Genomic DNA, 57,671 nt, shown 5'->3' with positions numbered 1-57,671 from the left:
AAAGCGCTAACCAGCTACAAATGGCTAATCAGAGGCAGCGGGCAAGTGAGGTAATTACCTTTCGGCTGCGTTTAGGCTTTCAATAGTCCCAAGGTCCGAATACACGCCTGCTTGCTCTACGCCTAAAATCTCTGCGCCTGCCTTCACGAGCGGCACGTAGAAATCTTCTATTATGCCAAAGCTCTTCATATTCGGCAGCCGGCGCAGAGCCTGCGGCGAAATTAGATGCGTCCCGCAAAACATACGCTTTAACAACGCTTCCCCATAATAGGGGATAAAGTTCACCATCGTTTTCACGTAACCATGCTCGTTGGTTCCAATGGCGCCAAACCATTCTGGGTCATCTACAGTCTTTAACAATAAGCTGACATCTGGATCTGCCTTTTGATGTGCATCTAAAAAACCTTTTACATCCAAATCAACCAAAATATCACTGTTCATTAAAAACACCGTTTCATCGAAACCCAAGACTTGGTCGCAAGCATTCTTGAGACCGCCTCCCGTGCCTAAGATTTCGGGTTCATATAAATAATGTAATGGAACGCCCTGATAGTTATTTCCTAGAGCTTCAGGAATCTGCTCAGCCAAATAATGGGTATTAATGGCTATTTTCGAAACACCGGCCTGCACCATATAATCCAGTGCGTATTGAATCAAAGGCTTGCCCTTTAATTTTATCAATGGCTTAGGCGTGGTCAGGGTCAAAGGCCGAAGGCGCGTGCCTAGGCCTGCTGCTAGAATCATTCCGTTCACGCGAAAAGACTGCTATGAAAGCCCATGCTTTGTCAAAGGCTTGATGCCAATAACCCAGATCACGTGCGAAAAGCCGCTGACCTCATCCTTCAAGGTGAGTTGGTCGCATTCCCGACGGAAACGGTTTATGGTTTGGGCGCCTTAGGCTTAAACGAAGCGGCGATTCAAAAAGTTTACGATGCAAAAGGAAGGCCGGGGTATAACCCTCTGATTCAGCATGTGGCTAGTGCAGATGAGGCGCTTAAGCTGTTTAAAATCCCCCCCGGCCCCCCTTTTTCAAAGGGGGGAGGATATTGGCCTGGGCCTTTGACATTGGTTGGTTTCAAGGCCGACCACGTGCCGTTGTTAGCGACCGCTGGGTTAGATAAAGTCGCGGTGCGTGTGCCGGCGCACCCGGTTGCGCGCGAGCTTTTGCGTCTGGTTGGCGCACCGGTGGTTGCACCTAGTGCTAATGCTTCCACGAGGCCAAGCAGCACCACTGCGGATCATGTATTTTTAACTTTAGGCGATAAAATCAGTGCTGTTTTAGATGGCGGGCCTTGCGAATTCGGGCTTGAATCTACTGTAGTGGATTTTACCATGGAACCGCCGGTCATCTTAAGACAAGGCGCACTCATATTGCCCGAGCTAACATTCAAATTATCCAGTAGCAGTGAAGGCTCACCCGGAAGACTGGATAAGCACTATGCACCGATCATCCCCGAAATCCGGTGGGCGAGCGCGGTTCAAATCGCCAGCGCACCAAAAGACTGTGCAATCTTAAGCCATCAAGGTCATACACCTGCCAGTTACGCCAAAGACCTATTCGCAGCCTTTTATAGATTTGAACAAGCAGGCTATCAGCGCTTGTGGATAGAATATCTGCCCGAAGATAGAAGCTGGGACGGCATCAGAGACCGCATCCAGCGGGCGTTGACAGCTTCTTAAAACCCTGGGATAAGCAGGCGAATCAACATGAAAGACCCGCCGGGTGGCCGTTTTGGCTGCTAGCAGGGTGTCTTCACAAAGGTGAAAAACATGACATTACGTCCAAAACAAGACATCGTTTCTCAATTTGCTCAGCATCCTTCCGATACAGGTTCTCCTGAAGTTCAGGTCGCTTTGCTGACAGACAGAATTAACCACTTAACCGAACACTTTAAAACACACGAAAAAGATCATCACTCACGTCGTGGTCTTTTGAAAATGGTTTCACAAAGACGCCGTCTAATCAAATACTTGAGCAGCCTGAGCTTTGCTCGTTACAAAAAATTGATTGGCGAGCTTGGATTGCGCAAATAATTTATGGATCACAACAGCAAGAAACACCACACCCTCAGCGTCAATATTGGCGATGTCCCCATGACTTTCGAAGTGGGCAAAATTGCCAAGCAGGCCGCTGGTTCTGTTTGGGTTCGTTGGGGCGATTCGGCCGTTTTAGTAACGGTATGCTCGTCCTCTAAACCCCGTGCTGGCATCGACTTTTTCCCGCTCACTTGTGAGTACATTGAAAAAGCTTATGCCGCAGGCAGAATCCCGGGTGGTTTCTTCAAACGTGAGACCAAACCAAGGGACGCAGAAATCCTCAACGCTCGTATCGTTGACCGCTCTGTTCGGCCCTTGTTCCCTGAAGGATTTTTCAACGAAGTTCAGATCATCGCGACGGTCATGTCCCATGATGGTGAGCATGATACAGATGTGATGGCCTTGTGCGGTGCCTCTATGGCACTTCACGTGAGTCCCCTGCCCTTTGCTTTGCAGTCGGGTCCGATTGCAGGTGTTCGAGTGGCTAGGGTGGGCGGCAAGTTTATTGCAAACCCAACGGTTTCAGTGAGAGCTAAAAGCGACATCGACATGTTTGTTTCGATGTCTGCGGACGCCATTGTGATGGTGGAAGGCGGGGCTGACCAAGTTTCAGAAAAAGATTTAATTGACGCTTTGTTTTTTGCACACAAAGAAGGACAAAAAGTTATCAAAGCTTGCGTCGCCATGCGTAAGCAAATGGGCCAGCCTAAGCAAGCCTTTGCGGTGCCTACAAAAAACGACGATTTATTTGGGCGCGTCAAAAAAGCTGTGACTACAGCGAAGCTCGATAAGGCTTTGAAAATTGTGGAAAAGCCTGAACGTTATGAAAAGACGGCTGCCATTAAAGAAAAAGTATTAAGCAAAATCAAAGAAGAAGAAGCTGGCCTTGCTTCTGAATACTTTGAAGATATTAAAGCAAGTTTGGTCCGTTTGAGCGTATTAGATTCAGGCAAACGCATTGACGGCAGAACTGGCGATCAAATCAGACCGATTTGCTCAGAAGTCGGTATCTTGCCTAGAGCACACGGCTCCGCCATGTTTACCCGCGGCGAAACTCAAGCCATTGTGAGTGTCACGCTTGGCACACAAGACGATGAACAGCGATTGGATACGCTACTGGGCGAATCAACTCGTAAGTTCATGCTGCATTACAACTTTCCGCCATTTTCTGTGGGCGAAGCAAGGCCTTTGAGAGGCACTTCACGCCGAGAAATTGGTCATGGCGCTTTGGCAGAGCGAGCTGTAGAGAAAATGGCTTCGCAAGGCGATGACTTCCCTTACACCATCCGTATTGTGTCAGAAATCACTGAATCAAACGGCTCGTCTTCGATGGCTTCCGTTTGCGGTGCGACCTTGGCGATGTGGGATGCCGGTATCAAGCTTCAAGCACCTGTGGCTGGCATTGCCATGGGCCTTATTAAAGAAGACGACCGCGTTGCCATCTTGAGCGATATCTTGGGCGATGAAGACCACCTCGGCGATATGGACTTTAAGATCTGCGGCACCGAAAAGGGTGTCACGGCGATTCAAATGGACATCAAGATTGATGGCCTATCTCGCGAAATCTTAACAGATGCTCTAGAGCAAGCTCGCACCGGCCGTTTACATATTTTAGCTGAAATGAAGAAGGCGCTGACAGAAGCTCGTCCTGATCTTTCTGAGCACGCCCCTCGCATTACCACCATGCGCATTCATCCTGACAAAATCAGAGATATCATTGGCCCAGGCGGTCGCGTAATTCGCGATATCGTAGCCAAAAGCGGCGCTAAAGTTGATATTACCGATGATGGCATTGTCCGCATTGCAGCGGTTGGCTCTGAGAGCCTTAAAAAAGCTATGCGCATTATTGAAGATATTACCAAGGAAGCCGAAGTCGGCACGGTATATCGCGGCCTCGTCAAGCGCCTGATGGACTTTGGTGCTTTCGTTGAACTGTTCCCGGGAACAGAAGGCCTGGTCCACATCTCAGAACTTTCGGATAATCGCGTCACTCAGATTTCAGATATTTTGCAAGAAGGCGACGAAGTAAATGTTGCTGTCTTGAGTATCGATCGAGAAGGCAAGATTCGATTAAGCCGTAAGAGAGCAGTGGGTAAAGAACCAGGTGAAAAAATCAATTTATCGTAGTCTTTTTTTGGTTAATCTCGCAGTAGCAGCCAATGCTAGTCTACTGCCAAATCCGCCTCCGGACTTTCGTTTAGTCGTAACCGGCGGTTTGAATGGATATCACACAGGGCAAGAGCAGTTCTATGACTCACCACTGTTTAGATTAGGCTCTAACTGCCCCTTCACGATTACTGACGCGGCATATGAAACCTATGCATCCGGAGACACGCTCTATTTCTCTTCGGATCCTATCGATCTCAAAAAATTAATTGAACCAGCATCGCATGTATCATCGCCTTTCTTCTTGGGCCTCGATGCTTCACAGTTTTTCGGAATTAAACGCGCAGCGGGACACTTTATTGACTTCGATACCGGCACATTAAACCGGGAATTGGGCGGGGTGGTCAAGAAGACCCATTACCAAGTTCGAAAAGTCGGCGCTGCCTTAGTCTATGCGATCGATTTCTCGCTAAATCAAAAAGGTGTGTATTGGCCCAGGGATTTAGGCGAAATTAGAAAGATTTGGGGCGCGCTAGGAAAAAATAGCTCCGGCGAAGAATACTACTTCTTTCCGAGGGATTTTAGATCCACCCAAAAAACTTTCGAATTGGTAGACAATCTTTTGGAACGCGACGGTCCTAATGCTCGCTATGTTGACCTGGGCAATGCCCTCACGCGCAGCGATTTCGAAAATATTGATATGGCGAACGAGATGCACGAATTGCTTCAAGCCAGAGACCCAGCTGTCTTAGCAATGGGAAGATATGACCTCAGTGCTTTATCTGAAATCCCAACCAATAACGCTTACATTGCAGCTTTAAGGGGTAAGGGCGCTCCTCCGGTTTCTCGTAGAGTTGCGATTGGTAAAACCGAAGTTCGCTTTTTAGCCCTAGGCGATATTTCTGATTTCGCCAGCGGCTTTTTAGACCCCGAGTTGAAACCTTTAACCACTCGATCATCCATCGAAGGAATTAAGTTTAACCAAGAGGATTTAGTAATTGCCTTGAGCGAGAATCGCCTGTCTACGTTCAAAGCCATTGAATATCCAATCCTAGACATGGTTTTATCACTATCATGGTTACGTGGTGGTTCGTTGCCAGCCAGGGACGATATCGTCCTGGAAGGAAACGAACGTGAAGGCGTGCGTTCTGTTGCCCCGTTGGTCCGGATCTCATCGTCCGATGTGACAGAAATTTCAGTATGGAAAAGCGCACCTGGGCATATTAAGCGTGTACTCATCGAAAGGCACGCCATCGTGGGCGGGCTATCACACACTGAACCCACAACCAACACCTTAGTCCTGCCACGGAAGAAATGGACGGACCAAGATTATGATTCGATGTTGTCCAATATCTTGCTCAACGTCTACCCTAACTCCGAAATCGTAATTATGGAGAAACGTATCTCCAAAACGCCAATAGATGCGGCATTGACTGCCCGCCTCGCAGAAAGCCTAATCGCGCCAACCGGTCGCGCCATCGAAATCAAACTCGGCGGCACTTATGTAAACCAAGTGCTTAAAGCGATTAAGAAAAACCGATTTGATTTGGACGTGGTTGTAACGAACACACTTCAAAGAGGGGTCAACGAATCGGAGACTTACAAGCTTGTGGTTACAGAAAAGGTTTTAGCGGCACTAAGCGATTTCATCGCTCGAGAAAGCATTTTTGCGGGGTCGAGCAATCCGGCACTCTCAGTTCAAACTGCGCTATCTGAGAGTAATAAAGACGCCATGAAGTTCTTGACCGAGCTACGAAAGAGAGAGGACAGAAGCTCCGCAAGTTTAGATGATCGTTACAATCTTCTTCAAAGCTCGCCAACCATGGTCCAATTAGTTCGAGCAGCTATTTATGAAAATAAGACTCTTGAAGCTAGGCCACATCGCAATGTTTTGGTCTTTGATGTTAGCGACCTGGATTTCGGATTTAAGTTCAACGCGACCAATAGTAACTTAGCTGCTTGGCAGAAAGACGCGAAAACGAACACCAAGCTAGCTTTCGACGAAAGCCGGTTTTGGGATAAAAATTATCGCAACTTCTTGCTCTATACTAAAATAGGTCTTTATTACGTAATGCCTAAACTGGAGCTAGGTTTAATTGGCAGTGTTAAATACTATCATCCTGATCAGCAGAAAGACAATGCGATTGCTCAAACCGCGGACGAGATCGGTGCGATTCGACCTCAAAAAGATTCAGTAAAAATGGAGTTGGAAGCTCTTTTACCTACAAAAGTTTTTATATCACCTCTTGGGCGATTAACATACGAAACCCAAATCTGGCCGAACGCATTACTAACTGACCTTGAACCAAAATACTGGCCTAAACGTGTGCACGACGTGCGCCTTTTCTTAGGTGTTACCCCTAAACCTCGGTTAGGCTATGAGTTGTTTAGAGTTGGTGCTTTAATTGGATATGATTTCAGTCAAGATTCGACAAAACAATCTCTTGGGTTTGGATTCGAATTAGGCGGAGCTTACAAGTATGACTGGAGATATTTTAGTTTCCGAGTGGACTCCAATTTAAGAAAACTATTTCCTATTGTAAACAATCCCGCCCCTCTTCGTATGGGCGTCGTTTGGCTAACAGATGCAAAGATTGAGATACCCATTGTGGCGGGATTTAGTGCTTCCGCGTTGACGGGAATTACTATTGGAGAACGAATGGATACTCCCTGGTCCTACGGCGTAGGCGCCATGTTCGGCATGGCTCTATCTTATGGTAATCGTATGAAATGGTTACTTTAGAAGATCGGGACCTTTTTCTAAAAGCGGTAAACGATCCATCTTCGGTCGTTTACAAACCCGAACCTCAAAAACCAAAAACCGCCAAGCCCCGCAAGGGGCCTTCAGATTTCGATGTTAAGCTCGATCTGCACGGCTTAACCACACAGCAAGCAGAAGCGCGCGTTAAAGCTTGCTTGGTACGTTGCTTGGCTACAAATAAAAAACGTTTGCTAGTAATCCACGGCAAAGGCGAAGGCATATTACGTTACGAAATTAGAAGCTTGTTGGCTCACAGCAAATTAGTCGCACAAGTACAGGAAGTCCCAACCCGCTTAGGCGGAGATGGTGCAGTGCTAGTGCTGCTCAAAGGCAAATAACAACCCAGCCTATCTTAGTTCTGCGAAGCAGATAAAGAATATAGCCCAGGGTAGAGCGAGCAAAGCGAGCGCCACCCTGGGTCAGTGCCCTCCTCGTTTGGGAGCGCTGTAAGTGCGGCGCAATACAAACCGCGCCTATAACAATCGTCTAAAAAAACTGAAATCGTGTTGCCCCTTCAGGGCAAATGATGACGGGGGGGGGATATATTCTACCCAGGCATAAGGCTCGCTGCGCTCGCCTTGAGCCTGGGCTATCATCTGATGCTTCTTCGAAGCGCAAAACGAGAAAAAATCGCTCGTTCCTAACGTGTCTTTAGGCACATAAGGGTAGACAGCCCGAGCTTAGCAGAGCGCCCCGCCGGCATGCCTCTTGCCCAAGAAGCGCAGCGCTCGCTTTGGCCAAAGACAAATAGTTTAACTTAGTGAAGTTTAATCCATTTAGACAGTTTAATAACCAAAAAACTCGAACACAATGATATGATAAAAATTCAACAGGAGAGAAATATGCCCATAGAGAATAATCCCGTTTCCAGACCTGATACTCGTCCATCTGATGTTAGGCAACCACAGGTCGAGAGAGAACCTGACTCGGAATCAGATGGCTTTTATTCCGCACAAGGTTCTAGACAAAATTCCACACATGATTTGACTGCAGTGCATGCACCAGCAACCAATCAATCGGTCGCTGGAGAAACGGTAAGCTCAGTTCAAGCTGCCTTAACTCGAAATGGAATAACACCAGAAGTTATGAACCGACGTATTGCAGCTGTTTACGTTGATCCGGGCTTGGAAACTAGCTGGAGATCGCCTGCCCAGGCTACTTTCCAAGGCGATCCCACAACTCCAGAATTTAACGAAGTATTTCGCCAATCCGCGCAAGTATCAGTCCAAGAACTGCCAGCCGGTGGAATTCCTACTGACCATACAGTGAACAACCACATATATGTGGTTCAAACTAATGCTCCAGTAAACTCACTAACAGACGCAGAAGTAGATAAAGTGGTGACGCAATCGAATGTCAAGCTAAGCCAAGAGCGTCTTAATACCAAAGAAGGTAAACTGGTAGTTTTAAGAACTCAAGATGACAAAAGTATCATCTTTGCACACCGAAATGGCAATCAAGCTACTCAAGCCGCCTATATCAGAGAGGTAGTAGGCCTTGTTGTACCACCAGCAGATGTTGTTTTAGGCAGAAGGCTTGAGGTAAGCCAACGAAGGATAGTCGCCGAAACAGGAAGTCAGCCTGCTGTGAAGATCGACGGCTTAAACGAGAGTGGTTTAATACTTAGCGATAATAGTGCTGCAGTGAGCAGAACAGCGAATCGCCCCACGGGTAAAATTGAGAGCATCATGAGCATTTCGCTAGTTGGGGAACCCGGAGAGCAACATTATGAAGCCGCCATTTCTCTTCCAAATAAATGGGCTCAAAATACAATGACCCCATCGCAGTGGCATACAGCTTTGGTCGATGGAGGAAGCGTTGACTCCGCAGAGGCAGATCTCACTGGCGAGCTGAATTGGGACAACACCCTTAAATTGGAACAGAGGAACCGCTCGCATACGCCTCTCCTTACTTTGACGCCGCGGTTCAAACTACCAGATGGGACAACCTTCACTGCGAACATTGAGACCCAGTTAGAAGAGGTGCATATCGGGGATGCAGGCGCTCCAGTTGCCTATCGAATGGAACAAGACGGAGTAGACACCAAACTCATTTTGGAATTTAATACAGGACTGACCGGTGCACGTACAGGCACATTTAAATTCCCTTTCCTGCACAGCCCAAGCTAAATCACACCACAGCTGCCGGGCATGTCCAAAAGCTGGATACCCCCAGCGGCTTTAAATTCGAAGCGCTTCATATCGCTTTTTTGATTGAAGCGCTTTTTTTCAAACAAAAATTGGTTTTTATTTCCATCCGGATCAATCAAGGTCGTTTGCACCACGCGGAAAGTGGTTGGCTCATAAACCAGGACCAGCTCATTAAATATACCGTTAGGTTTTTTGGGAGTTAACACCAGTTCATTAGCCTTCGTACCCGGGCGGGCAATAAACTGCTGCTTCAGTTTGCCTTTACCCCCTAAGAACACCAACGAAGCCGTTAAACCATCACTTTCGAAGCATTTATTAATGTAAGCAATTTTCTCAGCGGGCTCTACCAGCCAGAGATTTTTGCCGTTTAAGATGAAAGATTTTTTATTGGGTTTTAGATAATCCCAGCGCATCTTGCCTGGCTTTTGGTACGCTAGCGTTCCTTCGCTTTTATCCGTTCTATCGAAAAGCTTGTTCCAATAAGTTTGTTTGAAATCAGCCTCGAAAGACGAGGTTTTATCATAAACCGCTTGAAGCTTATCCAAAACAGAAGGCCCAGCCAATAACGGCCAGGCCATTAAGAGAGAAATCGTAAGTGCACGCATTTCTCTATTAAAAACTACAAATCGCCTTCTGTCGAGGCTTGTGGTGCATCATGCAATTCGTCAGCTGGCTTATCGAGCTTTACTTCTACTTCGGGAGCGCCGTCTTGTTGTAGTTCAGCAACGTTGATATCATCGCTAGCGTAATTGGTTGGGTTTGCTTCCAAAGCTTCTTTGACCATTTTCACCAAGGCGGGATTGGTTGCCAAAAATGCTTCCGCTTCGCTTTTTACCTGCATCGCCTTGTTTTGGGCTTTTTCAAGAGCCGCCTCAGCTTTTGCTAAAGCTTCTTCAGCTTCCTGAACAGGTTGTTCATTCTTAGCTTGAGTTAGTTTTTTTTTAGCTTTCGCCAATGCTTCTTCGGCTTTAGCAACAGCGATCTGAGATTTTTTGATCTGATCGCTAACACTTTCAGCAGCGCGGAATAGTTGGCCCTTTCCACCGATTTTTGGTTCAACTTCTGCAAATGAAACCGCTGAGATTAGGAACGAAAATAGAACGAGTGATTTTTTCATCGTCGTGACTCCTTATATTCCGGTCATATATCTGATGCGTTTTTTGAGTCTAGAGGGTCAGCTGTTTGAATTCATCACGACGACGGTTGATCTGGGAATCATCTAGCGTTTTGATGCGATTAAAAGAAAAATCTTCGATCGCGAAACTTGCCATCACACTGCCCATGACCATGGCTTCTCTAAGCGTGTCCAAATTCGCATTACCAACTTTATCTAAATGCGCCATGAAACCCGCCGCAAAGGTGTCTCCAGCGCCTGTGGGATCGAAAAGGTCTTCTAATGGGAAAGCCGGGGCAAAAAAGCAGCTGGCTTCATGAAAAAGCAGCGCGCCGTATTCTCCGCGTTTCACAACAATGGTCTTTGGGCCTAAGGCCTGCATTTTATGAGCCGCTTTGACCGTATTACGTTCCTGCGCCAACTGCCTGAGCTCGGATTCGTTGATGAACAAAATGCTGATCTGAGAAATTACCTCTTTTAAAGCGCCGTTTTTGCTTTCGATCCAATAGTTCATGGTATCCAGACCGATGACTTTAGGCTTTTTGACCTGCTTTAACACTTGCAGCTGAAGCTCTGGATCGATGTTAGCCAAAAATACTGTCTGAGCATCACAAAAGCTTTCCGGTAATTTGGGGTTAAAGCTTTCAAAAACGTTTAGCTCTGTTTTCAGAGTCTGTGCTTCGTTTAAGTCATAGCCATAGTGGCCTTGCCAGTGAAACGTCTTGCCCTTCACCACCTGCACACCGGCGGTGTCAACGCCTCGCGTGGTTAAGTAATCTAAATGGTCAGTTGGAAAGTCTTCTCCCACCACCCCCACCAGCTGAACCTGGGTAAATAAACTTGCGGTCATAGAAAAGAAGTTTGCGGCGCCTCCTAAAGCCCGTTCGCACGTACCAAAAGGGGTTTCGACTGTATCAAAGGCGATTGAACCAACAACGAGTATACTCATAGGGAGGCATCAAAGCATGAACGGCGCTGGTAACAAAGTGCGGTCGAAATGAGGCTTGCAAAGTGGCATCAGATCTCAATTTATGAAAAAATATTCCGGCCCAATGCGCTTTTTAGCGCACCCAAAGGTTGAATTCCATCTGGAAGCTGTTCTAGGCTTTTTGGTACCAGGAAAGGAAAAACAAAATGAAACTAAGTTACCTATCTAAGACCCTAACCTTCGCTTTACTAATTTCTTCATTCGCTATGGCCGCAGTTACAGACGCAGATCGCGGCGAATGGAACCAGGCACGAGTCGAAAACGACCGTATGGGCCGTAGCATTGAACAAGATCGCGCTTTCTATCGTGGCCATCGTCATGCAATCTCCATCGACCCAATCTCATGGGTTGGCGGTAACTTCAGACTGCAATACGAAATGAGCTTGAACGACCGCGTTGCTTTCAACATGCCACTCAACTTCGGTTTTAAAGAAGTAATTGCAAACAACGGCTTCTTCAGAGGCGCCTATTTCGCACCAAAATTTGGTGTTAAATATTATGTAACCGGACGATCAACCTATCAAGGTTTCTATTTGAATCCTTTGCTGGGTTTCTTCGTAGGTAAATTGGATGTACCTGCAGGCGCTCCTGCTGGCCTAAAAATTGATGCTACTGCTGGCCTAAGCTATGGCTTCCGTATGGGTTATGCTTGGAACATCTGGCGTGGATTCTGGCTCGACAGCTACCTCGGTTATGAAAACTTGGCAGTTAGCTTCAATAGCAAAGACAACACAAACTATAATAACAGCCTAGCCCTTCAAAACATTCCTTCCGAAGGCGCATTTGGCTTCACTGCAGCTATCTTGCTTGGTTATAACTTCTAAGCAGCTACGCTGGATATAAAGAAGCCGGGCGAGAAATTGCCCGGCTTTTTTGTGCCTAGACAGTTTAGGATGACGATGACAAATACTGGCGTATGCCGATTGTCCATTCTATCGTCGTTGCTTGCCTTGTTGGTGTTTCGTTATTTTTCACATTATCAGCGCTGGGCAGAATTATGGTGATGATTCGCTCGGGTGCGCCTGAAGCTTTAACCAATACTTGGCAAGAGCGAGCGGCTTCGGTGATGATTTATGTGTTTGGCCAAAAGAAAGTTTTGGAGGACAAAAAGTATGGCTTCATGCACTTTTGGTACCTGTACGGCTTTTTGATTCTGGGCATCGGCCATATGGAGCTGGTGCTGTTTGGTTTGACACGCTTTCTGGAATCTTTTGGCGTACAGCCGTTTTTGTACAGGCACTTTCTACCAAACTGGATGATTCATCTGTACGAGTTTAGCCAAGATTTCATGGCCATGGGCGTGGTAATTATTGTTGGCATCGCGCTTTATCGGCGCATGACCGGTAAGACACGTCGACTAATGCCACGCTCTGCGGATGCCGAGACCATTTTGTGGTTAATCGGTGCGCTGTATGTCAGCTTCTTCATGTTTGTTGGGAGTGAAACCTACTTGCGTATGCAGGCGGGCGAGCTTTCTTACGGCTGGCATTGGTATCTGCCGTTTAGCTCTATCTTCGCGCAAATCTTGGGCGGGCCGATTAACCCCATCGCTTATTGGATACATCTGGGCATCTTTTTGGGCTTTGCGATGTATATCCCGCGTTCAAAGCATATGCATTTGCTGGCTGCGGGGCCGAATATTTACTTTAGACATTTCGGAGCTGTGGCTAAACCGCCGGTCACAGATTTTGAGAACTCAGAGGAATTCGGGGTTAAAAAAGTTAGCGATCTTTCTTGGAAGTCGATTTTAGATACATTTGCATGCACCGAATGCGGCCGTTGTGATGCCGTTTGTCCAGCGAATCTGACTGACAAGCCGTTGCAGCCGAAGAAAGTGCTCCACGATTTAAAGATGAATATCCGCGATGGCGAAAAAGTATCGCTGATTAATCGAACACCAAAAGAATATCACTCTGAAGGTCAAGTGCATTTGGATGAAATCTGGGCCTGCACCACCTGTGCGGCTTGCGTGGAAGTCTGCCCCGTGCTGATTGACTCGGTACCGACCGATTTGATGCAAATCAGGCGCAACTTGGTCATGATGGAAGCTGCGGATTACCCTAAAGAGCTAAACGCTGCTTTTAAAGGCATGGAAGTACAAGGCAATCCTTGGGGTGTATCCCAAGACAAACGCGAAGATTGGGCCAAAGAGCTCAATGTCCCGTTGATGTCTGAGCAAGGTGATCGCGAAGTCGAATATCTGTTCTGGGTCGGCTGCGCTGGCGCCACAGATGACCGCTCGAAAAAGATTCAACAAGCTTTGGTGCGTATTTTAAAAGCAGCCAATGTGGATTTTGCCATTTTAGGTTGTGAAGAAAAATGCACAGGTGACCCAGCGCGCCGTATGGGAAATGAGTATGTGTACGATACGCTTGCTAAAGAAAACATCGCGTTGCTTAAAAAGAAGAAGTTCAGAAAAATCTTCGCGACCTGTCCGCACTGCTTTAACCAGTTGAAAAACGAGTATCAGGATTTCGACGGTCACTTTTCGGTGCAGCATCATACGGAGTTGATTGCGGAGCTATTGGCAGATAAACGCATTCCGCTGGATTCAAAGAAGCAGATTAAAGAGACCATTACTTTCCATGACCCCTGCTATTTAGGGCGTTACAACAAGCAGTATGATGCTCCAAGGCAAAGCTTGATTGCCATCGGCGCTAAGACGGTCGAGATGTCGTTTAGCAAGGAGAAGAGCTTCTGCTGCGGCGCGGGCGGTGGGCGTATGTTTATGGAAGAGAATATCGGTAAGCGGGTGAATCTGGAAAGAACAGATCAGGCGCTGGCGACAGGGGCTAAAACCATCGCGACCGGGTGCCCATTCTGCATGACCATGATGAGCGATGGGGTGAAAGATCGCGCGGCGGATGAGCAGGTGAAGGTTAAGGATATTGCGGAGATAGTGGCAGAGCAGTTGCTTTAACCCTCTCCGCTTGTGCGGAGAGGGAGATTTTGGCTCGCCAAAATCGGGAGAGGAATCTCCGATCGGGATCCGACCTCTCCCGTTTTTAGCTAGCTAAAAACTCCCTCTCCTACAAAGTAGGAGAGGGTAAAACTATCTTGTCTTGAATATTTTGTCCCACAACGGGCTAGATACGCCGAATTTAGTTCCGGCATGACTATCGCTGTGATGATGCAGCAAGTGATGCCGCTTCAAACGCATAAACACCGGATGTTTTGATTTGACATGATGCACCGCGTAATGCGTGCACTCATACTCCACATAACCCAATAGAAAGCCTGCAAAGAACGGGCAGAACAACTCTGGCCCCCAAAACCAATGGTAGAAAAGCGCAAAGGGCACAGCAATGAGAAGCGCCACCAACAATGGCATCACCAACCTAAAACGGTCATTCGGCCATTCATGATGGACGCCATGCATCAGAAAGTGAAAGCGCTTGCCCAGCTTGCCTTCAAACTCCATATGAAAAATAAAGCGATGCAGCAAATACTCCGTCAGGCCCCAGATGAAAAAGCCGAGCGGAATTAAAAAAAGGCTCCAGTCTTTGGGTCCTTGATAGATCAAGTAACCGCAGACAGGGAGCCAAAACAAGGGAACCGTCCACCAGGGTGACCTGGAGAAGAAATCCAAAAAGTTATTTTCAAACAACCTTGGGGACTCGGGACTTGCTTTCATCGACGACCAGATAGCTTTTCAGCTAACTAGTCGCAAGAGAAAAACGTTCTATTTCTCGCCGGACAGAGCGACGAAGCGCTTGCCCAAGAAATGGACTGCCACGAGCCAGATGCCGATGATAAATACCATGATTCCTGCGGAATATGGTGCAATCACTGCAATCGGACCAATGAAAGCGAACATGATTTGTTGCAAGAGCGAACCACCGGATTTACCGAGGCGTGCGCCAACAACATCAACGGCAGCTTTACCCTTGGACTTCGATTCGTCATCCAAAGGAATGTAAGCCATTTCCTTGGTGGGGTCGAAGAGAGCGTACTTGGTGCTCTTGCTCAAAATATTTTGCGCAAAACCAAACCAAACGGCCAGCATCAGAGGTGTCACATCCATGAACATGGCCACAGGTGCAAAAAACTCAGGGAAGATCATGCAAGCAAAGAACAAGATGCCGGTGATGCCCAAAATCCAAGGTGTCGCCATAGCGCCTCGTTTCCAACCAAACTTACGAATGATGGAGCTACCAAACAAAATCACAAGCACGGTTGCGATACCGGTGGTCATGGTCATCAGACCCATGAACGCGTTGTAATCGTTCTTATCTGGGAACTGAAGCTTCATCTGGTTCTTCCATGCAACTTCAACCAAGTTGATAGAGATACCGTAAGCGATAACCAAAATCGCAATCAAACCAAGATATTTGGATTGAAGCAAGAACTTGAGGCTGTCACCAACGCTCATTTTTGGCTTCGACTTCTTCTTAACAGGCTCATCTGCACCTTTAACTTGAGCAGGGTCTGCAAACACAAAGCGGTTCAAGTAAGCATAAGTGAAAAGAACGATCAAACCAGCAACAACCACTGTACCCAGTAGGTAGTTGAGGGACACTTGCCAAGGATCAACGCCTGGAGCCGCTGTTTTACCCAAATTTGAGAAATAGCGAGTCAAGTAACCAGCCAAAGTGTTAGCCACGTTTCCTAGCAAGTAAAAGTGAGCATAAAAGCGCTTAGCTTCAGAAACTTTGGTCACATCGTTGGCAAAGTTCCAGAACAAGAAGGACAAAACAGCGCTGCCCCATAGTTCAGCCAAAGTGTAAAACAGTGAATAGGTCCAAAATTTATAGATAGACACCAAGCCCTGAAGACCTTCAGGAAGCATGCTGGAAAGCCATTCAGCGCTTTCAACAGGATGAAGCAAATGTCTGCTTGGGTAGAGTACGCCTGCAAACAGCACAAAGAAGATCAAGAAGAAGCCCACAATTCCGTAGAACATGGTTTGCTTCGAAAAAATCGAGCTGAGCTTTGCGTAAACAAAGAAAAATATGAAGGCGGAAGGCACAACTACCCAAAACTTAAGGAAAGTAATGGTTTCGGAACCGGCTTCGGTCACGATCAACGCATCTTTCATATTCCTTAGAATGGTATAGTTGAAGATGATAAACGCTATCATCAACATCATCGGCATGAACTTTTTATGTTCACCGCGATGAATAGGCCACAAGAACTGCTTTACTTTACCCAGCATTTTTACTCCTAAAATTTGTATTAATACAAGCCGCCCTAGGATACAGGTTTATCCGTTGTTTTCAAGGGGTAGGCCTAAGATGGCTTGACGGGTCTTTAAGATAAGCTCAGGCAAATCTTCTGACGTCAACCCTCTCGTCTCTATCGGCTTGCCAAAAGTCACACAAATGGTCTTATCTGTACAAATTCGATAAGAATGAGCAGGTATCACAGCGCCTGCACCTTCAATCCAAACTGGGACAATTGGCACACCTAAAGACAGAGCCACATGAAACCCGCCTTTTTTAAAAGGCAAAAGCTCAGAAGTCTTGCTTCGGGTGCCTTCTGGCGAAATCCAAACGCTAACACCGTTCTGTAGAGAGCCTTTGGCATGCTCTAACTGCTGCTTGGCCTTTTCTAAGCTGCGCCTATTAATAGGCATAAAGCCTGCTGCCAACATGGCTCGACCAAAAAACGGGACTTTAAACAGTCCTTCTTTAGCAACCATTCGAACAGAACCTGGTGCTGCCGCCAAAATCGCAGGGATGTCCATCACCGATTGGTGATTCGACATAAAGACATAGGATTGCCCAGCGCTGACATGCCCAAGACCCCGCGTTTCAAGTTTGGTGCGGCTCATGGCCAACATGCGGTGCGAAAAGCTTTTCACATGCTTATCGCCCAGCGCTTTACTCGCACCATGCCAAGCCGCATCAACAATCATCGATATGGATTCGCTAAAAGTAATCCACAACATGGCTGGACCGCGCAAAATATCAGGAAACTTAGAAACGGTCTGTGGCATCAAGCAACGCCTCCGTAATACCAGGCTCGCCCGCAGAATGACCTGCATCTTGAATGATCTGAAGCTGCGCCAAAGGCAGCACTTTCGACAAGTCATAAGCGCTACGCACCGGACAAGGCATGTCATAGCGCCCTTGCACAATCACTGTCGGGATATGAGCAATTTTAGACGCGTTCTTCAAAAGCCAGCCATCTTCCTCAAAAAAGCCCTCGTTTTTGAAGTAATGGCACTCAATGCGCGCAAAGGCATGCGCGAAATCCGGGCTTTCGTAATGCGAGATAAACTTTAAATCGGGGATAAGTTTCGAAGTCCTACCCTCCCATGTACTCCAAGCTTTTGCCGCTTCGAGCACCACTTTTTCGTCCGAATGTGTCAAACGCCGGTGATAGGCTTCCACTAAATTGCCTCGCTCTGCAGCTGGAATCGGGGCCAAAAAATCTTCCCAAGCATCCGGATAAAGCTCGCTCGCACCAAACTGATAGAACCAATTAATCTCTGAACGACGCACCAGGAAAATGCCACGCAGAATCAGGCCCAACACTTTTTCAGGATGAGTTTCAGCATAGGCCAGAGCCAGCGTACTGCCCCAGGAACCGCCCAATACGTGCCATTGTTTGATTTGCAGCTTTTCACGGATTTTTTCCATGTCAGCAACCAAATCCCAAGTGGTGTTCTGCTCTAAGCAAGAAAATGGCTTCGATTTGCCGCAACCACGCTGGTCAAAAAGAATAATGCGCCATTTTTTAGGGTCAAAATACCGGCGCTGCTTAGGCTCCGTACCGCCGCCTGGGCCGCCATGTACAAATACAATCGGCTTGCCATTGGGATTGCCGGACTGTTCAACATAAAGCGTATGAATGTCAGATACGGGCAGTTCAAAAGTATCAAACGGCTCAATCTCAGGATACATATCTCTCATTTCTTGCTCTTCCAATTTGCTTTGTTTTCTTGTCTTGAACGGCCAAGGCCTAAAGATCCGGCCGGCACATCTTGGTTAATCACACTGCCCGCACCAATGTAAGCGCCTTCATGCAGATGCAAAGGCGCAATCAGCGTGCTGTTTGAGCCGACAAAAACGCCATCGTCCATCTTAGTCTGATGCTTTTTAACGCCATCGTAATTGCAAGTAATGGTCCCTGCCCCGACATTGCAGCGCTCGCCAATTTCGGCATCGCCAATATAAGCCAAATGATTGGCTTTGGAGCCTTTGCCAAAAGTCGATTTCTTCACTTCGACAAAGTTACCGATTTTGCAGTTCTCGCCTAAAACCGTTTGGGGCCGAAGGCGTGCGAAAGGGCCAACTTGACAACCACTGCCCACAATGGCGTCTTGCAGGACACTGTACGCACCAATGCGAACGCCAGAAGCAATCTCGCACGCACCGCGCAAAACAACGCCTTCTTCCAAAATCACATCGGCTGACAGCTTAGTTTGGATATCAATATAGGTGGTCTTATAATCCAGCATCTGAACGCCTTGGCGCATCCAGTGCTCGTTAATTCTTCGGCGCAAAATACGTTCAGCTTTCGCGAGCTGCACCAAATCGTTGACGCCTAAAATCTCTTCTTCCGCTACTTCGATCGAAGCAATCGGCTTTTCAGAAAGAGCGATTAAGTCCGTGAGATAATATTCGTGCTTTTGATTGTTTGCGTTTAAGTCGGATAAATGCTTGCGCAGAAATTCAGCATCAAATACGTAAATTCCCGGGTTAATTTCCGTAATTTTTTGCTCATCTGGCGTTGCATCTCGCTCTTCAACAATTTGCTTAATGGCACTGCCCTGGCGAACAATGCGCCCATAACCATGTGGCAATTTTACATGCGAAGTTAGCATCGCTATTTGGGCATGAGTTTGCTTTTGCAAGTCGATTAATTTCTGCAACGTTTCGTGCTTCAATAAAGGCGTATCGCCATACAATACAAGTACTCGACCCTTGAAATTATGAATTGTCTGGAAAGCCACCTGAACAGCGTGACCGGTGCCTAATTGCTGCTCTTGGATAACGTGCGGCATATTTAACACAGCCGCGACGCTTTCTTTTTGATAACCGAGCACTGGTATAACCGGCCTTGCGCCTAAATCGTTGGCGAGGTCCAAGCTCCACAAACATAATGGCTTGCCAGCAATTTCGTGCAGCATTTTAGAGCGCATACTTTTCATGCGGGTACCTTGCCCTGCACAAAGCACAATACAGGCTAATTCTTGCATGCTTATATCATGTGCGTTTTCCATGCGTCACGCAAGGGAGCGCATTTTAAATCTATTTAGAAGTTCCAATCCAATCTGGCCTCATGCTACCAATTGCGAAACCCAAAAGGAGGGCATGTGAAACATTCGACAATTATCAAAATTAGCTCAGCTGTATTCGCCATCGCAGCGATCGCAGGTTGCAGAACCAACGCTGTATTCAAACAAAAAGCTGAAGATTCAACCACAGCAATTCAGGCAGCTCAAGGTGAAGGCGCTGGCTCAAACGCGACTTCAGATTTCTATCTACGCCAAGCCCAAGAGTCGATGGACAAAGCCAAGGAACTCTTTTCTAAAGGAAAGAAAAAGCAAGCGACTTCCTTGCTAAACAGAGCCGAAGCTGACGCTGCACTCGCAAAAGCTGTTGCTGCACAAGACAAGGAAAAAACCGATGCCGCAGATGCGATGGCACGTTTAAAGCAACTTAAAACAGACAACCCAATGGACGATAGCGACACCAGCAACGAAGGAGATATGGAATAATGAAAAAGGTATATGTAATCGCTGCGCTGGCTATTTCTCTAGCTGGCTGCAAAACTGTCCCAACCGAACTCGTTAAAGCCAGAGACGCTTACAAACAAGCTAAAGCTCGCGGCACAGCCGAAAAAGCGCCTCAGCAAATGCTGGATGCTCAAGACGCTCTTTTCAAAGCCGATAAAGCTTACGAAGACGGTAAAAAGAGCTACATCGTAGCAGATTTGGCATACGCTGCGGAACGCAAAGCTCAGTTGGCTGAAGTTTCTGCAGACACTGAAGAAGCCAAAAAAGCCACTGACAAATCGGCTAGAGACTATGTATCAGCCCAGAACCAAATGCAGCTTCAACAAAGCAAAGCTGAACTCAAAAAGACCAAAGGTGAACTTGCTCGTTCTCAGCAAGAAATCTCCCAAATGCAATCCGACATGGCTAAATTGGCCGCTGTGAGCTCGGTTAAACAAGAAGCTCGCGGTGTTGTTGTCACTTTGTCAGGCAGTGTCCTCTTCGCTTCAGGCAAATCAGACCTCTTACCGTCAGCAGAAAGAAAATTGGACGAAGTTTCTAAAGTGCTTAACCAAGACCAGAATAGCCGTTTGGTGGTTGAAGGCTATACAGATTCAACTGGATCTGACGCACTCAACATGAACCTCAGCCAAAAACGCGCCGAATCCGTGCGCAGTTATTTGGTTTCCAGAGGCTTTCCATCTAGCATGATTGACGCCAGAGGCATGGGCAAAATGAGCCCGGTCGCTAGCAATTCAACCGCTGAAGGCAGAGCTAACAACCGACGTGTTGAGATTGTGATTCAGAATCAAAACCAAAATCAAAACCAGAATCAGTAATCACCCTGTCACCCCGGCCCGTGCGCCGGGGATGACAAAACGGCGCCGTTATCTATCAAGCGAACTTTTGGCTGACCAACATATGCAGCCATCAATAGCCGAGCTGGGCCGTCTAACTTCTCTTGGCATTCTGCCAGCGTATTAACATCCACCAACGACAGATAATCAATCTCAAGTGATATCTTAGAACGTGCTAAATCTATCAACGTCTGCACACTTCTCTCGCCACACTGAGCCGCTTCTTGAACCGCCAAAATCGCCCTGAATAAACACGCCGCCTCTGCCTTTTGCGACTCGTTTAAATAAGCATTGCGCGATGACAACGCAAGCCCAGAGTCCTCTCGCACAATCGGTATGCCAACGATTTCAACCGGTATTTGAAAATCTTTCACCATCTGCTTCATCAAAAACAGCTGCTGAAAATCTTTCTCACCAAAAAAAGCTTTCTGCGGCTTAACGATATTAAACAGAATATTAACGACCGTCAGCGCACCATTAAAAAGTAGCGGGCGGGTCACGCCGCAATATTTTTGCGTCAACTCACCCCCAATCACGCGTGTCTGAAATCCCCCAGGGTAGATTTGAGATACTTCAGGGCAAAACACTCGATCTGCGCCAGCTTCCAGGCATAAAGCTGAGTCTCTCTCACGCATTCGGGGGTATGCGTTAAAATCCTCATGCGGCGCAAACTGCAGCGGGTTCACCAAAATCGACACCACCACTTCATCGCATTGCCTTTTAGCCTCTCGAATCAGTGACAGATGGCCTTCATGCAAAGCCCCCATGGTGGGGACGAAGCCAACAACTTTGCTCATTCTAAATACTCCACCGGATCTTGATGAACGCCATTTTTTTCCACTACATAATGTAAATGCGGCGCGGTACTGCGGCCAGTATTGCCCACCAACGCGATGCGCTCGTCTCGTTTCACCCACTCACCGGAGCGAACAAAATAATCCGATAGATGGCCATATCGGGTAATCAAATTAGGGGAATGCTGAATCGCCACCAAGTTTCCCAGTCCCCCAGAATGACCCACGAAAATCACGCGGCCTGGTGCAGAAGCATGTACAGGCGTACCGTATGGCGCTGCAATATCCACGCCAAAATGCATCGCCTGATAACCTGTAAATGGGTCCGAACGAAAGCCAAAGTGACTGGATATCGTACCCATCACTGGCCAACGATTGGGTCTGGTATTAAAATGCTCGCCTATATGGTCCAGCAAGTTTAAATGCTCAGAGGTCAGCTGCTGCCACTCAGCCTCAACCTGGCGTTGCTGATAGGTATGCGAGAGATTCAAGTGGTGATTCAAGAGGCGATTTTGGATAAATAACGCCGCAATAACCCCGAAAACAACGACCCATTTAAACATAGACCAACAAAACCGTAATATTATCGTTGCCGCCCCTGGAGTTGGCCAGGTCGATCAACTTTTGACCAGCAATTTGCTGATCATTATTGGCAATGGTTTGCAGAATTTCTTTATCTTCCACCAAGGTGGTAAGCCCATCGGTGCAAAGCACAAAAATATCATCTGGCTGCGGCGTCAGTACCATCATGTCGACATCGACATCATCTTCAAATCCCAAGCACCGGGTAATGATATTGCGGAATCGACTATGTCTCGCCTGCTCCAAACTAATCAGGCCTGAACGAAACTGTTCCTGAACCAACGAATGATCTTCTGTGATTTGCTCCAGCTCGCCTTCTCGAATCAAATAAGCTCTAGAATCTCCCACATGAGCCAAGATCGCTTGCTCAGACTCCAGCAGCAAAGCGGTGGCCGTGGTTCCCATGCCCTTGAGCTCAGGATGCACAAATGTCTCTTCAAAGATCCGTTTAGAGGCCGCTCGCACCGAATCGCCGAGCAACTTGGGTGCTTCAGCGTGATCGATATGATTTAGATTTTCCAACACCAGCTCTTTGATCGACTGCGTCGCTAACTGCGAAGCTTTTTCGCCGCCAACATGGCCACCCATGCCGTCGGCAACCGCGTATAAATCATACTCGGGCAACAGCAAATAAGCGTCCTCATTGCGTTCACGTTTTTGGCCTACGTCTGTCCAGACATAGGCTTTGGGCCTAATTCGGGTCATAAGCAACAATCTTACCGGCAAATGCAGAAGCTGCAACCGTCAAGGGTGAGCCTAAGTAAAGTTTTCCTGGGCCACTGCGTCCTTGGAAGTTTCTGTTAATCGCCGAAATGGTCACTTGCTCGGCATTATCGCTCACGCCCGGCCCGCAACCGATGCAGGCGCCGCAGCCTGGCTCTAATAAAATCACACCCGCCTCTTTAAATAAATCGGCCCAGCCCTTTTGCTTGACCCAGTTTTTAACTGAGACACTTCCGCATTGCAGGTAAAACTTCACATGCGCGGGGATACGCTTTCCTGCATTCAAGTTAGCTTCGATGACGCGCGCGTAATAGGCCATGTCATCATACTTGCCAGCTGTACATGAACCGCCATATGCAATATCAATGGGGATATCACCAATCTCTGAGATGACAGCGCCATAGGTCGGATCGCCCGGCTTAGCAATTCTCGGCACCACATCATCTAAATTAATGCTGAAGCGACCACCTGCATATACCGCGCCTGCATCCGGCGTTAAGCTTTTAAGCACAGGCACATTGTCCCGATGCCGAGCTAAAAATGCCAGCGTCACTTCATCAACATCGCAAATGCCTGACTTAGCAGAGCACTCGGTTGCCATATTGCACAATGTCGCTCGCTCATCCGCGCTGATTGACGCAAGACCGGGCCCACCGAACTCCATCACTCGGTTCAAAGTCAACTCTTGCTTCACATAGGTATCCAAGATCTGCAAAATCAAATCTTTTGCCGTACATGCTGGCTTCAGTGTCCCATGCAAATCAAATCGAATGCTTTCGGGCACGGTGACTAAGGCTTTGCCCGCATGCAGCAGCGCTGCGTACTCAGTCGTACCAATGCCATAACCATACGCGCCCACGCCGCCCGCCATGCAAGTGTGGCTATCGGTGGCCAAGATCAAATCGCCTGAATTAATAAAATCTTCGCGCGCCACTTCATGGCAAATACCCGGCGAAATACCATCTTTGGCTGAATAATCGCGCATGCCAGTGTGTTTTTGAAAGTGGTTTTGTAGGGCCACCAGCTTGTCGATCTTGGCCGAAAAAGGCGCCATCTTCGGCACATCATGGGCATAAATCAAATGGTCTTCAAAAATAGCAAAACGCTCAGGTTTTTTGATTTGGTAGTCTTCGCCAAATTCGCGTTTTAAAAACTCATCGACCTGCGCCGAAGTAAACTCATGGCTATAGCCACCGTCTACTTCTCGAAATACGGTGGTGCCACAAGGCGCGCCCAGAATCTTTTCCACCAATGTCGCGGCAGGCGGCAATTTCGGATCACGGGTCACGCCCGCAAGCGCTGTAGCGCTTTCCATCATGGAGGCGAGTTTAAGCAGGCCACCGGCTTTAATAATCTCGGTAGAAATTGGATCTAGCTTGGCACAAAACTCATCAACCGAAATCTCTTCACCGGCTTCCATCCGAAGAAGCATGGCGTGATCGCCCATCAGCTGACCCAAGTTAATATTATTGCGTTCATGGATAGGCGCAAAAGAAGCGGCAATAACAGTTTTGATGCCGCAAAATCGTTCGCACTGAGCCGCTGTTTCCCTGGATGAGCCCGTGCCTTTGCGATGCCCACTCACAATGACATCAAAACCGCCGTCCATGAGGGCTCGCGGTTTAAACACCCTGTCACCTTGATGCATTAAACCCGCATAAGCATTGGCAGCAATGTCTTCAGGCTTGTAGTCAAAACAGACCCACGCTGGGGTCATCATGTCGGTATTAATATCATCCATGAGGTCTTCCACTGACAGATTTTTCATCTGCAGGACAAGACCTTCATAAAGTTGTTTTTTGATCAGTTCTATATCTTTGGTAAGATAGAGAACTCTCACAATAGCATTCCCGCCACTGCCGCTGTTTGGAAGGATGTCAAAGAGCCTGCGATCATTGCCCTAAGTCCCAATTTAGCAAAGTCAGCTCGCCGGTGCGGTGCCATGGCAGACAAACCACCAACTTGAATGCCGATGGATGAAAAGTTCGCAAAGCCGCACAATGCATATGTGGCAATAATAACACTTTTTCCGTGCGCAAATGCACCCATTTGAATTTCTGGAGCCATTTGTAGGTAAGCGACCAATTCATTGACCACTGTTTTAGTGCCCAACAGACTGCCAACCAATGGCGCATCAACCCAAGGAACACCCAAAAGCCAAGCAAGCGGGGCAAAAAGCTTCGCAAACAACCACTGCAACGTTACTTCTGGGTATCCGGCATAGAAACTAGCCGCGCCAATGCCCCAGTTCAAAAAGGCAATCAACGCAATAAACGCGATTAACATCGCGCCGACATTAAGAGCCAACGACAAACCATCGGTGGTACCACGCGCTGCGGCATCTAAAAGATTTGCATCTTGCTTTTCGAGCATGACACCACTGGAATCCAAAGTTTCTGGCTTTCCTGTTTCAGGAATCATGATTTTGGCAAATACCAAAGAAGCAGGCGCAGACATAATGCTCGCGGCTAATAAATGCCCAGCGATATCTGGGAAGTAACCCATCAACACGGCCACATAAGCAGCCATAATGCCACCGGAAACGTTCGCAAAACCACCGGTCATAATGGCCATGATTTCCGAGCGGGTCATATTGCCCAAAAATGGCTTAATCAACAAAGGCGCTTCTGTCTGCCCAACGAAAATATTGGCTGCAGCCGAAAAACTTTCAGCACCTGATGCGCGCATGGTCCTGCGCATCACAAACGACATCCCGCGAACGAGCCACTCCAAAACGCGCACATGATAGAGCACAGCGGTTAAAGCTGAAAAGAACACGATGGTCGGCAAAACCGAAAAGGCAAACAAAGAGCCCGTGTGAACCATCGATTGAATATCAGAAGGCATGCCGGTTACAGGAATGTCGTTGTCTACTAAGTTTCCAAAAACGAAACGAGCGCCTTCATTTGAAAAAGATAGAACTTTAATAATCGCATCATTGGCAACCAGGAAAAAGCCTTTGCCTACCTGAAGTTTTAAAACCAAAAAAGCAAACAGAACTTGAAGGGAAATCCCAAAGCCCACCAGTCTCCAAGAAATCATCCGTCTATTAGATGACATCACGAAAGCCAAAAAAATCATGGCCACGCAACCCAATAAACCAGTTAGACGACTCGGCCAGCTTTGCTCTCCGATCCCATTTTGGAGCTGGGACAGTAACTGCTGGTTATCGGCCGCAAAAAGCTGAAGAGACGCGAACATACTTAAAATAATCGATACAATTTTCATATTCTTTAACTCACTTACAAATCAAAACAGAGGCAGAAGTTCCTAATCTCGTAGCACCTGCGTCCAACATCTTTTGCGCATCTTCGCGCGTGCGGATACCACCGGATGCTTTGACACCCATCGAATCGCCTACTACACGGCGCATGAGCGCAACATCCTGAACTGTGGCACCGCTAGCAGCAAAGCCAGTAGAGGTCTTCACAAATGCAGCACCAGCCCGCAAGGCTAGCTCACAAGCTTTCATTTTTTGAGATTCCGACAAAAGAGCCGTTTCCAAGATCACTTTAACGGCATGCGGCTTTGAAGCTTCAACCACTGCTTGAATGTCTTTCAAAACGGTTTCAAAATCGTCACCTTTTAAAGCGCCAATATTCAAAACCATATCAATTTCAAGCGCACCTAATCTGATCGCTTCTTTAGATTCAAATACTTTAGATTCAGTAAGATTGGCGCCCAAAGGAAAGCCAACAACCGTAACGGGTTTAACGTCACTGCCGGTCAGCAACTTCGACACATGAGGGATCCAGTAGGAATTTACACAAACGGTCGCAAAACCATATTGCCGGGCCTCGGCGCAAAGGCGCTCGATTTCTTCTTTCGTTGCATCAGCTTTAAGCACCGTGTGATCGATGCGGGAAGCCAAGGAAGGGGTATTGATTGGCACGGGCCAAATCCATTTCACATTAGGCCTCTAAGTCAACTGGGGTCTAAGGGTTGCGGCTAAGCCTTCTAAAGCCTATGGACCCGCTTATGAACGTAAAATTGCCCGCAAAATCAGCCGATATTCCGCTCAGTGATGAAGGCGTTGTGTATCATATAGCCGCTGCGGCAAGCAATATTGCAGATAAGATTATCCTGGTTGGTGACCCAAGCCGAGTTCCTTTAGCGGCCACTTACTTTGATCCAGGCTCACTGGAGTTCGACCAATCCCACCGCGAAATCCGCACCATGACCGGTAAATACCGCGGCCAAAGAGTCACCGTCCTTTCCTCAGGTATGGGCACCGACAATATGGAGATCATCATGAATGAACTCCATATATTAAAGGAATATGATGTCCAAACTAGCTCCTGGACAAACGACAAAAAAGAAATCTCCCTCATCCGCGTAGGCACCTGCGGCTCACCACAAGACGTACCCATCGGCACCCTGGCGATTTCCCGCCACGCCCTAGGCCTGGACAATACCTGCCAATATTACGCAGCCAATGAAGCGATTCTGGGAAAAGATGTGGCCCGGCTAAAAGCGATCGCCAATCAAACCGAACTTGGCCAAGTAGGCGTCTATGCCGCCAGCGCCCACCCTGACATCACCAGGGCCTTAAAAGATGCGGCGCAAAAGCATGCACCAAACAGGCCCAGCATTGTCGGCATCACCGCATCTGCCAGCGGCTTTTTTGCCTGCCAAGGACGAGTAGTCGGCCGCTTTGCCGAGCATATGCGCTTCCCCGATTTGGTGGATATTTTGAGCACCATCGAGCTGCCCATCGAAGGCGAGCCGCTGCCTGAAAAAGTGATTAACCTAGAAATGGAAAACAGCTCACTCTGCTACTTAGCAGGCCTACTAGGCTACAAAGCAGGCACCATCTGCGCCATCATCTCCACCCGCTCAGGCCCCCAAAGAGCCTTCGCAACCCCCGAACAAAGCAAAGCCGCCCTACACGACGCCCTAACCATAGGCTTCGAAGCGCTAACCGCCTAGCCCAAAGAACCCCACTGTCACCCCGGGCTCGACCCGGGGTCCAGGGTCGTGCAATGCGCTGGATCCCGGCTCAAGGCCGGGATGACTATCAAGGTCAAGGTGTCAGACCCTCATTTTTATTTAGGTGCCAGATGCTCATCTTTGTACATCCAATTTTGTTTGCGTATCGGTACGTCCGGCTCTTTGCTGAGCACTGTCGAATTGCGCGCTCGTTCTCTTTCCGCTTGAAGGCGGATCATCTTATCTAACGATGCGATCTGGGCCTTTTGGCTACTCACTGATTTGAGCAAGCTCAGGCATCGTTCGGCTAATTCTTTTGCAGGCATGCTGGCTAACTGGGCGCCAATTTCCTCTTCGCCTTTTGGATCGGAGGTGGGCTGCGCCTGAGAAGTTAGCAATACCTCGTAGGGTGACACGTTTGAATATTTGGTTGGCGCTGCTTTTTTAAGTAGGCCTGCTTCGATTAGAATGCGCAAGTATTTGGAAACCGTGCTGAGGGAGCAGCCCATTTTATCAGCCAGAGGTTTACTGTTGAGATAAACGGTTGGATTTTTTTCGTCGCACTCCCTGGCGATTAATAGCCATAGATATTTTGCTTTGATCGGAATGTTGGCACCAAAAACATGTTCATTCGGCATGACTTCTCCTAGACCTCCTGGTTGGAGATCAACGTTGACAAATGCCTGCCAAAATCTTTATGTTGATTTTGGCTCTTGGGCCGGCCGTCTCCATCAATTTTCGGTTTGGGGGAGACGGCTTTTTATGTCACCAACAGCCTAAATCAATCGCTTTTAGAAATGCCATCGGATGTTTTTCCGATCCTGTGATTCGCTATCGAAATCAGGTTTCGATCCACCCTCAATTACTCCAATTGAAATGAAAGCGCTGCGCCCTCGCATCTTGGGAAGTGACAAGCTGGCCGGCATACAGAGGTAGACTGGGTCGCAGCCAGTAAAGCGATGGGCGAATAAATTTGCCACTGTTTGGGTTTCTATCGCCATGAACGTGAAAGCATTAGTGCTTCTTTCTATTTCGATCGCCACCCAAGGTCTGCTCGCGAACTGGTTTATCCACACTGATCTTCACCGGATCTCAATTGATGAGTTTCCAATCACAAAAGGGATATCTTCGCTTAGCATACAAGAGATTTCACTAGATACCGCTCATTCAAAGTATACTGGTAGTGCAATACCGAACTCTGCGAGACTGCTTGATATATGCATAGGCTATGATTCAAATTGGACAAGTTCGCTCGTCACTCGGATTGAAGATCTGAATCGGACGCTTGATTTAATACAAGATCAAGACAAGAAGCTCCCGGCCGACATCATCAGGACAATTCAAGAATTTTTTAAGTCAAAGGCACTATTATAGAGCTGCTTAGGGCTCAAAGAACACTTGGAAAACTTCGGCAAGTCGGCTGTAAAAAAAATCCCCCCTGCCCCCCTTTTTTAAAGGGGAGATGAGAGGGGAGTAAATCCAGGGTGTTGAACTAGCCTGGATCCCGGGTCAGGGCCCGGGATGACAGTTAGTAATCCATGTCTGAGCCGTAGTCGCCTACGGAAGATACTTTTTCACCTTTGGTTTGTTCAGCGATCATGGCTTCTGTAGTTAGAAGCAATGATGCTACCGAGGCTGCGTTTTGAAGCGCGGTTCGGGTTACTTTGGTTGGATCGATCACGCCTGCGGCGATTAAGTCTTCGTAGACTTCGGAGGCAGCGTTGAAGCCGAAAGAGCCTGTGCCTTCTTTGACTTTATTTACCACGACCGAGCCTTCAAAGCCGGCATTGCCAGCGATTTGGCGTAGGGGCTCTTCGATTGCTTTGAGGAGCAACTTGATGCCTTCGTTTTGTTCAGCAACGCCAGTGTCTAGCTGAGCGAGCTTAGCGTTTTGGGCAGCACGGATCAAAGCGACACCACCACCAGCGACAACGCCTTCTTGGACGGCTGCGCGGGTTGCATGTAGGGCGTCTTCAACGCGGGCTTTCTTTTCCTTCATTTCGGCTTCGGTTGGAGCGCCTACTTTGATAACGGCAACACCGCCGGCTAGTTTCGCGAGTCTTTCTTCAAGTTTTTCGCGATCGTAGTCTGAAGTGGTGTTTTCAATCTGAGCTCTCATCTGTTTGATGCGGCTTTCGATGTCTGCTTTTTTGCCAGCGCCATCCACGATGGTGGTGTTATCTTTATCAATCGATACGACTTTGGCTGAACCTAGTTCGGTCATGCCGACTTGGTCAAGTTTCCAGCCTTGATCTTCAGAGATGAAAGTCGCGCCTGTTAGCACGGCGATATCTTCTAGCATCGCTTTGCGGCGATCGCCAAAGCCTGGGGCTTTAACGGCTGCGATTTTCAAAGTGCCGCGTAGCTTGTTAACCACCAAAGTGGCCAAGGCTTCGCCTTCGATGTCTTCTGCAATGATAAGCAATGGGCGACCGCTTTTTGCGACTGGCTCAAGAACTGGGATCAGATCTGCCATGTTGGAGATCTTCTTTTCGTAGACGAGCACATAAGCGTCGTTCATGGAGACTTCCATACGCTCTGGGTCTGTGACGAAATAGGGGGATAGATAGCCGCGGTCGAATTGCATGCCTTCTACCACTTCAAGCACGGTGTCTAAGCTTTTCGCCTCTTCAACCGTGATGACGCCTTCTTTGCCGACTTTGTCCATGGCGCGAGCTAAGATCTCGCCGATTTCCACTTCGCCGTTGGCAGAGATGGTGCCGACTTGAGCGATTTCGGAGTGATCTTTAATTGGGCGAGACAAGGCTTTCAAGCTTTCGATTAGCTTTTCAACGCCTTTATCAATGCCGCGTTTGAGATCCATCGGATTATGGCCGGCAGCGACCAATTTCAAGCCTTCGTTAAATAGGGATTGGGCCAAAACGGTGGCGGTGGTTGTGCCATCGCCTGCTTTATCTGAAGTTCTGGAAGCAACTTCTTTAACCATTTGGGCGCCCATGTTTTCGAACTTGTTGGAAAGCTCGATCTCTTTGGCAACCGTCACACCATCTTTGGTGATCAGGGGGGATCCAAAGGATTTGGCAATGATCACATTACGGCCTTTGGGGCCCAAAGTGACTTTAACTGCGTTGGCAAGGGCATTCACGCCACGTGCAATTTCAGCACGCGCGTCCGTCGAAAAGTGAATCTCTTTTGCAGACATCTAATATCTCCTAATTGTAAGTAAATTTATTGAAGGATGGCGAGTACTTCGTCTTCGCGCATGATCATATGCTCGATGCCATCGATCGTGACTTCATTGCCAGCATATTTGCGGAAAAAGATGGTGTCGCCTTCTTTAACTTCTAAAGGCATCACATGGCCGGATTCGAAGGTTTTGCCTGGACCACAAGCAACAACCAAGCCTTGCATCGGCTTTTCTTTCGCATTGTCAGGGATAAAAATACCGCCGGCTGTTTTTTCTTCAGCCTCGATACGTTTGACTAGAATGCGATCATTTAATGGCTTAAACTTCATGTCGATCTCCTTATATGGAGAGACAGTTTAAGCACAAATCTTGGAAAGACAAGCGGAAAGGGTTTTTCTATTCAAGGTACGAATAGCCCTTGTGGACAGCTTCACGCGGATCCATTGGCCTGATTCAACGTCGAAAATACGTTTGTTTTGCACGTTGGCTTTCAGTTTGCGTTTGGTTTTGATGTTGGAGTGAGAAACGCGGTTTCCATTCATCCAAGATTTGCCGGTAAGTGTGCAGACTGCCATAATAAACTCCTATCAGGGTGTGCACCATAGCATCCTTTTTAAAATGAGCAAGCCTTGGGTCCTTAATCCCTGGGAGGGATTTCAATAATTATGTTTTTAGATTCATCAAAATGAACCGACTTGTTAGATCTAGACCGTCTGACAGGTGTTTCAAGCATATCTACCGGTTCTCTAGCATCAGGATCTGGCGCTAGAGAATTATTGAGGGATTCCAAAAATTGATAGCTTCGCACAGCTGCCCACATGACACTTTTCCAAGTAACTAACATGTGGGTAACTATCCAAACCTAGTAGGCTTTGGCGAAAACAATGCGCCTGTTGCTTTCTTTACCTGTAAACAGGCACGTTCCAGATTCCTTAGGAGCATCCATCGGAATGCATCTTGGCGTCACTTTCAATTTGGTCAACAGCTCATGGCCGATGGCTGCTTCGTTCCAGTGGCATAGTGCAAAGCCGCTGCCCTGCTCGAAGAAAGCTTCGAATTCAGAAAGGGAGTTGATCTCTTTCGTGTTTTCTTGCTGGCGCGCTTTCGCGTTCGACAGCATTTGCGCTTGCATGCCTTCCAGCATGGGACCGATTTGCTCCATCAAAGCTTCGGGGGTCATAAATTGTTTATCTTGATGAGCCTTATGTCGGCAAGCTACAACCACTTGGTTTTTAGCCAGATCTTTAGGGCCGATTTCCACACGGATTGGGACGCCCTTCTTAATATGCTGCCAAGTCTTTTCGCCACCCCTGATATCGCGCTTATCGATCATGACGCGGATGGACTGGCTCTTTAAAGACTGCTCAAGCTTAGCGCACAGAGCGAGTACCTGAGCTTCTTCTTCAGGTGTTTTAAAGATAGGCAGAATAACCACTTGTTTAGGCGCCAGCCTTGGGGGGATCACTAAACCGTCGTCATCACTATGAGCCATAATTAAACCGCCCATCAACCTTGTTGACACACCCCAAGAGGTGGTCCAGGCGTGCTGGATTTGACCGTTTTCATCGGTAAATGAAATCTCGGAGGCTTTGGCAAAGTTTTGGCCTAAAAAGTGGGAAGTACCAGCTTGAAGTGCTTTGCCATCTTGCATCATCGCTTCAATGCAATAGGTGTCCACCGCGCCAGGGAAGCGCTCGTCTGAAGTCTTCATCCCTTTGATCACAGGCATCGCTAAGTAGTTTTCAGCAAAATCCGCGTACACCTCCAGCATCTTAAGCGTCTCTTCTTCAGCTTCTGCTTGAGTGGCATGAACTGTATGGCCTTCTTGCCAAAGAAACTCGGTGGTTCGCAGGAAAATCCGCGGGCGCATTTCCCAACGCATGACGTTGGCCCATTGGTTAATTAAAATCGGCAGGTCTCTATAAGACTGGACCCATTTGGCATACGAATGGCCAATGATGGTCTCGCTGGTAGGCCTAATCACGTAAGGCTCTTCCAAAAGACCTGCTGGTCTAAGGCCGCCTTCACCGTCAGATTCTAAGCGATGATGCGTCACAACAGCGCATTCTTTGGCAAAGCCTTCCACGTGTGCGGCTTCTTTTTCTAAAAAGCTTAATGGGATGAGCAAAGGAAAATAGGCATTTTCATGGCCTGTGTCTTTGATCATCCGGTCCAAATTGCTTTGAATCAGCTCCCAAATGGCGTAGCCCCAGGGTTTGATAACCATGCAGCCTCTCACGGGCGAGTTTTCCGCCAGATCAGCAGCTTTGATTACTTGCTGGTACCATTCGGGGTAATTTTCGCTGCGGGTAGGACTGATGGCATTTTGTTTGGACATAGCCCATAGCGCTTATCACACCTGAGCTACAAGCCAACACCTTCGCGCTTGCTTGCAAGCCAAATCTCTTTGAAGTGGCGCAAGGTTTTCATGATCTCGCCTCGGATCGAATGCTCCCCTTCGTTCCATGCCACGCCGGTTAGCAAGGTTAACGCATCTTGGAAGGTCCCCACGGTGAAGATTTCGAAGTGACCAGCTTCACAGGCTTCAATCACTTCTTCGCTTAAATTTAGGTCCAAGCGATTGCTCGCGGGGATAATCACGCCTTGAGATTTATTTAGGCCGCGGGCTTTGCAAATTTTGTAGAAGCCTTCGATCTTCTCGTTGATACCGCCTACTGCTTGGATTTGACCACGTTGATCCATGGATCCTGTAACGGCAAATCGTTGTTGAATTGGAATTCCGGCCAATATCGAAAACAGCGCACAGGCTTCGGCAAGTGTGGCTGAGTCGCCATCGATATCACCGTATGTTTGCTCCATGCATAAAATGGCTTTGAAACCGAGTGGGATTTCTTTGCCGAAGCAATCTGCGAGAAATCCTTGCGTAATTAGCCGCCCTTTGGTGTGGATCGGACCTGCTTGCTCGGTTTCGCGTTCGATATCAATAATGTCGCCTTTCCCGCAGGTTACTCTGCAGGTTACTCTGAGCGGCACGCCGAATGAATAGCTGCCGAGCTCAATCACGGTCATAGCGTTTGACTGACCCAAAACAGCGCCTTCGGTTTCAATGGTAACGCGGTTTTCCAAGATATCTTCGATCATCTGCGTCTGCAGAAAACCTTCACGTTCGGCGTGAGCGAGCAGCGCTTTTTGCACATGCACTCTCTCGATCAAGCGCGACTTGTCTTTGCCTGCCCAATAATTGGCTTCTCGGACCAAATCGGCCATGTCGCCGATTCGGGAAGTTAGCTTGGACTGATGTCCCGCAACCCTGACAGCATGCTCAATCACGCGCGCGGCGCCTTCCGGGCTTAAGGAACGCATCTTTTCATCGGCGCATAGAAAACTTAGAAATTTGGCATAGCGTTCAATGTGCTCATCTGAAAGCTCCATTTCATTGTCGAAATCGGCTTTGACTTTGAACAGCTTGCTAAACTCTGGATCTGTCTTAGAAAGCAGGTAGTAGATTTCTGGGATGCCGATGAGGATAACTTTGATTTCCAAAGGCACAGGCTCTGGCCTTAATGATGCGACTGAGACCATACGGCCGGGCTCCCCGGGATCATCCAGCTCAACCGCTCTGTTTTTTAAAGCACGTTTGAGGCCTTCCCAGGCTGAGGGATCTCGCAGAATATCCTGAGCTTCGATTAAAAGATAACCACCGTTGGCAAGATATAAAGCCCCTGCCCGGATGCGTGTGTGGTCCGTCATGGTTTCACCACCGCGCAAGCGTTGCTCGATGCGACCAATCAAGTTGGATGAAGTCGGATGCGTTTCTTGCACCACTGGCGCGCCGGATGCTTTGGCGTGTGTCACCAAAACATTGACGCGATAACGAATTAAAATTGGCTCATCGTCATCGAAGTCTTCTTCATCTTCATGAATGCGCTTTTTGAGACTGCCGCTGTCTGCAGACTCGTTGGCCTGCATGCGATCTTCGGGTAAAAATCGTCGAAGGCGGTTTAAGACATCTTCTTGGCATGCTTCCAAATGGGCCAAAATGCGTGGAACGCTTTTCCAAGCGGCTTTGGCATTATCAAATAAAGGCGCCAGAATAATCATTGCGGTCCGGCGTTCTAAAGCCTCAATGGTGTCTTCTGTGTCTCGCTCGATGGTCCGGATGCGGCGGATACAGTCTTCTAAATGTGTTTCTAGGCGTTCGGCATTCTGCTCTAAATTTTGCTTTACCTTGTCGCTTAGATGCTCAAACTCTTCTTCGGAGATGGGTTGGCCTTTTTTGTTGGCTGGCGTGATGGTTAGCGCACCTGCACCTCTTTGGAGCACAAAGCCTTTGCTGCCGGCTTCATCTTCAATGGTTTTCAGCAAGGCTTCGGTTTTGGCCTGGCACTCATCTTGCAGCTCTTGACGCTCAGCCAAGTAGCGTTCGGATTCGAAGGTCTTTTCTAAATCGATGAGCATGCGCTCTATCAAAGCATCGTAAGTTTTTTTGAGCTTGGGGCCGTGACTAGGAGAAAGACGGACGGCGAGTGGCCGATCTCGATTTTCGAAGTTATAAAGCAGGACAATATCATCCGGAGTGGGTTCTTTCACCGCTCGTTCAGACAAGAGTTGGTTCACTGTTGAAGTCCGGCCAGTACCAGACTCACCGACCACAAAAATATTAAAGCCGCGTTGCCTGATCCCAAGGCCCAATTCCAAGGCGGATAACGCACGCTGCTGCACCATGGCACCAAAATGATTGCGCTTGCCACTTCGGCGTCTGCGCACCATGAGACCTGTTTTGACAATAGACAAATCAGGCAGCTGCCATCTCAGCGCGTCTGGCTTTATTTTTTGGATCATGCGTTCACTTCTCCAGCGAGAAGCTTAACTGAAATAAGAGTAGCCGGGAAGCTTGCCCGGCGGAATAGTTTCGTAATGGTAAACACTCAATCCACTGGAGTGCTTATGAAAAAAATTTTTTTGGTCGTTAGTTTCTGTTCCGTGAGTATTTTTGCAAACAACTCCACGCATCCAGCCATGCTTTACACCAGAGCAGTATCTCCGCCAGAAGGTCATTTTATCGCCGCATCGCTCTATCTTGTTGCGGCTGGTATTTGCGCTGGCATCGGCATTCGAATCATATTCAAATTCAAACAAATTGTGCTGCAAAATAGTGCAGCTCAAGTGCCAAATATGGGGGGCAGCAATCAGCCACTGGGAACTGCGCCTTCGTCTGTTGGGGTCGGTCAATCACTGGCAACACGAGAAATGGCCCTACAGCACCCGACTATGGCATTTTTTGGCACAGTGGCATTTCCGGTTACGGCTACCTGTATCTCTCAAATGTTTATTCAAATCATTGAAGGAATCCGAAACGCCTATATTTTGCCTAACGATTTAGAAATCATCCACGCCAAAGACAGCGAGGTTCAAGTAGAGAACAATCCATGAGCAAAATATTTTTAGCAGCGTGTTTCATTGGACAAGTTGCGATGGGGCAATCGAGTCCCACGCCTTTGGTTCCGCCCCCCGACACAACCAGAGCAGCAGCTCGCACCACTGCCGCGCCTGTGCCAGCTGAGCACAATGCGATACTTTATGTACGCATGGTTCCCAACATACCTGTATCCTTGGAGCTAGGCGCTGAGTGGATCGGTATCGGCGCCTTCTTTTTGTTGCCGGCGTTTGCGCTGGCAATTAAACATTCTTGCTCAAGCAAAATGGACGGACCAAAATCTACGATTTCGGACCATCCATTTATCTCTTTCACCGCGGCGTTCGCTACGCCTTTAGCCATCTTCGCTTTTAGTCAGAGTCTGGTGAGTTTTATGGCAGCCCACCAAGGTGACCTACTTAATCCGAAAGATACCAAAACGATGACTATTCCGTAGCGGACACTTGGCAAAGATTATCTACGTCCCCAACGGCCGCCATTACCCCAGCGACCACCGTTACCACCATTCCAGTTATTGTTGTTATTATTGCCACCGTTCCAGTGCCAGCCTGCTCTCCAGTTCCAACGGCCATTTTCCCAAACCCAACCAAATTGCCAGCTCCAGCCAACATTGACGCTGGATGGACGACGGTTTTGTGGGTATCCGCAAGTTCCAAAACCGGATTGGTTCACATAGCAGACGGTTCCTTGAACACATCTTGGACCATAGTAAAATTGGCTACAAGCCTGACCAAGACCAGACCATCTTTGTGCTTCAGCATGGCGTGGCATTGCTATAAAAAATAGACCAGCCAAAAGTAAAGAAAAACTAAATGCTTTCATTTTTTTGTCACTCCTATGCTGAGCCTAGTTCGGCATAGGAACCAAAAACCATCGGTCGTCCGACCTAGGTTTATCTGCGCCAGCCGTGTCTTCCACCGAAACCACCTCGGAATCCGCCGCCGAATCCATAACCGTAGCCTCTGTTATAGCCAGGACCGTAGCCGCCACCTGCTGGAATAGCATAGCTGCCGTTGTAAGGGTGACACACACCAAAAGTGGTATAGGGTTGGACCACGCAGGTCAGGCCTTGAGCGCATGTCGCTCCCATATTCGGATAGATACTGCAAGCTTGGCCAATGCCGGCGCCGTAAGTGACACTAATTTGACCACACGCCTTTGCTTCAGCCGAACCGATGCATAGTACGAGTAAGAATAACGAGAAGACTTTGAGAATACGCGTCATGTTTTGTCCCTTCCTTCAAAGGTAACCATAGCGACGCAAAAAAGACCCCGCGTCAGGCGTTTGACTTAAACCAAAAGGCTTAAAATAACGGCGCCAATAAGGCCAGCCACCATGTCGTCCATCATCACACCCAAGGCGCTTTTCACTTTTCGATCCACCCACGAAATCGGCCAGGGTTTCACAATGTCTAAGAATCGAAACAGCAGAAAGGCCGCAACAATGCTTGAAATATCAGCGGGACAAAACGCGAGCGTTAGCCCCATACCCGCAACTTCATCAATCACAACTTCTTTGGGATCAAGGCTTTTAAACTGATGCCTTGAGTGATGAGTTGCCCACCACCCAATCAGAAAGACAAATAATATGAAGGCTAGCCGAATCGGCGGTGAAGCATTTAACAAAACAAGAGGGGCCCAAATGGCGAGAGATGCCAAAGAGCCCCAGGTACCTGGCATGCGGCCGATACAGCCGACATAGCAGAAAGTACTAATCACATACGACATTGATCAACTGTCAGCATTTCTACGAAGAAAAGCTGGAATATCGTATTCATCTTCCTTGGCTTTCACACCATGAGAAGTCAACGAAGCATCTTCTTCCATAGGCGCAAGCAGCGGAATCTTCATTTCTGAAACCGGTCTCATGCCCATGTGCATCTTCGCTGCCACCGGCTCAACTTGGTCCCAACCATTACGAATGTACGTTGGAATGTCGCGAGAAGGCTCAACTTCAGATGTAGCCATTGGATGCATCGAAGGCGCAGGTGGAACAATGGAGACCTGCACAGGAACGTGAACCGGTGCAACAACCGCTGGAGGTTGAGAAAACAACGGGCCGGGTGCTTCAATGGGCACTTCCACTGGCGCCACTTGAACGACAGGCTCAGGGACGTAAAGTCGCGGGGCAGCCACAGGAGCAGGCGTCAGGGCAGGCGTCGGTTCAACAACCTTAATATCCTTCGCGCCTTCAAAGCCAGTGGCAATCACTGTGATGGTCACTTCATCTTCGAGTTTTTCATCGACCACATAACCAAAAATGATGTTCGCATCTTCATGGGCTGCTTTGGTAATAAGCTCAATCGCAGCATTCACTTCATGCAAAGTCAAAGACTTGCCACCAGTGACGTTGACCAAAATACCCATCGCGCCGTCGACCGAAACGTCTTCGAGCAACGGGCTGGAAATAGCTTTTTCAGCAGCTTGGATGGCACGGTTTTCACCTTTACCAGAACCAATGCCCATAAGCGCCATGCCTTGATCGCTCATCACGGAGATAGCATCTGCAAAGTCGACGTTAACGATACCTTGTTGGGTGATAATATCGCTGATGCCTTTAACGGCGTTGAGCAAGACTTGGTCAGCCATTTTAAAAGCGTCCAACATCGAAGTGTTGGCATCTGCTAATTGAAGCAAACGGTTATTTGGCACAACAATTAAAGTATCAACAGCTTGCTTCAGCGCTTCCACGCCAGCTTCAGCCGATTTGCGGCGCCTGTTGCCTTCAAACAAAAAGGGCTTGGTGACCACACCAACGACCAAAGCGCCTAAGCGCTGAGCGACGTCTGCAATAATTGGAGCCGCACCGGTACCCGTACCGCCGCCCATACCGGCAGCGATAAACACCATGTCGGCGCCTAAAAGAAGTTCTTCAATTCGATCGATGCTTTCTTTGGCTGCATTTGCGCCAATTTCAGGTTTTGCGCCTGCGCCCAGACCTTTGGTACATCCCTGTCCAAGTTGAAGCTTTACATCAGAATAGCTGATATCGAGAGCCTGGATATCGGTATTAGCAACAATAAACTCAACGCCGGCAATGCCGTGTTGAATCATGTTGTTGACGGCGTTACCGCCACCACCACCAACACCTATCACTTTAATTCGAGGACCTCTTTGCTGCATTTCATCAAATTCAATCATTTTTGCCTCCCTCCCTAAATCATATCTTGAATCCAGGCTCCTATTCTCTTTTTAAATTTAGAATAGAAATTTTCCTGTTTCCGTGTATTGCTGGCCGCGTAAAGTACAAGACCTACGCCCGTCGCATAAATGGGGCTGTTCACCACATCTAAAAGACCGCCGACGCCTTTTGGAGAACCTCGCCTCACTGGCAGTCCCAACACATGCTCAGCCACTTCTACCATTCCTGGCAAAAGCGCGGAGCCTCCTGTTAGCACAACGCCCGAAGCAAGTAACTCTCTAAATCCCACGCGGTGTATCTCCTTAGCCACCAGTTCGAAGATTTCTTCGACCCTAGGCTCCAAGATATCACCCAATATTTGTCTACGTAAAATTCTTTCTGGTCTTCCGCCAATACTAGGTACTTCAATAACTTCTTCTTTCCCTATCATTTTTGCACTGGCAGAGCCATAACATTTTTTAATTTCTTCCGCATTTTCTGCAGGAGTTCTTAGCCCAACCGCTATATCATTAGTCAAATGTTGACCACCAATTGGGATAACTGAGGTATGCTGAATCGAACCATTACAGAAGATAGCAATATCAGTAGTTCCGCCGCCTATATCAACTAAAGCGACACCAAGTTCGCGTTCATCTTCACTCAAAACTGCATAGGCAGACGCAAGCTGCTCAAGCACAATTTCTGTCACTTCTAAATTGCATTTTTCTGCGCATTTAATAATATTCTGAGCAGAACTAATTGCGCCAGTTACAATATGTATTTTCGCTTCTAAGCGTGAACCCGACATGCCAAGGGGATCTCTAATACCGTCTTGTCCATCAATCACAAACTCTTGCGGCAGAAGATGTAAGATTTCTCTATCGGTCGGAACTGAGAAGGCCTTGGCAGCGTCCAAAACGCGATCAACGTCGCTCTTTTTGACTTCGCCTTCTTTAATCGCAACCACGGCCTGGCTATTAAAACCTTGGATATGAGCGCCAGCAATTCCCGCGCAAACCTGACGAATTTCTACGCCAGCCATACGCTGAGCTTCTTCAACTGCTTTTTTGATTGAACTAATGGTGGCTTCAATGTTGATAACCACCCCTTTTTTGAGGCCCTTCGAAGGGCTTGTGCCAATGCCAAGAATATCGATGCCATCGATACCAACTTCGGCCACAACGCATCCAATCTTGGTCGTGCCAATGTCCAGTCCGACGATCAAATTATCCTTGCGAAACTTAGCCATTTCTACCCTTTCTTAAAACGGACGGCAATCTGGCCCCGTTTTGACGTGTCGTCAAGATAAACAAAAGCTAAATCAGGCGCCCGATCGTTTAATTTCTTTAAAACCAATGCGAGCCTTTCCCACTGCTGGGAACTATTTTGACCACCAATGACAACCTCTAGACCACCCACAAATAATACCTTAAATTGATCCTTGGCGTATTGTGAAACCTCAGAGATAGCGCCTCCAGGGAGACCTACGGCCGTATGGGTGAGCAAAATCTCTACGTCCGCCGCTTTGGAAACCAGAGGCAACGAAAGCTCCGACTCACTCTCAGCGGTTTTAAAAGGGACACCCAGAGTATCCACCACCCAAAGTCTCTCTTTTTTAATTAACGCAATGGGTTTGCGTTCACGGATTTCAACTTCGAGCTCTGTGGGGGGCTGCCTTCTCACCGAAGCTTCAGCTACCCAAGGGTGCCTCAGCACCACTTCACGAATTTTACTTAAATTGACACCATAGAGAGGCTTGCCAACATAATCTCGCAAATACAATTGAAGCTCTTCGGCCTTTGCATGCTCACCAGATTTAATATGAATGGTGCGAATGGTTAAAGCGGAACCCTCGGTCACCCAAATGTAGGCAACTGGAACAATAACGCCGGCAGCAACAAATATTAATGATAAAATTATTTTTCTAAAAAGCCCCAACGTCTCACCTCATATTCCAATTTAATTCCTAATTCATCATAAACTTTTTTCTGGGCCATTTGAGAAAGTTCAAGCATATCTTTTGAAGACGCATGAGAATCATTCACAAAAAAATTAGCGTGCACTTCGGAGATTTTTGCACCTCCAACCCGCGCACCTTTTAGACCGCATGCTTCAATCAAACGCCCGGCATAATCGCCAGGTGGATTTTTAAACATGGAACCAGCGGAACGCTGTTTTGGCTGTGATTCCTTACGGCGTTTCGCCAAATCACTTGCTTTCGCTAGCAATTCTGCTTTTTTGGCTGGTTCTGCATGCCTATAGACTAAATGCGCGCTACATAACACTGCCTTTGCAGGGAAATTCGTATTTCTATAAGAAAATCCCATTTGCTCATGAGTCAGCAGCATAGAGCCCTCCGCGGTGGCGGCTTCCACGGAACTAACTACAGCGCCGAGCTCTCCCAAGCGAGTACCTGCATTCATTTTTAAAGCACCGCCCACCAGACCAGGCGTTCCATTCCATCCTAAAGCGCCTTCCCAACCCAATTCCAAGCATAGGCGGGTGAGCTTTGGGAAAGAAAAAGCGGAGCCTACCCGGACTTCATCGCCGCTTTCAGAGACTTCAACTTTATTGAAATCGCCGGCGAGATGAATCACCATACCCCTGACGCCTGCATCGCTGATAAGCAGATTACTGCCCCCGCCCAGCAGATGTACCGGCAAACCGTGCGAATCTGCGTGCTTTAGCAGCAAAATGAGCTCATTTTTATTTTTGGGAAGCGCTAAAAACTCTGCAGGTCCGCCCAAATGCAAAGTGGTATACGGCGCCAGTGGCTCTTCTTGGTAGATTTCTACACCCTCAAACACTTTCAAGCAGCTCCAAAATTTTCACCGAACTCTTGGTAACTGCGCCTGCGCCTAGAGTAATAATAACATCGCCGGGTCTTGCTGCAGCCACCACCATGGCGGTCGATTGCTCTAGATTGCCACCATAAAAAACTTGTGCATGTCCAGTCTCGCGGATCCTATCCACTAAAACCGTGGAAGAAATGCCTTCGATAGGCTTTTCGCGGGCAGGGTAAATATCGCTAACGACCAAATAGTCGGCATTTTCGAACGCATCCACGAACGCATCCATCAAATCACGCGTTCTCGTGTACCTGTGTGGCTCGAACAGAACGACTACCCGATGCTCAGCAAAAGTCTTCTGGGCAGTTTTTAAGACGGCCTTAATCTCAACCGGGTGATGGCCGTAATCATCTATCACCAAAATGCCGTTTTTTTCACCGATTTGCGTAAAACGCCTTTGCACACCCGCAAATGCCTCTAAAGCATCCCGCATAATATCAAGAGATATGCCCAACTCGTCTGCAATCGCGATAGCCGCCAGCGCGTTTTGAACATTGTGCTCTCCGAGTAGTCTCAGCCTGACCAGCCCTAAATCTTCGCTATATTTAAATAGGCGAAATTCTGTATGAAAACGCTCGTGGGAGATTTCTTTGGCCTCAAAATCCGCAGGCTCCGAAATCCCATAAGTCACCACACGGCGCTTAATGTGTGGCAAAATTTCTCGCAGCGATTGCGCATCTGCACACAAAACAGCCAAACCGAAAAACGGAAGCGTGTTTAAAAACTGAACAAAAGCATCTTGAAGCTCAGGCAGTCCACCCTTCCAGAAATCTAAGTGCTCCGCATCCAAGTTTGTTACTGCCGCAATATTGGGCAAAAGCAGCAAAAACGAGCCGTCGGATTCATCCGCTTCAGCGACTAGAAATTTACCTTTTCCATGGCGAGCGTTAGAGCCCAAATGATTGACCTTACCACCGATAACCACTGTTGGGTCAAGATTTGCTTGGTCTAAAATCGCGGCCACCAAACTCGTCGTGGTGGTCTTCCCATGCGAGCCCGCAATGGCAATGCCTTGTTGCAGTCTCATGAGCTCAGCCAACATGCGCGCACGCGGAATCGTTGGAATGCCTAGTCTCAGCGCTTCTTGCAATTCAGGGTTATCTTGTTTGATATCCGAAGAGACCACCAGAATATCGGCTTCACCGACCTGGCTACTTTCATGGCGGTAATAAATCTTAGCGCCCAAGGCCTCTAATCTGGCAGTGTTGTCGTTATGTGCCAAATCGGAGCCCTGCACTCTAATACCAAGGCTAATCAAAACCTCAGCGATACCGCTCATCCCGATTCCGCCAATCCCAACGAAGTGAACTTTTTTTAACATATTTCAACAACTTTTTTAGCAATAATTTCTGCTGCGTTTTTTTTGCCAATCTGACGGGCTTTATGTGCCATACTTTCAAGCGTTTTAAAATCTAAAAAGAGATGCTGCACCATACCGCCCAGCTTTAGGGCCGTCATTTCCTGCTGCGTCAACATAAGCGCTGCCCCAGCGTCCACGAGTTCGCGCGCATTTTCCGTTTGATGGTCATCTGCCGCCTGCGGAAAAGGTATCAAAATAGCCGGAACACCCAAAGCGGTCAACTCAGCACAAGTGCTGGCGCCGGCTCTAGCAATCACCAAGTCTGACTCTTCGTAGGCTTTGGGCATGTCGTCAATAAAAGTCAACACCAGAGCGTCAATGCCCAAATCCGCATAGGCCCGTTTGACCTGCTCAACATCTTTAACACCCGTTTGATGGGTAATCTTGAGGCCTGGAACCGCCTGGTGCACCTGAGCTAGCGCTGCTGGAACCACTTCGTTTAAGGGCCTGGCCCCAAGACTACCGCCTAAAACCAAAAGCTTGTCTCGAGATTTCTCAGCCAAAGGGCGATGTAAAAAGTCTTTCCTCAATGGATTACCTGTCAAATGAAAGCGACCAGCGGGAAAATGCATTTCACTTTTTTTAAACACGCCCCACACATGCTTCACAAAATATTTGCCCAACATGCGATTGGTGAAGCCAGGGACGCTATTTTGTTCGCAAATCGCTCGTGGGATTCGCAGCAGCCAGGCCGCAAGCAATACGGGGCCGGATGCGTAACCTCCGACGCCTACGACCGCGTCTGGTTTAAACTGTGTTAAAATCTGCACTGACTGAATAATAGCCAAGGGCAACTGCAACAAAGCCTGTAGCGTTTTGCCGAATGAACGGCCCTTAAGGCCTGAAATTTCGATGGTTTTCAACTCAAAACCCGATTTCGGCACCGCGGAAACTTCAATTCCGCGATTGGTACCAACAAACAACACTTCCGATTTGGGATTTTGACTTTTCAGCGCCTGAGCAATCGCAATACCAGGAAAAATGTGACCGCCAGTGCCTCCACCGGCTATTAGAAATCTCATATCTTTTGAATACTTAAGAACCGACTTGTTGTCAAACGAAAGTAAAGCCTGATCACGCTTGCTTTTCGACATTGAAATATGCAATAATAGATGACCAAAAAAGGAAAATAATGACTAAATATATTGCACTAATATTTGCTTTAATTGCTATCAATTCGGCTCAGGCCTATAATCCGTTTACAGCATTGGCGCAGCTAGCAACAAAGCAAGGCGCTTCGTACTATATCGGCCAAAAAGCAGGCCAAGCCTTTGGCGAAACTCTGACCAAATCAATTGTTTCGGACCTTGGCATTCAAATTGTTAACGATGCTGTCATTAACCCGGTCTTTAACTGGGAAATGCCGAGCTTGAAGCCTTATGAACTTGCCGGTACTGCCGCTCAAAAAACAGCCGAGTACTATGCCGTCCCAGCGGTAACACAAGGCATTACCTACATGCTTGGGATCTCAAATCCTTTGGCTGGTATTGCGCTAGGACTCGCTTCTCAATTTATGGTCGGCAACGCATTTTACTATAGCATGAAGGCTTTTTCTGCGAGGTTTTTTTAATTATGAAGAATATATTTCTATCACTGAGCTTATTATCCAGCTTCTCTTTCGCCACCAGCCAGACTTTGGCACCCGGAGAAGTTGCCCTGGTACAGACCAAAAATGGCAATTGGATCGAAATTAAAACAACAGGCCCAGCCTCTAAGAGTTTTTGGAGCAAGATATCGAACCACGCGATGGCTATTGGTTCAGTGGGCGCTTTGATAAGTTATGTCGCTTATAAAAGCTATGCTGGCCAAGATACTGAAATGGCCGAGCTCGAAAAGCGATTCGAAGCTTTGAAACTGTGGCAGCTCGAAAGGAGCCTGAATTAATCATGAAGCGTGCTTTTATCTTTGCCTTTATCATCGCAGCTTTAGGCCTGAACGCCGAAAACACCTATCAACTCACCGCTGAAGAATACGAGGCTGGCTTTGCCATCCGCCAAGCTCCTGATGAGGAACAAAGTGATGCGGCCATAAACTCTGGCGGAACTTCCGCCCCCATGAATGGAAGCACAGCCGGCGGACTCGGCAGTAATTTAGGCGGCGGGATGACTGTTGCTCAAATCAAAGCCGCCTTGCTCGTCGCGCTGCCAGTGTTAGCAAAAATCACTTTTGCAGCAGCTGCTACAGCAGTGATTTTGAAATATGGAACGACCATTGCCATGGGCGCGGTAACAGCTGTATGCGCATGGTTCGGAGTGCCGCTAGACGTATCCGCTGCTATCGGGCTCAGCGTACCTACCGCAGGTAGCTGGTTAAAATCCAAGTTTAAGGCCAAACTGAATCTGCCACGCATGCAAGAAGTATGAGTCCATCTCCCAAGTGGCTTCGGAATTTTCAGTGACGCGGTGGGTAGCAATCATCGCATGAATGCCGCCCTCCGCAAAAATGCCGATAAGAGGCACTGGATAATATTCAAGACCTGACATCAGCTGTGATGAAGCTCCCATGCCCAGATAGCCTATTTCTTTACCGGTCGCTGTTTTCGAATACGGCCTTAAGACATTGATATCCACGACACCCACAATTCCCAATGAACCTGTTAAATATGGCGCAATTCTTTGTCGGCCAAATTCGAGGGGATACTGGGCCTTCATGTCCAGCGCCGTTCCCAACACCAGCATTTTCGCATCCTGGTTGTAAAACTGATAACCGATATAAGATACGTGAGCGCCAGCATTCAAATATCGATACAGAGGCACCTCTATGCCAATACGAAATGAAACATCGGACCTCATCTCAGGCAAAGATTGCAGCTCGCTTTTGCCCAACCACTGGATTTTTGGTGTGAAGAAATACCCAGCCGTTAAGTTAGTGGTTGGATATGGCAATGCCCTGGAAGGTTTATAGGTTTTTTCATCAATGGTTAGTCTGTTCGATTCGATGGCATGCTCTTTTAAGACATCTTTCAAAATCTGAATATTCTGGTTCAAATCCCCGAGCCGCATATAGGCGTATTCATCAGGCGAGTAGAGCTTAAAGTCATAGTTTTTATCAATCTGAGTGATGCCGCGACCAAAGTCAGCCCAATCACTCAGCTCTCGATACTTGGCCAACCAATTCGCTTTTTTCAATTCAAAATTTTTGAGATTGAAACTTCCCAAAACAGATTGCCATAAATAGATGTCTACATGACGCTCAGCTTCTGGCAGGGCCAAATGGGACCGATACCTAACCGCTCTACCAATAACTTGCTCCAATATCGTTGAGTTAAGCACGGGCTCAAGCACATGAAACTGGCGCGTGCCTCTCAAAGAAATACCTTCGGTGATTTCAGGATGTAGCAATAAAATCGGTACGGCACCTGAATTATACTCGGCAACTAAGCGAGATTGTTCGGCTGCATTGGCACTGGGTAATAAAATCGCATATTTGCCCCCCAGCCCGTTTTTTTCCAAGTAATCTGCAAATATCTTGACGCCGTTTTCAAAATAGTTCGAATAGATAACCGTTTTTTGCAGGCCCTTATCGGTCATTGCTTTCAATACGCGCTGAAACTTGGGCGGAGCATCCCCCAGATTGCCAATATCTCGCCCTGCTCCAGGCGCCCGTCGGAGATGTTGCTGCAGAATCGAGCTGTTGAGCCTTATGTATTCCAAATCGATGTCAGGCGATTCTTCCCGCATGAGCAGATATAATTTATTTTCGTTTAAGCTCATTTCGGCGAAATTCAGAAAAAACTCAAACTGGTCTGCGTCGTAATCTACCTGCATTTCATGCCGGGTCTGACCTGGAAAATCACTCTGACTAACCTTAGGGATCTCGTAATAGGAGATATACCGTTCACTAATATGCTGAAGGCGTTCAGCGTTTAACTGACGGAGCGGAAATTTCTGTACTGGCAACAAAGCATTATTAATCACCGGAAAGCTAATCATACTGAGCGCTAAGACCGGCACAATCGCAATGGGCGATAAAGCACCCGCCGCCACAGCCACTGCCATGGGGCCGGAGTTTCGAACGATCATACTTTCAGTGAAATAGCCTCTCCAAAACGAACGATTGGGAATGACCTCGGTGTAGATTTCTCGGAAATTTTCTTCGTTATATGGGAAGAGCTCACTGCCCGAGACTAGGTTGACCAAGACAGCCAGATCAAATTCGTTGTTATAAATCGGCGTACCGGTCAGCGCCAAAATACGCTTGGCGCCCTGCAACTTCAGATAAAAACTACTGTAACGCTTATTTTGCTCCAGATTAGGCGATTTGATAAAGCGAACCAAATTATGGGCTTCATCCAAAATGACGATGGTACCAGAAAGGTCTCGATGTTTAAGCTTTTCAGGTGCATCTTGATACGAAACGAATTCGAAACGGCTGGTTTGGCCTATGCCAAACTGCTTCATCTGCTGGAGCCAATGCCCTTCGATGAATCTAGGCGCCAACACGATCACTGGCGTATCCGGAAACTTCTCGGCAAATCCAATTGCTAGAAAAGTCTTACCAGTGCCCATATAATGGTTAATCAACAGGCCTTTTTGCTCTGGATGATTCAGCAGGTAATTAATCGCAGTTTCCTGGTGCGGCAGAAGCTTAACGACTTCCTCGGCAACCACAGCCCATGCAAACGTCAAAATCAGACCAAGCTTAACCAAGCATTTCATGCTCAGGCAGCTATCATATTTTCAATTCTCTGCCTAACCGGAAAAGCACCCCAATCATCCAACAAGCCATAATGAGACTGCTGCCCCCATAGCTAACCAGCGGTAATGTTAGCCCTTTCGTAGGCACTAAACCCATCACCACGAAGGCGTTCAACGTTGCCTGCAAGGTCATAAGCGCCGTAAGCCCCATGGCGAGGTAAGTTTTAAAAGGATCTCTGCTCTTAAGAGCGATTTGAAACCCTGAAAAAAGCAAAGCACCAAAACAGGCGAGCACCAAGACAATGCCCATAAAACCAAGCTCTTCACCTATCACTGCCAAGATAAAATCGGTATGCGATGCGGGCAGAAAATATAACTTAGAAGGCCCTTGACCAAAGCCTTTACCAAACCAGCCCCCAGAGCCCAGCGTCATCAGACTTTGAACCACCTGATACCCACCTTCTTGACGATGCGTCCAAGGATCCAAAAATGCCATGACACGTGCCATTCTATAAGGACTGGATGCCACCACCTGAATCGCCACCGGAATGGCAATCAAGATCGCCCCGAGCAAATAGGCCACGCGCGCGCCGCCAATAAAAAGCATCGAGAACGTAACCAATGCCACAATGACCGTTGTCCCAAAGTCAGGCTCCAGCAGCAAAAGTCCCATGGCAATCCCGGGGAGGACCAAATGCGGTACAATGCCCACCCGAAACAGCAACATTTTTTCGCCTTTTTTAGCCAGCGACATGGCCAAATAAATTGCCAACGCTGGCTTTAACACCTCGCCTGCCTGCAATCTCAAAGGCCCCAAAGAAATCCACCGAGCTGCCCCACCCGCAGACTTCCCAACTCCTGGTATCAGCACCAACACCAGCAAAAACAAGGCGAAAAAATAAAAGTGATAAGCGTACTTTTGGTAGTATTTTGGATCTAAATAAAGCGCTCCACCAAAAGCGATTAAACCTAAGACCAAGAAAAATAGCTGACGCTTTAAGAAAAACATCGAGTCGTGATAACCAAAATGCGCCATCACCGCTGAGCTTGAAAACACAATCACAATCCCGAGCATCACCAGGGTAATGCTGGCACAGGCAATTAACTTAGAGACCATGAAACATACTCCTAAACTTGTTGCCCCGATCTTCAAAACTCTTAAATTGGTCGTAACTCGCACAAGAGGGCGATAAAAGCACTGTCTCCCCCTGAACCGCTTCCTGAAACGCCAGCTGCACCGCTTTTTCCAAGGTCTCAGCGCGATAAATATTGATGCCGGCCTCATGCCCAGCAAAAGCATCTTCTATCCGCTGTGCATCTTGCCCAATAAGATAGACTGCTCGCACTTTGCCATGGCAAGCGGGGACCAGTGGCCGATAACTAGCCTGCTTACCCAGCCCACCCAAAATCAAATGAACACCAGCAGAAAAACAATCAAGCGCCGCCAGCACCGACTCAACTGTCGTAGCCTTAGAATCGTTAATCCAAGTTACGCCGTTTTTTTCGCCTAATATTTCCAGTCGGTGCGCAATACCGGGAAAGCTATCCAAACCACACTGTATCACCGCATCGGACACACCCAGCGCTTGCGCAGCCAAAACCGCCGCGCGGATGTTCTGCATATTATGCGTGCCAATCAGCTTGGCCGGTGCTTTAAACCCCGGCGGCAACTCGCTGGATGGCAATTCGATCCGAACCCCTTCAGACTTCAAAAGCTCAAAAATCTGCTTTTTGACATCATAATAGTGCTGGGCACTATCATACCGGTCCAAATGATCCGGCGTTAAGTTAAGCAAAATGGCCACATCCAACGAGAGCTGCTTAATCGTTTCAAGCTGAAAACTAGAAAGTTCAAGCACCGCCAACCGTGGTCTTTCCCCGGCAATTAAAGCCTCGCAAAGCGGCCTGCCTAAATTACCGCCCACAAACACGTCCGGCTGCTCCTGTGCAAGAATATGACCCAGCAGTGCCGTGGTCGTCGACTTGCCATTAGTGCCCGTGATGCCAACAAATCTGCAGCCCACAAGCGCTTTGCTTGCTAGCTCGATCTCATTATAAATCGGCTTATTGTGCTTAATCGCTGCCTCGATGGCCGGATGCCTTCGGGGAACACCGGGCGATAGCACCAATGCATCAAACGGCATCACCGAATCCGGCGTCAAGTTGCCATCAACATCATCTAAAAATTCAGGTGATTCGCCCTGCAGCGTTAACCAATCAAAAGCCGCTTTACCCGAGCGCCCGCGCCCTACCACACCTATCTTCATACCTATCTCAACTTCAACGATGTAATGGCCAACAAAGCCAGTAAACCAGCAAAAATCCAAAAGCGAACGATCACCCTAGGCTCTGGCCAACCCAACAATTCAAAATGATGATGAATGGGCGCCATCTTAAAAATGCGTTTTTTGCGCAGCTTGAACGATGCCACCTGCAAAATCACACTCACCGCTTCCATCAAAAAAGCCCCATGAAGCAGTGCCGAAAGAAGCTCATTCTTCGTCAAAATCGCCAATAACCCCAGCACGCCGCCGAGCGCCAAAGAGCCAACATCCCCCATAAAAATCAGCGCTGGATAAGCGTTATACCAAAGAAAACCAACACCAGCCCCTATCACCGCACCGCAAAAAACCGACAGCTCCGAAGCGCCTTCGACCGACGCAATCCGCAAATATTTCGCAATATTGAAATCCGCTAAAGTTGTTCCTGCCGCATAAGCAAGCACCAAAAACACCGAGCAACTAATCAACACTGGCCCAATGGCTAAGCCATCCAAACCATCGGTCAAGTTCACCGCATTCGATGTTCCCAGAAGCAGAAACAGCGCAAAACCAAAATAGAGCCAAATCGGCAATTCCGGATGAAATCTCTCGAATGCCACGAAAGGCATATTTAGTTCAGATGAGAACGGCATGGATGAAAAGTTATAAACATACAAACCCAGAGCAACCGCGCCAATAAAAAACTGCCAAAACAACTTCTTAGGTGCAGACAGACCCTTGGTGTTTTTAAACTTAATCTTTTGGTAATCATCATAAGCGCCAATAGCGCCATACCCAAGCATCACCCACAAAAGCATCCAAATGCCAGCGTGGCCCAAATCTGCCCAAAGCAAAGTCGAGACAGTGACCGCCAACAAAATTAACAACCCACCCATGGTAGGCGTCCCTTGCTTTTTAAAATGATCCTGTGGACCATCTTTGCGAATTTCCTGGCCGAATTTGAAAACCTGCATCCGCCTAATGAACCAAGGAAATAAAAATAAACTTAATAACAGCGCTGTAAAAGCAGCCATTAAAATTCTAAATGATGGATACCTTAGAACATTTAAAAAGCTAAAATTAAAATGTTGTTGGTACAAAAAGTTAAGGAACATGCGCTCCATCATAGCACCCACACACGCCTAAGCAACAACTCTCCACGCGCAAATAGGGATTTACAAGCGCCCTTATCTTACCGATAACGCTTTTTCATGCGGCGCCTCTATCACTACACCTTTCGATTGTTTGCTTCTTTGAAGTTGACACTGGTGATTTTTATAGGTCTGGGCATCGCACTTTTTACCGGCATGTTCTGGGACCAAACCAAGCCTCTGGCTACCCATCTTCAGAATATTAAGGCGCCCTTAGTACGCGATGCATTTTTGTTTTTAGAGCTGCATGATGTTTACCATTCCTGGTGGTTCGGGATTTTAGTGCTGCTGCTGGCTTTGAATCTGATCGGCTGCTCAATCGCCAGGCTGCCTAAGATTTGGGTAGACGCTCGAAATCCGCATTTGCTTTTGGATAATTATTTACTGCGCAAAGCTTCTCAAAAAGCGGTGTTGATCGTTAATCAAGTCAGCACCAGCATTTTTTCTGCTAAAGAGAAGCGCTGGCAAGAAGGCGATACCATCTATATCTTTTTTGAACGGCATAAATATGCCCGCTGCGGTGTCTATATTATCCATACAGCTTTGCTATTTATTATGTTCGGCTCAATCGCTGCTACCCAGCTGGGGGTCGATGGTATGATGCTGATTCCTGAGGGGCAGTTTAGCCAAATCGTCCAGGCTAAAGGCGTTGGCGGCAAGACTTATTCGCATCGTTTGAACTTTGTTATCCAGTGCAGTGATTTTAGGCTGAAGACCTACGCGGATGGTAGCCCGATGGCATATGAATCGGATTTGGCTATTTTTTCGCCTGATAATCTGGAAACGCCGGTAGTATCCAAAACTATCCGGGTGAACGACCCGCTTGAATATCAAGGTTACACTTTCTACCAGGCTTCCTACCAGTCCCTGGATGGCGAAAAACTAGTCAATCTCAAAATCGCACCTCGCGGCGGCAAGTCTCGCACAGTGCAGGTTAAGCCGGGCGAGCCGGTTGCATTTGACAAAAACTCGCTCAAAGTCACCGAGCTTTTTGAGGACTATGCTGGCCTGGGCAGCGCAGTGCAAATCGAGCTTAATGGTTCCGAGTTCGTCGTGTTTCGCAAGCAGCCAAAGTTTGATGCTGAAGTCAGACGGGGTGAGCAAGAGATTATTTTTGCCGGCTTCGATGAGCCTTATGCGACAGGTATTAGCGTGGGTAAAGTGCCGGGTGCCTATTTCGTCTTTGCTGGCTTTATCTTAATGTTTTTTGGCCTGGCCATGGCGTTTGGCATGAACCAGCGCCGCTATTACGCCAAAGTTACCCAGCTAGAAAACGGCGAGTTTGAGCTTACATTGGCCGGCGTTTGTAACCGGTACCCCCAAGCATTTCGACAGGAGTTTGAAAAAATTGTTAGTCAGCACCAGTCTATATAATATCTGCGCCGGCGCCTATGTGCTGGCTTTATTTCTGTATGCTTTAAACTTAAGTCTGAAGCGCGAACGAATTCGGCAAATCGCTACGACTATTGTTGCCCTGGGATTTTTAACCCAAACGATTGGGATGGGCTTTCGCTGGTTTGAAGCTGGTTTGATTGAGCTTGATGCTTATAGACTTAGTACCGGGGAAGAGCTCCACGGGATCGCTTATTGGCAAGTGCTCACCCAGCATCCGCCCTGGTCAAACTTATACGAGATTATGGTCTATATGGGTTGGGGGCTCATCCTGGTCTTCTTGATTTGCGAAGTTAAATGGAAGCCGCCTTTTGTTGGCGTGTTTGCTTTGCTTTTAGCGCTCACTGCTTTGGGGATTGCTTCGTTGACGGATGGCAAAATCAAGCCGTTGGTGCCGGCGCTCAAAAGCTGGTGGATTATGGTCCATGTGATTAGCGCCTCGATTGCGTATGCGGCGGGAACCATTGGTGCGGTGTCTAGCTTTCTTTATTTGGTCAAGGACGAAAGCCGTGTGCCCTTGCGGAAAATCGCGCTTTGGGTGGCGCTCGTATTACTGGCAAGCGGCGGGCTCGTATTTTTAAATGGCGAAATGAGCGTTTGGAATATGAGTTTGTTTGGCTTTATTTGCTTGGTGCAGATATTTGTTGGCTTGGTGTTTTTATATCCTACGAAAATACGTAGTTTATTGCCTTCTTCTGAGCAGCTTGATCATATTGCTTATTCAAATATTTTGGTCTCGTTTGCCCTCATGGCGGTGGTGTTGGTAACCGGGGCGCTTTGGGCACATTATGCTTGGGGTCGTTACTGGGCTTGGGATCCGAAAGAAACAGGCGCCTTGGTGATTTGGATTACCTATGCTCTGTACTTACACACCCGCATCACCTATGGTTGGGCCGGACCAAAATCCGCTGTGATTGGAGTGGTTGGATTTTTTATTATTATTGCAGGCTTTTTAGGGGTTAACCTAGGGTGGTTTGCAGACGGATTACATAGTTATGGAAGCTCTTAGGCTCGAAAAAGCTAAATTTTTATTGTCAGTACCCAGCGTCGAGCTTTTGCCAGCCGGCGACATGACCGAAATCGCCTTTTTTGGGCGCTCAAACGTTGGCAAATCTTCTTTGCTGAATTTTCTCGCTGGCCAAAAAAGCCTGGCCCGGGTTTCGAAAACCCCTGGGCGTACCCGCGCTTTGAACTTATTTGAAGCAGAGCTTGAAAAAAAGAAGATTTGGTTTCTAGATTTGCCTGGGCACGGTTACGCTAAGCTATCTTTAACAGAACGCGACACGCTGTCCGACTTGCTGTCAGACTATATCGAAAAACGTGAGCAGCTAAACGTGATGATTCATTTGCTGGATTGCAGGCGGGACCCCAAAGAAGAAGACATCGAAATCAGCCGGCAATTTCGGGAACATGTTCCCTACTACTTGGTCGTCATGACTAAAATCGATCAACTGCCATTATCTAAACGCAAAGATATGCAAAAGCGATTTGCTCGCATTTTAGAAATATCATCGGACCAGTGTTTCGCTGTTTCATCCAATGAGCATCTAGGCAGAGAAGAATTACTCATGAGAATTAGCCGTATTGCTTCCCAGCCTATTGTTAGATAGTATTAGCTTATGTCCCTTCGCGCCTTTGGCTTAAAATTTTGGCTCAGACCTTATGCACGCCAGTTTTTGAAAGATTTGAAACGTCCCAAGCGCGTTCAGGACCGGGTATTATCGCAGCTCACAAGCCAACTGAGCGGTACGAAGTATGGCTTACTTTTCAATGTGAAAGGCGGCGATAATTATGAACAATATTGCAAGAAAGTACCTATTGTTACCTATGATAAATTAAAACATTGGATTGATCGCCAACGCACTCATGAGAGCAATATTCTGGTCAATGAACCGGTCGTTCGATATGCATTTTCTGGTGACAAGCAATCTTTTCCGTACACACGAAGTCTCGAGCGATCTTTCTATCGCCTCTTTGCGATTAAGGCCGCCAACACGGCTTTAAACAGTAAAAACATTGAACCGATTTTAGCACATTACAAATCACGTTGGACACAGCAGCCAACGCCGTTCCCGCACAGTTTGCTTCATGACCAGCCTTTGCATGTCGAAGGCCCTTTGATGGTCAAGCTCCAGCAGAGCGACGCCATGCTGCCGCTTCTATCCGAAGTCTTTTACGAATTTATGAGCGCCGATAAATCAGTACTTCGTGTTCATGAAATCGAGGCTGGAAAAATTTACGATCTGATCATTAGCCAAAAGTCTGGACTATATCGCTATCATATCGGTATACGCGTATTGGCTAGCGAACCTTTTCGAAATACGCCCTCTTTCCAGGTGATTCATGATTCGAATTCTGATTTCCGACAAGCTCTCTCCTGAAGCCATCGATGTGCTGAAAGGCAACCCCGCATTCTCAGTAGATGTCGGCATGGAGCATTTAAGCCAAATCGGCGACTACGAAGCCCTGCTGGTGCGCAGTCAGACACAGGTAACCGCTGAGCTCCTTCAAAAAGCCGACAAGCTGAAGCTCATTGGCCGCGCTGGCATCGGCCTCGACAACATCGATCTAGATGCTGCTCGCCAAAAAAACATCGAAGTCGTCAATACACCTCAAGGAAATCTAGTCAGTACCGCGGAGCACACCGTTGCACTGATGATGTCGCTCGCTCGGCATATCCCTCAGGCAACTGCCAGCATGAAAGCCGGTGCCTGGGAAAAATCCAAATTCATGGGCACGGAGCTGCGTGATAAAACGTTAGGCATCATCGGGCTTGGCCAAGTAGGCCAGATCGTTGCCGAGTTAGCGCAAGGCCTACGCATGAAAGTAGTCGCGTATGATCCCGTGGCTAAAAGCGACTTACTGGTTTCACTGGACAGCCTGTATGCACAGGCCGATTTCATCACCATTCACGTGCCATTATTGCCTCAAACCAGGCATATGTTATCAACCGATGCCTTCAAAAAAATGAAAAAAGGCGTTCGCATCATTCATGCCGCTAGAGGCGGCATTGTTGATGAGGCAGCTTTATTTGGTGCACTGGAAGCTGGCTTCGTTGCAGGTGCAGCACTCGATGTTTTCGAACAGGAACCACCAAAAGAAATCAGCCCACTGATCAAGCATCCAAATGTTATTTTGACACCTCATTTGGCAGCATCGACTCGAGAAGCACAGGATAGAGTTGGATTTCAGCTCGCTGAAAAAACAAAACAGTTCTTCTCGGTCAAATGACTGATTTCAGATAAATAAATTTGTGGTTAACTGTCATCCCGAGGAGAGGCTGGCCATGATGCGTCTATTATTCTTGTTCGGGTTTCTACAAATTTCGCCACTTTTTGCAGCAAGTTATCCACAAACGGATGTCGTTTTGGATGGTAAAAAGGTTAAGGTTTACTTCAACGACGGAGATACATTCAGAGTTTTAACAGGTCCGCTAGCCGGAAAAAGTAGCCGTATTCGAGGCATTAACTCTCTGGAATCCTACGGATCAGTCCACCAATGGGGCAACTGGCGAGCAGATGAGCTGTTCGACAATTCTAAAGACGCGACCAAACATGCGCGAGCCGGCACCTGGCACTGCACATTAGATGATAGCCACGATGTTTATGGCAGGCTACTCGCGGACTGCTCTGATCTATCGACCAGCATGGTAGAAAATGGTTTTGCGCACGTCATGTTCGTCAGCACCAAAGAAAGCGACGACTCACTGATTGAAGCTCAACAAAAAGCAATGCATGACAGGGTCGGAATGTGGAAAAAAGGTGTTGTGGATTACATCCTAACTTCTGCACACAGCCCTGAGGAACGCGAACTCAAAGGCGGCGCTTATGACCGGTTTGTTTCAACTTCCACTGGCCTGTCTTTAGTCAAAAAGCACACAAACTCATATAAGAGCTGCACCATCGTCGATTACGCCCCTAAAGCGAACACGACTGCTTCGACTTTAGTCTACGTCCCATTCGAACATCGCTACGGCGCTGCACGAGCTTCTTGCCTATAACAAAATATTTTTAAGCGGTACGTTGTTGCTGGGGGATGAGAGTAACCTGGCTTACCGCTTATATTCTTCTGTTTTCATTAACGGCGGCCGCTCAAAAAAGCCCAGTAGGCCCTTGGCTTAGTATTATTTCCAACGCTGAAATCAAAGCTCAACAAATTGAAGAAGAAGCACAAAGGCGCAGCGAAATGAGAATCACTTTATTTCAAAGCCTTATAACCGTAGGTCCAACGTGGGAGCAGATCCGAGAAAAAATCTGCCAGATTATCAATCAAATACGGGAAGCTTACGTTGTCTACGATCCCGAGTCAAAAAGCCTTGACGAACTTAAAGATGAACTAGCGCAACTCCAGTTTGAGAACCAGTACCCCTCCGAAGCAAATGAAGCGAGCGACGAATTCAGTTTAAAGCCACGACCGGAGCAAGTAGCCCCCTTTATACCAAATCTAATACAAGCAGGATGTATGCAGTCGGCACCTGTTAAGGAGCCCCCAAGCGAGTTTGAACTGACTCTAATGGCTACTTATCCTGCAATCATCTGCCCTTTATCTGGAGAAATAATGACAAATCCTGTTGTCACCAGTGATGGCATTTCTTACCAAAAAAATGCGTTCGAAAAAGCGCAAAAAAAAGGGAAATTCCAGAAGCCAG

Annotated in this window: 58 protein-coding genes and 1 pseudogene (2 of these 59 running past the window's edge); 24 read left to right on the top strand and 35 right to left on the bottom strand. The window is 47.8% G+C overall.

Going from position 1 to position 57,671, the window contains the following annotated elements; translation table 11 throughout:
* Nucleotides 1-54, top strand: the 3' end of a protein-coding gene (locus V4534_08715) for a glutamate-5-semialdehyde dehydrogenase (GenBank protein MES2504943.1). Its footprint begins 1,116 nt before the window's first position; only the last 54 of its 1,170 coding nucleotides appear in the window; its start codon lies off the left edge, out of view; its stop codon occupies nt 52-54.
* On the opposite strand, the gene V4534_08710 is transcribed toward V4534_08715, so the two are convergent.
* Nucleotides 55-744 (bottom strand): nucleotidyltransferase family protein, encoded by a 690-nt coding sequence (locus V4534_08710; protein ID MES2504942.1) that lies wholly within the window; start codon nt 742-744, stop codon nt 55-57. It abuts the gene before it with no gap.
* A gap of 33 nt (nt 745-777) precedes the next feature.
* Between V4534_08710 and V4534_08705 the strand changes: the two genes are divergently transcribed.
* From V4534_08705 to V4534_08680, 6 genes are all read left to right on the top strand, one after another.
* Entirely contained in the window at nt 778-1,680 is a 903-nt protein-coding gene (locus V4534_08705; protein ID MES2504941.1) for an L-threonylcarbamoyladenylate synthase, read from the top strand.
* Between the two features lie 90 nt (nt 1,681-1,770).
* The gene (gene rpsO, locus V4534_08700) at nt 1,771-2,034 is read left to right on the top strand and encodes a 30S ribosomal protein S15 (GenBank protein ID MES2504940.1); all 264 of its coding nucleotides are present in this window, start codon (nt 1,771-1,773) and stop codon (nt 2,032-2,034) included.
* Between the two features lie 3 nt (nt 2,035-2,037).
* Nucleotides 2,038-4,164 (top strand): polyribonucleotide nucleotidyltransferase, encoded by a 2,127-nt coding sequence (pnp, locus tag V4534_08695; GenBank protein MES2504939.1) that lies wholly within the window; start codon nt 2,038-2,040, stop codon nt 4,162-4,164.
* Nucleotides 4,142-6,886, top strand: coding sequence for a hypothetical protein (locus V4534_08690; protein ID MES2504938.1), 2,745 nt, complete (start codon nt 4,142-4,144; stop codon nt 6,884-6,886). Before pnp ends, V4534_08690 begins: the two co-directional genes overlap by 23 nt.
* Nucleotides 6,874-7,242: a Smr/MutS family protein gene (locus V4534_08685; GenBank protein ID MES2504937.1), complete on the top strand. Its 369-nt coding sequence runs from the start codon at nt 6,874-6,876 to the stop codon at nt 7,240-7,242. Before V4534_08690 ends, V4534_08685 begins: the two co-directional genes overlap by 13 nt.
* 504 nt (nt 7,243-7,746) lie before the next feature.
* On the top strand, nt 7,747-9,033 hold the full coding sequence (locus tag V4534_08680) for a hypothetical protein (GenBank protein MES2504936.1): 1,287 nt from the start codon (nt 7,747-7,749) through the stop codon (nt 9,031-9,033).
* Here the strand turns inward: V4534_08680 and V4534_08675 are convergent.
* Genes V4534_08675 through V4534_08665 form a run of 3 tightly spaced genes read right to left on the bottom strand, consistent with a single transcriptional unit; the run spans nt 9,030 to nt 11,117 of the window.
* Nucleotides 9,030-9,659 carry an outer membrane lipoprotein carrier protein LolA gene (locus V4534_08675; GenBank protein MES2504935.1) on the bottom strand — a complete coding sequence of 210 codons (630 nt, stop codon included), beginning with the start codon at nt 9,657-9,659 and terminating at the stop codon, nt 9,030-9,032. The two genes, V4534_08680 and V4534_08675, sit on opposite strands and share 4 nt — an antisense overlap.
* Nucleotides 9,660-9,673: 14 nt before the next feature.
* Entirely contained in the window at nt 9,674-10,171 is a 498-nt protein-coding gene (locus tag V4534_08670; protein ID MES2504934.1) for a hypothetical protein, read from the bottom strand.
* A 49-nt stretch (nt 10,172-10,220) separates the two neighbouring features.
* The gene (locus V4534_08665; protein ID MES2504933.1) at nt 10,221-11,117 is read right to left on the bottom strand and encodes a PfkB family carbohydrate kinase; all 897 of its coding nucleotides are present in this window, start codon (nt 11,115-11,117) and stop codon (nt 10,221-10,223) included.
* A gap of 185 nt (nt 11,118-11,302) precedes the next feature.
* Here V4534_08665 and V4534_08660 point away from each other — a divergent pair, with 185 nt between their 5' ends.
* On the top strand, nt 11,303-11,980 hold the full coding sequence (locus tag V4534_08660) for a hypothetical protein (protein ID MES2504932.1): 678 nt from the start codon (nt 11,303-11,305) through the stop codon (nt 11,978-11,980).
* Between the two features lie 92 nt (nt 11,981-12,072).
* Entirely contained in the window at nt 12,073-14,076 is a 2,004-nt protein-coding gene (locus V4534_08655; GenBank protein ID MES2504931.1) for a heterodisulfide reductase-related iron-sulfur binding cluster, read from the top strand.
* A gap of 132 nt (nt 14,077-14,208) precedes the next feature.
* On the opposite strand, the gene V4534_08650 is transcribed toward V4534_08655, so the two are convergent.
* Genes V4534_08650 through glmU form a run of 5 tightly spaced genes read right to left on the bottom strand, consistent with a single transcriptional unit; the run spans nt 14,209 to nt 19,302 of the window.
* Complete coding sequence (locus tag V4534_08650; protein ID MES2504930.1) at nt 14,209-14,790, bottom strand: sterol desaturase family protein; 582 nt, start codon at nt 14,788-14,790, stop codon at nt 14,209-14,211.
* Nucleotides 14,791-14,838: 48 nt separating this feature from the next.
* Entirely contained in the window at nt 14,839-16,311 is a 1,473-nt protein-coding gene (locus V4534_08645; GenBank protein ID MES2504929.1) for an Npt1/Npt2 family nucleotide transporter, read from the bottom strand.
* Nucleotides 16,312-16,359: 48 nt separating this feature from the next.
* The gene (locus tag V4534_08640; protein ID MES2504928.1) at nt 16,360-17,094 is read right to left on the bottom strand and encodes a lysophospholipid acyltransferase family protein; all 735 of its coding nucleotides are present in this window, start codon (nt 17,092-17,094) and stop codon (nt 16,360-16,362) included.
* Entirely contained in the window at nt 17,075-18,013 is a 939-nt protein-coding gene (pip, locus tag V4534_08635; protein MES2504927.1) for a prolyl aminopeptidase, read from the bottom strand. The genes V4534_08640 and pip overlap by 20 nt, the downstream gene beginning before the upstream one ends.
* Nucleotides 18,010-19,302, bottom strand: a complete 1,293-nt coding sequence (gene glmU / locus V4534_08630) for a bifunctional UDP-N-acetylglucosamine diphosphorylase/glucosamine-1-phosphate N-acetyltransferase GlmU (GenBank protein ID MES2504926.1) — start codon at nt 19,300-19,302, stop codon at nt 18,010-18,012. Before glmU ends, pip begins: the two co-directional genes overlap by 4 nt.
* Nucleotides 19,303-19,419: 117 nt before the next feature.
* On the opposite strand from glmU, the gene V4534_08625 reads away from it, so the two are divergent.
* Together V4534_08625 and V4534_08620 are read left to right on the top strand one after the other, a co-directional pair.
* The gene (locus V4534_08625) at nt 19,420-19,824 is read left to right on the top strand and encodes a DUF4398 domain-containing protein (GenBank protein MES2504925.1); all 405 of its coding nucleotides are present in this window, start codon (nt 19,420-19,422) and stop codon (nt 19,822-19,824) included.
* Complete coding sequence (locus V4534_08620) at nt 19,824-20,660, top strand: OmpA family protein (protein ID MES2504924.1); 837 nt, start codon at nt 19,824-19,826, stop codon at nt 20,658-20,660. Before V4534_08625 ends, V4534_08620 begins: the two co-directional genes overlap by 1 nt.
* Before the next feature lie 8 nt (nt 20,661-20,668).
* Here the strand turns inward: V4534_08620 and panC are convergent, their stop codons facing one another.
* The 6 genes from panC to deoC are packed head-to-tail and all read right to left on the bottom strand — an operon-like array spanning nt 20,669 to nt 26,669.
* Entirely contained in the window at nt 20,669-21,475 is an 807-nt protein-coding gene (gene panC, locus V4534_08615; GenBank protein ID MES2504923.1) for a pantoate--beta-alanine ligase, read from the bottom strand.
* The gene (locus tag V4534_08610; GenBank protein MES2504922.1) at nt 21,472-22,035 is read right to left on the bottom strand and encodes a M23 family metallopeptidase; all 564 of its coding nucleotides are present in this window, start codon (nt 22,033-22,035) and stop codon (nt 21,472-21,474) included. The genes panC and V4534_08610 overlap by 4 nt, the downstream gene beginning before the upstream one ends.
* Complete coding sequence (locus tag V4534_08605; protein MES2504921.1) at nt 22,028-22,759, bottom strand: Stp1/IreP family PP2C-type Ser/Thr phosphatase; 732 nt, start codon at nt 22,757-22,759, stop codon at nt 22,028-22,030. Before V4534_08605 ends, V4534_08610 begins: the two co-directional genes overlap by 8 nt.
* The gene (locus V4534_08600; protein MES2504920.1) at nt 22,746-24,617 is read right to left on the bottom strand and encodes an aconitase family protein; all 1,872 of its coding nucleotides are present in this window, start codon (nt 24,615-24,617) and stop codon (nt 22,746-22,748) included. Before V4534_08600 ends, V4534_08605 begins: the two co-directional genes overlap by 14 nt.
* Nucleotides 24,614-26,005 (bottom strand): nucleoside transporter C-terminal domain-containing protein, encoded by a 1,392-nt coding sequence (locus V4534_08595; protein MES2504919.1) that lies wholly within the window; start codon nt 26,003-26,005, stop codon nt 24,614-24,616. The genes V4534_08600 and V4534_08595 overlap by 4 nt, the downstream gene beginning before the upstream one ends.
* A gap of 10 nt (nt 26,006-26,015) precedes the next feature.
* The gene (gene deoC / locus V4534_08590) at nt 26,016-26,669 is read right to left on the bottom strand and encodes a deoxyribose-phosphate aldolase (protein ID MES2504918.1); all 654 of its coding nucleotides are present in this window, start codon (nt 26,667-26,669) and stop codon (nt 26,016-26,018) included.
* 86 nt (nt 26,670-26,755) lie between these two features.
* Between deoC and V4534_08585 the strand changes: the two genes are divergently transcribed.
* Nucleotides 26,756-27,706 (top strand): nucleoside phosphorylase, encoded by a 951-nt coding sequence (locus tag V4534_08585; protein MES2504917.1) that lies wholly within the window; start codon nt 26,756-26,758, stop codon nt 27,704-27,706.
* Nucleotides 27,707-27,822: 116 nt separating this feature from the next.
* Here the strand turns inward: V4534_08585 and V4534_08580 are convergent, their stop codons facing one another.
* The 7 genes and pseudogenes from V4534_08580 to V4534_08550 all read right to left on the bottom strand — a co-directional run bounded on the left by V4534_08580 (nt 27,823) and on the right by V4534_08550 (nt 35,657).
* Complete coding sequence (locus tag V4534_08580; GenBank protein MES2504916.1) at nt 27,823-28,344, bottom strand: helix-turn-helix domain-containing protein; 522 nt, start codon at nt 28,342-28,344, stop codon at nt 27,823-27,825.
* Nucleotides 28,345-29,273: 929 nt separating this feature from the next.
* Nucleotides 29,274-30,869, bottom strand: a pseudogene (gene groL, locus V4534_08575) (chaperonin GroEL).
* A gap of 26 nt (nt 30,870-30,895) precedes the next feature.
* Nucleotides 30,896-31,183, bottom strand: coding sequence for a co-chaperone GroES (locus tag V4534_08570; GenBank protein ID MES2504915.1), 288 nt, complete (start codon nt 31,181-31,183; stop codon nt 30,896-30,898).
* A gap of 27 nt (nt 31,184-31,210) precedes the next feature.
* Nucleotides 31,211-31,432 (bottom strand): 50S ribosomal protein L28, encoded by a 222-nt coding sequence (gene rpmB / locus V4534_08565; GenBank protein MES2504914.1) that lies wholly within the window; start codon nt 31,430-31,432, stop codon nt 31,211-31,213.
* A gap of 59 nt (nt 31,433-31,491) precedes the next feature.
* Nucleotides 31,492-31,698 carry a hypothetical protein gene (locus V4534_08560; protein MES2504913.1) on the bottom strand — a complete coding sequence of 69 codons (207 nt, stop codon included), beginning with the start codon at nt 31,696-31,698 and terminating at the stop codon, nt 31,492-31,494.
* Nucleotides 31,699-31,716: 18 nt separating this feature from the next.
* Nucleotides 31,717-33,192 carry a proline--tRNA ligase gene (proS, locus tag V4534_08555; GenBank protein ID MES2504912.1) on the bottom strand — a complete coding sequence of 492 codons (1,476 nt, stop codon included), beginning with the start codon at nt 33,190-33,192 and terminating at the stop codon, nt 31,717-31,719.
* Between the two features lie 26 nt (nt 33,193-33,218).
* Nucleotides 33,219-35,657, bottom strand: a complete 2,439-nt coding sequence (locus V4534_08550; protein MES2504911.1) for an ATP-binding protein — start codon at nt 35,655-35,657, stop codon at nt 33,219-33,221.
* Between the two features lie 105 nt (nt 35,658-35,762).
* Here V4534_08550 and V4534_08545 point away from each other — a divergent pair, with 105 nt between their 5' ends.
* Nucleotides 35,763-36,248: a hypothetical protein gene (locus V4534_08545; GenBank protein MES2504910.1), complete on the top strand. Its 486-nt coding sequence runs from the start codon at nt 35,763-35,765 to the stop codon at nt 36,246-36,248.
* Complete coding sequence (locus V4534_08540) at nt 36,245-36,688, top strand: hypothetical protein (GenBank protein ID MES2504909.1); 444 nt, start codon at nt 36,245-36,247, stop codon at nt 36,686-36,688. The genes V4534_08545 and V4534_08540 overlap by 4 nt, the downstream gene beginning before the upstream one ends.
* Before the next feature lie 17 nt (nt 36,689-36,705).
* Here the strand turns inward: V4534_08540 and V4534_08535 are convergent, their stop codons facing one another.
* From V4534_08535 to murG, 9 genes are all read right to left on the bottom strand, one after another.
* Nucleotides 36,706-37,074 carry a hypothetical protein gene (locus V4534_08535; protein ID MES2504908.1) on the bottom strand — a complete coding sequence of 123 codons (369 nt, stop codon included), beginning with the start codon at nt 37,072-37,074 and terminating at the stop codon, nt 36,706-36,708.
* Between the two features lie 70 nt (nt 37,075-37,144).
* Nucleotides 37,145-37,477, bottom strand: coding sequence for a hypothetical protein (locus V4534_08530; protein ID MES2504907.1), 333 nt, complete (start codon nt 37,475-37,477; stop codon nt 37,145-37,147).
* 65 nt (nt 37,478-37,542) lie between these two features.
* Nucleotides 37,543-37,971, bottom strand: a complete 429-nt coding sequence (locus tag V4534_08525; protein MES2504906.1) for a phosphatidylglycerophosphatase A — start codon at nt 37,969-37,971, stop codon at nt 37,543-37,545.
* Nucleotides 37,972-37,983: 12 nt separating this feature from the next.
* Complete coding sequence (gene ftsZ / locus V4534_08520; GenBank protein ID MES2504905.1) at nt 37,984-39,393, bottom strand: cell division protein FtsZ; 1,410 nt, start codon at nt 39,391-39,393, stop codon at nt 37,984-37,986.
* 14 nt (nt 39,394-39,407) lie between these two features.
* Nucleotides 39,408-40,622, bottom strand: coding sequence for a cell division protein FtsA (gene ftsA / locus V4534_08515; GenBank protein ID MES2504904.1), 1,215 nt, complete (start codon nt 40,620-40,622; stop codon nt 39,408-39,410).
* Nucleotides 40,623-40,624: 2 nt separating this feature from the next.
* The gene (locus tag V4534_08510; GenBank protein ID MES2504903.1) at nt 40,625-41,311 is read right to left on the bottom strand and encodes an FtsQ-type POTRA domain-containing protein; all 687 of its coding nucleotides are present in this window, start codon (nt 41,309-41,311) and stop codon (nt 40,625-40,627) included.
* Nucleotides 41,290-42,180, bottom strand: a complete 891-nt coding sequence (gene murB, locus V4534_08505) for a UDP-N-acetylmuramate dehydrogenase (protein ID MES2504902.1) — start codon at nt 42,178-42,180, stop codon at nt 41,290-41,292. Before murB ends, V4534_08510 begins: the two co-directional genes overlap by 22 nt.
* Nucleotides 42,173-43,543: a UDP-N-acetylmuramate--L-alanine ligase gene (gene murC, locus V4534_08500; GenBank protein ID MES2504901.1), complete on the bottom strand. Its 1,371-nt coding sequence runs from the start codon at nt 43,541-43,543 to the stop codon at nt 42,173-42,175. Before murC ends, murB begins: the two co-directional genes overlap by 8 nt.
* Entirely contained in the window at nt 43,537-44,604 is a 1,068-nt protein-coding gene (gene murG, locus V4534_08495) for an undecaprenyldiphospho-muramoylpentapeptide beta-N-acetylglucosaminyltransferase (protein MES2504900.1), read from the bottom strand. The genes murC and murG overlap by 7 nt, the downstream gene beginning before the upstream one ends.
* A 110-nt stretch (nt 44,605-44,714) precedes the next feature.
* Between murG and V4534_08490 the strand changes: the two genes are divergently transcribed.
* From V4534_08490 to V4534_08480, 3 genes are read left to right on the top strand one after another with little or no spacing between them, the layout of a single operon-like run.
* Nucleotides 44,715-45,152 (top strand): hypothetical protein, encoded by a 438-nt coding sequence (locus V4534_08490; GenBank protein ID MES2504899.1) that lies wholly within the window; start codon nt 44,715-44,717, stop codon nt 45,150-45,152.
* A 2-nt stretch (nt 45,153-45,154) separates the two neighbouring features.
* Entirely contained in the window at nt 45,155-45,466 is a 312-nt protein-coding gene (locus V4534_08485) for a hypothetical protein (protein MES2504898.1), read from the top strand.
* A 2-nt stretch (nt 45,467-45,468) separates the two neighbouring features.
* Nucleotides 45,469-45,945, top strand: a complete 477-nt coding sequence (locus tag V4534_08480; protein ID MES2504897.1) for a hypothetical protein — start codon at nt 45,469-45,471, stop codon at nt 45,943-45,945.
* Here V4534_08480 and V4534_08475 read toward each other — a convergent pair.
* Genes V4534_08475 through mraY form a run of 4 tightly spaced genes read right to left on the bottom strand, consistent with a single transcriptional unit; the run spans nt 45,892 to nt 51,595 of the window.
* A complete protein-coding gene (locus V4534_08475; GenBank protein MES2504896.1) occupies nt 45,892-48,240 on the bottom strand; it encodes a DEAD/DEAH box helicase family protein in 2,349 nt (782 codons plus the stop codon). The two genes, V4534_08480 and V4534_08475, sit on opposite strands and share 54 nt — an antisense overlap.
* 13 nt (nt 48,241-48,253) lie before the next feature.
* On the bottom strand, nt 48,254-49,336 hold the full coding sequence (gene ftsW, locus V4534_08470) for a putative lipid II flippase FtsW (protein MES2504895.1): 1,083 nt from the start codon (nt 49,334-49,336) through the stop codon (nt 48,254-48,256).
* The gene (murD, locus tag V4534_08465) at nt 49,326-50,486 is read right to left on the bottom strand and encodes a UDP-N-acetylmuramoyl-L-alanine--D-glutamate ligase (GenBank protein MES2504894.1); all 1,161 of its coding nucleotides are present in this window, start codon (nt 50,484-50,486) and stop codon (nt 49,326-49,328) included. The genes ftsW and murD overlap by 11 nt, the downstream gene beginning before the upstream one ends.
* Before the next feature lie 2 nt (nt 50,487-50,488).
* Entirely contained in the window at nt 50,489-51,595 is a 1,107-nt protein-coding gene (mraY, locus tag V4534_08460; protein MES2504893.1) for a phospho-N-acetylmuramoyl-pentapeptide-transferase, read from the bottom strand.
* A gap of 96 nt (nt 51,596-51,691) precedes the next feature.
* On the opposite strand from mraY, the gene V4534_08455 reads away from it, so the two are divergent.
* The 7 genes in view from V4534_08455 to V4534_08425 are tightly spaced (at most 55 nt apart) and all read left to right on the top strand, a layout consistent with a single transcriptional unit that may run on beyond the window.
* Nucleotides 51,692-53,005, top strand: coding sequence for a cytochrome c biogenesis protein ResB (locus tag V4534_08455; protein ID MES2504892.1), 1,314 nt, complete (start codon nt 51,692-51,694; stop codon nt 53,003-53,005).
* The gene (gene ccsB / locus V4534_08450; protein MES2504891.1) at nt 52,971-54,032 is read left to right on the top strand and encodes a c-type cytochrome biogenesis protein CcsB; all 1,062 of its coding nucleotides are present in this window, start codon (nt 52,971-52,973) and stop codon (nt 54,030-54,032) included. The genes V4534_08455 and ccsB overlap by 35 nt, the downstream gene beginning before the upstream one ends.
* Nucleotides 54,019-54,633 (top strand): ribosome biogenesis GTP-binding protein YihA/YsxC, encoded by a 615-nt coding sequence (gene yihA, locus V4534_08445; GenBank protein MES2504890.1) that lies wholly within the window; start codon nt 54,019-54,021, stop codon nt 54,631-54,633. The genes ccsB and yihA overlap by 14 nt, the downstream gene beginning before the upstream one ends.
* 9 nt (nt 54,634-54,642) lie before the next feature.
* Nucleotides 54,643-55,404: a GH3 auxin-responsive promoter family protein gene (locus V4534_08440; protein ID MES2504889.1), complete on the top strand. Its 762-nt coding sequence runs from the start codon at nt 54,643-54,645 to the stop codon at nt 55,402-55,404.
* Complete coding sequence (locus V4534_08435) at nt 55,367-56,254, top strand: hydroxyacid dehydrogenase (GenBank protein MES2504888.1); 888 nt, start codon at nt 55,367-55,369, stop codon at nt 56,252-56,254. Before V4534_08440 ends, V4534_08435 begins: the two co-directional genes overlap by 38 nt.
* A 55-nt stretch (nt 56,255-56,309) precedes the next feature.
* A complete protein-coding gene (locus tag V4534_08430) occupies nt 56,310-57,023 on the top strand; it encodes a thermonuclease family protein (protein ID MES2504887.1) in 714 nt (237 codons plus the stop codon).
* A 35-nt stretch (nt 57,024-57,058) separates the two neighbouring features.
* Nucleotides 57,059-57,671, top strand: the 5' portion of a protein-coding gene (locus tag V4534_08425; protein ID MES2504886.1) for a U-box domain-containing protein. The gene runs 362 nt beyond the window's last position; the window shows 613 of its 975 coding nt (coding positions 1-613); its start codon is at nt 57,059-57,061; its stop codon lies beyond the right edge, outside the window.

Source organism: Myxococcota bacterium, from assembly GCA_040387835.1.
In the GTDB taxonomy this organism is placed as follows: Bacteria; Myxococcota; UBA727; order UBA727; family JABDBI01; genus JAZKCZ01.
Note: the sequence above shows the minus strand (reverse complement) of the source record. Positions and strands in the feature narration are given on the sequence as shown.

Coding starts and splice junctions, on each gene's coding strand:
- V4534_08430 (MES2504887.1), top strand. CDS start 56,310: ATGATGCGTCTATTATTCTTGTTCGGGTTTCTACAAATTTCGCCACTT.
- panC (MES2504923.1), bottom strand. CDS start 21,475: ATGAGCAAAGTTGTTGGCTTCGTCCCCACCATGGGGGCTTTGCATGAA.
- V4534_08550 (MES2504911.1), bottom strand. CDS start 35,657: ATGATCCAAAAAATAAAGCCAGACGCGCTGAGATGGCAGCTGCCTGAT.
- V4534_08435 (MES2504888.1), top strand. CDS start 55,367: ATGATTCGAATTCTGATTTCCGACAAGCTCTCTCCTGAAGCCATCGAT.
- V4534_08705 (MES2504941.1), top strand. CDS start 778: ATGCTTTGTCAAAGGCTTGATGCCAATAACCCAGATCACGTGCGAAAA.
- V4534_08640 (MES2504928.1), bottom strand. CDS start 17,094: ATGCCACAGACCGTTTCTAAGTTTCCTGATATTTTGCGCGGTCCAGCC.
- glmU (MES2504926.1), bottom strand. CDS start 19,302: ATGCAAGAATTAGCCTGTATTGTGCTTTGTGCAGGGCAAGGTACCCGC.
- V4534_08440 (MES2504889.1), top strand. CDS start 54,643: ATGTCCCTTCGCGCCTTTGGCTTAAAATTTTGGCTCAGACCTTATGCA.
- ftsZ (MES2504905.1), bottom strand. CDS start 39,393: ATGATTGAATTTGATGAAATGCAGCAAAGAGGTCCTCGAATTAAAGTG.
- V4534_08580 (MES2504916.1), bottom strand. CDS start 28,344: ATGCCGAATGAACATGTTTTTGGTGCCAACATTCCGATCAAAGCAAAA.
- murC (MES2504901.1), bottom strand. CDS start 43,543: ATGTTAAAAAAAGTTCACTTCGTTGGGATTGGCGGAATCGGGATGAGC.
- V4534_08605 (MES2504921.1), bottom strand. CDS start 22,759: ATGACCCGAATTAGGCCCAAAGCCTATGTCTGGACAGACGTAGGCCAA.
- mraY (MES2504893.1), bottom strand. CDS start 51,595: ATGTTCCTTAACTTTTTGTACCAACAACATTTTAATTTTAGCTTTTTA.
- yihA (MES2504890.1), top strand. CDS start 54,019: ATGGAAGCTCTTAGGCTCGAAAAAGCTAAATTTTTATTGTCAGTACCC.
- V4534_08650 (MES2504930.1), bottom strand. CDS start 14,790: ATGAAAGCAAGTCCCGAGTCCCCAAGGTTGTTTGAAAATAACTTTTTG.
- V4534_08485 (MES2504898.1), top strand. CDS start 45,155: ATGAAGAATATATTTCTATCACTGAGCTTATTATCCAGCTTCTCTTTC.
- proS (MES2504912.1), bottom strand. CDS start 33,192: ATGTCCAAACAAAATGCCATCAGTCCTACCCGCAGCGAAAATTACCCC.
- V4534_08610 (MES2504922.1), bottom strand. CDS start 22,035: ATGTTTAAATGGGTCGTTGTTTTCGGGGTTATTGCGGCGTTATTTATC.
- V4534_08560 (MES2504913.1), bottom strand. CDS start 31,698: ATGTTAGTTACTTGGAAAAGTGTCATGTGGGCAGCTGTGCGAAGCTAT.
- V4534_08540 (MES2504909.1), top strand. CDS start 36,245: ATGAGCAAAATATTTTTAGCAGCGTGTTTCATTGGACAAGTTGCGATG.
- V4534_08620 (MES2504924.1), top strand. CDS start 19,824: ATGAAAAAGGTATATGTAATCGCTGCGCTGGCTATTTCTCTAGCTGGC.
- V4534_08660 (MES2504932.1), top strand. CDS start 11,303: ATGAAACTAAGTTACCTATCTAAGACCCTAACCTTCGCTTTACTAATT.
- V4534_08490 (MES2504899.1), top strand. CDS start 44,715: ATGACTAAATATATTGCACTAATATTTGCTTTAATTGCTATCAATTCG.
- V4534_08530 (MES2504907.1), bottom strand. CDS start 37,477: ATGACGCGTATTCTCAAAGTCTTCTCGTTATTCTTACTCGTACTATGC.
- V4534_08680 (MES2504936.1), top strand. CDS start 7,747: ATGCCCATAGAGAATAATCCCGTTTCCAGACCTGATACTCGTCCATCT.
- V4534_08665 (MES2504933.1), bottom strand. CDS start 11,117: ATGAGTATACTCGTTGTTGGTTCAATCGCCTTTGATACAGTCGAAACC.
- V4534_08545 (MES2504910.1), top strand. CDS start 35,763: ATGAAAAAAATTTTTTTGGTCGTTAGTTTCTGTTCCGTGAGTATTTTT.
- ftsW (MES2504895.1), bottom strand. CDS start 49,336: ATGGTCTCTAAGTTAATTGCCTGTGCCAGCATTACCCTGGTGATGCTC.
- V4534_08585 (MES2504917.1), top strand. CDS start 26,756: ATGAACGTAAAATTGCCCGCAAAATCAGCCGATATTCCGCTCAGTGAT.
- ftsA (MES2504904.1), bottom strand. CDS start 40,622: ATGGCTAAGTTTCGCAAGGATAATTTGATCGTCGGACTGGACATTGGC.
- V4534_08595 (MES2504919.1), bottom strand. CDS start 26,005: ATGAAAATTGTATCGATTATTTTAAGTATGTTCGCGTCTCTTCAGCTT.
- V4534_08710 (MES2504942.1), bottom strand. CDS start 744: ATGATTCTAGCAGCAGGCCTAGGCACGCGCCTTCGGCCTTTGACCCTG.
- V4534_08670 (MES2504934.1), bottom strand. CDS start 10,171: ATGAAAAAATCACTCGTTCTATTTTCGTTCCTAATCTCAGCGGTTTCA.
- V4534_08685 (MES2504937.1), top strand. CDS start 6,874: ATGGTTACTTTAGAAGATCGGGACCTTTTTCTAAAAGCGGTAAACGAT.
- rpsO (MES2504940.1), top strand. CDS start 1,771: ATGACATTACGTCCAAAACAAGACATCGTTTCTCAATTTGCTCAGCAT.
- V4534_08655 (MES2504931.1), top strand. CDS start 12,073: ATGCCGATTGTCCATTCTATCGTCGTTGCTTGCCTTGTTGGTGTTTCG.
- V4534_08480 (MES2504897.1), top strand. CDS start 45,469: ATGAAGCGTGCTTTTATCTTTGCCTTTATCATCGCAGCTTTAGGCCTG.
- V4534_08570 (MES2504915.1), bottom strand. CDS start 31,183: ATGAAGTTTAAGCCATTAAATGATCGCATTCTAGTCAAACGTATCGAG.
- V4534_08475 (MES2504896.1), bottom strand. CDS start 48,240: ATGAAATGCTTGGTTAAGCTTGGTCTGATTTTGACGTTTGCATGGGCT.
- V4534_08675 (MES2504935.1), bottom strand. CDS start 9,659: ATGCGTGCACTTACGATTTCTCTCTTAATGGCCTGGCCGTTATTGGCT.
- pnp (MES2504939.1), top strand. CDS start 2,038: ATGGATCACAACAGCAAGAAACACCACACCCTCAGCGTCAATATTGGC.
- V4534_08535 (MES2504908.1), bottom strand. CDS start 37,074: ATGAAAGCATTTAGTTTTTCTTTACTTTTGGCTGGTCTATTTTTTATA.
- V4534_08455 (MES2504892.1), top strand. CDS start 51,692: ATGCGGCGCCTCTATCACTACACCTTTCGATTGTTTGCTTCTTTGAAG.
- V4534_08645 (MES2504929.1), bottom strand. CDS start 16,311: ATGCTGGGTAAAGTAAAGCAGTTCTTGTGGCCTATTCATCGCGGTGAA.
- murD (MES2504894.1), bottom strand. CDS start 50,486: ATGAAGATAGGTGTGGTAGGGCGCGGGCGCTCGGGTAAAGCGGCTTTT.
- pip (MES2504927.1), bottom strand. CDS start 18,013: ATGAGAGATATGTATCCTGAGATTGAGCCGTTTGATACTTTTGAACTG.
- murG (MES2504900.1), bottom strand. CDS start 44,604: ATGAGATTTCTAATAGCCGGTGGAGGCACTGGCGGTCACATTTTTCCT.